Annotated in this window: 48 protein-coding genes and 1 tRNA gene (1 of these 49 running past the window's edge); 35 read left to right on the plus strand and 14 right to left on the minus strand. The window is 43.7% G+C overall.

What is annotated here, in order from left to right; all coding sequences use genetic code 25:
• The 6 genes from WC882_05340 to WC882_05365 form a co-directional block, all read left to right on the plus strand.
• A protein-coding gene (locus tag WC882_05340) for a phosphotransferase (protein ID MFA5843057.1) crosses the window boundary here: on the plus strand, positions 1 to 125 show its end. 1069 nt of this gene lie to the left of the window's left edge; only the last 125 of its 1194 coding nucleotides appear in the window; its start codon lies beyond the left edge, outside the window; the stop codon is at positions 123 to 125.
• Entirely contained in the window at positions 113 to 730 is a 618-nt protein-coding gene (hisH, locus tag WC882_05345) for an imidazole glycerol phosphate synthase subunit HisH (GenBank protein MFA5843058.1), read from the plus strand. Before WC882_05340 ends, hisH begins: the two co-directional genes overlap by 13 nt.
• 16 nt (positions 731 to 746) lie before the next feature.
• Positions 747 to 2243 carry an imidazole glycerol phosphate synthase subunit HisF gene (gene hisF, locus WC882_05350; protein MFA5843059.1) on the plus strand — a complete coding sequence of 499 codons (1497 nt, stop codon included), beginning with the start codon at positions 747 to 749 and terminating at the stop codon, positions 2241 to 2243.
• A 32-nt stretch (positions 2244 to 2275) separates the two neighbouring features.
• Positions 2276 to 2896 (plus strand): bifunctional phosphoribosyl-AMP cyclohydrolase/phosphoribosyl-ATP diphosphatase HisIE, encoded by a 621-nt coding sequence (gene hisIE / locus WC882_05355; protein MFA5843060.1) that lies wholly within the window; start codon positions 2276 to 2278, stop codon positions 2894 to 2896.
• 55 nt (positions 2897 to 2951) lie between these two features.
• Positions 2952 to 4139 (plus strand): S-layer homology domain-containing protein, encoded by a 1188-nt coding sequence (locus WC882_05360; protein ID MFA5843061.1) that lies wholly within the window; start codon positions 2952 to 2954, stop codon positions 4137 to 4139.
• Positions 4140 to 4326: 187 nt separating this feature from the next.
• Positions 4327 to 5697, plus strand: coding sequence for a DUF5677 domain-containing protein (locus tag WC882_05365; protein MFA5843062.1), 1371 nt, complete (start codon positions 4327 to 4329; stop codon positions 5695 to 5697).
• Positions 5698 to 6031: 334 nt separating this feature from the next.
• On the opposite strand, the gene WC882_05370 is transcribed toward WC882_05365, so the two are convergent.
• The 3 genes from WC882_05370 to WC882_05380 all read right to left on the minus strand — a co-directional run bounded on the left by WC882_05370 (position 6032) and on the right by WC882_05380 (position 8724).
• Positions 6032 to 6352 (minus strand): hypothetical protein, encoded by a 321-nt coding sequence (locus tag WC882_05370; protein ID MFA5843063.1) that lies wholly within the window; start codon positions 6350 to 6352, stop codon positions 6032 to 6034.
• A 150-nt stretch (positions 6353 to 6502) separates the two neighbouring features.
• On the minus strand, positions 6503 to 7681 hold the full coding sequence (locus tag WC882_05375; protein ID MFA5843064.1) for an MFS transporter: 1179 nt from the start codon (positions 7679 to 7681) through the stop codon (positions 6503 to 6505).
• 2 nt (positions 7682 to 7683) lie between these two features.
• Positions 7684 to 8724 (minus strand): tRNA-dihydrouridine synthase, encoded by a 1041-nt coding sequence (locus WC882_05380; GenBank protein MFA5843065.1) that lies wholly within the window; start codon positions 8722 to 8724, stop codon positions 7684 to 7686.
• A 187-nt stretch (positions 8725 to 8911) separates the two neighbouring features.
• On the opposite strand from WC882_05380, the gene WC882_05385 reads away from it, so the two are divergent.
• The 4 genes from WC882_05385 to WC882_05400 all read left to right on the plus strand — a co-directional run bounded on the left by WC882_05385 (position 8912) and on the right by WC882_05400 (position 20624).
• Entirely contained in the window at positions 8912 to 9643 is a 732-nt protein-coding gene (locus WC882_05385) for a hypothetical protein (GenBank protein ID MFA5843066.1), read from the plus strand.
• Between the two features lie 319 nt (positions 9644 to 9962).
• Positions 9963 to 13616 carry an adenosylcobalamin-dependent ribonucleoside-diphosphate reductase gene (locus WC882_05390; protein MFA5843067.1) on the plus strand — a complete coding sequence of 1218 codons (3654 nt, stop codon included), beginning with the start codon at positions 9963 to 9965 and terminating at the stop codon, positions 13614 to 13616.
• A gap of 740 nt (positions 13617 to 14356) precedes the next feature.
• On the plus strand, positions 14357 to 16663 hold the full coding sequence (locus WC882_05395; GenBank protein ID MFA5843068.1) for a hypothetical protein: 2307 nt from the start codon (positions 14357 to 14359) through the stop codon (positions 16661 to 16663).
• A 37-nt stretch (positions 16664 to 16700) separates the two neighbouring features.
• Positions 16701 to 20624, plus strand: a complete 3924-nt coding sequence (locus WC882_05400; GenBank protein MFA5843069.1) for a hypothetical protein — start codon at positions 16701 to 16703, stop codon at positions 20622 to 20624.
• Between the two features lie 5 nt (positions 20625 to 20629).
• Here the strand turns inward: WC882_05400 and WC882_05405 are convergent, their stop codons facing one another.
• On the minus strand, positions 20630 to 21703 hold the full coding sequence (locus WC882_05405; GenBank protein MFA5843070.1) for a hypothetical protein: 1074 nt from the start codon (positions 21701 to 21703) through the stop codon (positions 20630 to 20632).
• Positions 21704 to 21788: 85 nt separating this feature from the next.
• Positions 21789 to 22913, minus strand: coding sequence for a hypothetical protein (locus WC882_05410; GenBank protein MFA5843071.1), 1125 nt, complete (start codon positions 22911 to 22913; stop codon positions 21789 to 21791).
• A 145-nt stretch (positions 22914 to 23058) separates the two neighbouring features.
• On the opposite strand from WC882_05410, the gene WC882_05415 reads away from it, so the two are divergent.
• Both WC882_05415 and WC882_05420 read left to right on the plus strand, forming a co-directional pair.
• Positions 23059 to 23979, plus strand: a complete 921-nt coding sequence (locus tag WC882_05415; GenBank protein ID MFA5843072.1) for a putative manganese transporter — start codon at positions 23059 to 23061, stop codon at positions 23977 to 23979.
• Positions 23980 to 24006: 27 nt separating this feature from the next.
• Positions 24007 to 25815 (plus strand): ABC transporter ATP-binding protein, encoded by a 1809-nt coding sequence (locus tag WC882_05420; protein MFA5843073.1) that lies wholly within the window; start codon positions 24007 to 24009, stop codon positions 25813 to 25815.
• On the opposite strand, the gene WC882_05425 is transcribed toward WC882_05420, so the two are convergent.
• Complete coding sequence (locus WC882_05425) at positions 25758 to 26417, minus strand: ElyC/SanA/YdcF family protein (protein ID MFA5843074.1); 660 nt, start codon at positions 26415 to 26417, stop codon at positions 25758 to 25760. The two genes, WC882_05420 and WC882_05425, sit on opposite strands and share 58 nt — an antisense overlap.
• A gap of 238 nt (positions 26418 to 26655) precedes the next feature.
• Here WC882_05425 and WC882_05430 point away from each other — a divergent pair, with 238 nt between their 5' ends.
• Both WC882_05430 and WC882_05435 read left to right on the plus strand, forming a co-directional pair.
• Positions 26656 to 26937, plus strand: a complete 282-nt coding sequence (locus WC882_05430; GenBank protein MFA5843075.1) for an RNA-binding protein — start codon at positions 26656 to 26658, stop codon at positions 26935 to 26937.
• Between the two features lie 136 nt (positions 26938 to 27073).
• Positions 27074 to 28132, plus strand: coding sequence for a hypothetical protein (locus WC882_05435; GenBank protein ID MFA5843076.1), 1059 nt, complete (start codon positions 27074 to 27076; stop codon positions 28130 to 28132).
• Here the strand turns inward: WC882_05435 and rlmN are convergent.
• Genes rlmN through WC882_05455 form a run of 4 tightly spaced genes read right to left on the minus strand, consistent with a single transcriptional unit; the run spans position 28074 to position 31841 of the window.
• Positions 28074 to 29207, minus strand: coding sequence for a 23S rRNA (adenine(2503)-C(2))-methyltransferase RlmN (gene rlmN, locus WC882_05440; protein ID MFA5843077.1), 1134 nt, complete (start codon positions 29205 to 29207; stop codon positions 28074 to 28076). The genes WC882_05435 and rlmN overlap by 59 nt on opposite strands.
• A 9-nt stretch (positions 29208 to 29216) precedes the next feature.
• Positions 29217 to 29651 (minus strand): nucleoside deaminase, encoded by a 435-nt coding sequence (locus WC882_05445; protein MFA5843078.1) that lies wholly within the window; start codon positions 29649 to 29651, stop codon positions 29217 to 29219.
• Between the two features lie 11 nt (positions 29652 to 29662).
• Positions 29663 to 31315, minus strand: coding sequence for an adenine deaminase (gene ade / locus WC882_05450; GenBank protein ID MFA5843079.1), 1653 nt, complete (start codon positions 31313 to 31315; stop codon positions 29663 to 29665).
• 10 nt (positions 31316 to 31325) lie between these two features.
• The gene (locus WC882_05455) at positions 31326 to 31841 is read right to left on the minus strand and encodes a sialidase family protein (GenBank protein ID MFA5843080.1); all 516 of its coding nucleotides are present in this window, start codon (positions 31839 to 31841) and stop codon (positions 31326 to 31328) included.
• Between the two features lie 95 nt (positions 31842 to 31936).
• Here WC882_05455 and WC882_05460 point away from each other — a divergent pair, with 95 nt between their 5' ends.
• The 4 genes from WC882_05460 to WC882_05475 all read left to right on the plus strand — a co-directional run bounded on the left by WC882_05460 (position 31937) and on the right by WC882_05475 (position 37010).
• Positions 31937 to 33073 (plus strand): hypothetical protein, encoded by a 1137-nt coding sequence (locus WC882_05460; protein ID MFA5843081.1) that lies wholly within the window; start codon positions 31937 to 31939, stop codon positions 33071 to 33073.
• Positions 33074 to 33491: 418 nt separating this feature from the next.
• A complete protein-coding gene (locus WC882_05465) occupies positions 33492 to 34907 on the plus strand; it encodes a hypothetical protein (GenBank protein ID MFA5843082.1) in 1416 nt (471 codons plus the stop codon).
• A gap of 8 nt (positions 34908 to 34915) precedes the next feature.
• Positions 34916 to 36103 (plus strand): MFS transporter, encoded by a 1188-nt coding sequence (locus WC882_05470; GenBank protein MFA5843083.1) that lies wholly within the window; start codon positions 34916 to 34918, stop codon positions 36101 to 36103.
• Between the two features lie 25 nt (positions 36104 to 36128).
• Positions 36129 to 37010: a DMT family transporter gene (locus tag WC882_05475; GenBank protein ID MFA5843084.1), complete on the plus strand. Its 882-nt coding sequence runs from the start codon at positions 36129 to 36131 to the stop codon at positions 37008 to 37010.
• Here the strand turns inward: WC882_05475 and WC882_05480 are convergent.
• Together WC882_05480 and WC882_05485 are read right to left on the minus strand one after the other, a co-directional pair.
• Positions 37007 to 37810, minus strand: a complete 804-nt coding sequence (locus WC882_05480; GenBank protein ID MFA5843085.1) for a GNAT family N-acetyltransferase — start codon at positions 37808 to 37810, stop codon at positions 37007 to 37009. The genes WC882_05475 and WC882_05480 overlap by 4 nt on opposite strands.
• 18 nt (positions 37811 to 37828) lie before the next feature.
• Positions 37829 to 39277, minus strand: a complete 1449-nt coding sequence (locus WC882_05485; GenBank protein MFA5843086.1) for an ATP-binding cassette domain-containing protein — start codon at positions 39275 to 39277, stop codon at positions 37829 to 37831.
• A 129-nt stretch (positions 39278 to 39406) separates the two neighbouring features.
• Here WC882_05485 and WC882_05490 point away from each other — a divergent pair, with 129 nt between their 5' ends.
• The 9 genes from WC882_05490 (at position 39407) to WC882_05530 (ending at position 46804) form a co-directional block, all read left to right on the plus strand.
• Positions 39407 to 39718: a metalloregulator ArsR/SmtB family transcription factor gene (locus tag WC882_05490; protein ID MFA5843087.1), complete on the plus strand. Its 312-nt coding sequence runs from the start codon at positions 39407 to 39409 to the stop codon at positions 39716 to 39718.
• A 26-nt stretch (positions 39719 to 39744) separates the two neighbouring features.
• Positions 39745 to 39999 carry an FmdB family zinc ribbon protein gene (locus WC882_05495; protein MFA5843088.1) on the plus strand — a complete coding sequence of 85 codons (255 nt, stop codon included), beginning with the start codon at positions 39745 to 39747 and terminating at the stop codon, positions 39997 to 39999.
• Positions 40000 to 40020: 21 nt separating this feature from the next.
• On the plus strand, positions 40021 to 40977 hold the full coding sequence (locus tag WC882_05500) for a permease (GenBank protein MFA5843089.1): 957 nt from the start codon (positions 40021 to 40023) through the stop codon (positions 40975 to 40977).
• Positions 40978 to 41114: 137 nt separating this feature from the next.
• The gene (locus tag WC882_05505; protein MFA5843090.1) at positions 41115 to 41291 is read left to right on the plus strand and encodes a lmo0937 family membrane protein; all 177 of its coding nucleotides are present in this window, start codon (positions 41115 to 41117) and stop codon (positions 41289 to 41291) included.
• A gap of 65 nt (positions 41292 to 41356) precedes the next feature.
• Entirely contained in the window at positions 41357 to 42199 is an 843-nt protein-coding gene (locus WC882_05510; protein MFA5843091.1) for a CxxC-x17-CxxC domain-containing protein, read from the plus strand.
• A 450-nt stretch (positions 42200 to 42649) separates the two neighbouring features.
• The gene (locus tag WC882_05515) at positions 42650 to 43495 is read left to right on the plus strand and encodes a C39 family peptidase (GenBank protein MFA5843092.1); all 846 of its coding nucleotides are present in this window, start codon (positions 42650 to 42652) and stop codon (positions 43493 to 43495) included.
• Positions 43429 to 44376, plus strand: a complete 948-nt coding sequence (locus WC882_05520; GenBank protein MFA5843093.1) for a M43 family zinc metalloprotease — start codon at positions 43429 to 43431, stop codon at positions 44374 to 44376. The genes WC882_05515 and WC882_05520 overlap by 67 nt, the downstream gene beginning before the upstream one ends.
• A 118-nt stretch (positions 44377 to 44494) precedes the next feature.
• Positions 44495 to 46588, plus strand: coding sequence for a copper-translocating P-type ATPase (locus WC882_05525; protein MFA5843094.1), 2094 nt, complete (start codon positions 44495 to 44497; stop codon positions 46586 to 46588).
• 81 nt (positions 46589 to 46669) lie between these two features.
• Complete coding sequence (locus WC882_05530) at positions 46670 to 46804, plus strand: hypothetical protein (GenBank protein ID MFA5843095.1); 135 nt, start codon at positions 46670 to 46672, stop codon at positions 46802 to 46804.
• A 4-nt stretch (positions 46805 to 46808) separates the two neighbouring features.
• Here WC882_05530 and WC882_05535 read toward each other — a convergent pair whose 3' ends face one another.
• Together WC882_05535 and WC882_05540 are read right to left on the minus strand one after the other, a co-directional pair.
• Positions 46809 to 47081 carry a PH domain-containing protein gene (locus tag WC882_05535; protein MFA5843096.1) on the minus strand — a complete coding sequence of 91 codons (273 nt, stop codon included), beginning with the start codon at positions 47079 to 47081 and terminating at the stop codon, positions 46809 to 46811.
• Between the two features lie 380 nt (positions 47082 to 47461).
• A tRNA-Asn gene (locus tag WC882_05540) sits at positions 47462 to 47536 on the minus strand.
• Positions 47537 to 47851: 315 nt separating this feature from the next.
• Here WC882_05540 and atpE (WC882_05545) point away from each other — a divergent pair.
• Genes atpE (WC882_05545) through atpB form a run of 8 tightly spaced genes read left to right on the plus strand, consistent with a single transcriptional unit; the run spans position 47852 to position 54724 of the window.
• Positions 47852 to 48067 carry an ATP synthase F0 subunit C gene (atpE, locus tag WC882_05545; GenBank protein ID MFA5843097.1) on the plus strand — a complete coding sequence of 72 codons (216 nt, stop codon included), beginning with the start codon at positions 47852 to 47854 and terminating at the stop codon, positions 48065 to 48067.
• Positions 48068 to 48112: 45 nt separating this feature from the next.
• A complete protein-coding gene (gene atpE, locus WC882_05550; protein MFA5843098.1) occupies positions 48113 to 48328 on the plus strand; it encodes an ATP synthase F0 subunit C in 216 nt (71 codons plus the stop codon).
• A 27-nt stretch (positions 48329 to 48355) separates the two neighbouring features.
• Positions 48356 to 48862: a F0F1 ATP synthase subunit B gene (gene atpF, locus WC882_05555; protein MFA5843099.1), complete on the plus strand. Its 507-nt coding sequence runs from the start codon at positions 48356 to 48358 to the stop codon at positions 48860 to 48862.
• A gap of 28 nt (positions 48863 to 48890) precedes the next feature.
• Positions 48891 to 49295, plus strand: a complete 405-nt coding sequence (atpH, locus tag WC882_05560) for an ATP synthase F1 subunit delta (GenBank protein MFA5843100.1) — start codon at positions 48891 to 48893, stop codon at positions 49293 to 49295.
• Between the two features lie 10 nt (positions 49296 to 49305).
• Positions 49306 to 50814: a F0F1 ATP synthase subunit alpha gene (gene atpA, locus WC882_05565; GenBank protein ID MFA5843101.1), complete on the plus strand. Its 1509-nt coding sequence runs from the start codon at positions 49306 to 49308 to the stop codon at positions 50812 to 50814.
• A gap of 11 nt (positions 50815 to 50825) precedes the next feature.
• Positions 50826 to 51740 carry an ATP synthase F1 subunit gamma gene (atpG, locus tag WC882_05570; GenBank protein ID MFA5843102.1) on the plus strand — a complete coding sequence of 305 codons (915 nt, stop codon included), beginning with the start codon at positions 50826 to 50828 and terminating at the stop codon, positions 51738 to 51740.
• A 42-nt stretch (positions 51741 to 51782) separates the two neighbouring features.
• Positions 51783 to 53147, plus strand: a complete 1365-nt coding sequence (gene atpD / locus WC882_05575) for a F0F1 ATP synthase subunit beta (GenBank protein ID MFA5843103.1) — start codon at positions 51783 to 51785, stop codon at positions 53145 to 53147.
• Between the two features lie 23 nt (positions 53148 to 53170).
• Positions 53171 to 54724, plus strand: a complete 1554-nt coding sequence (gene atpB / locus WC882_05580) for a F0F1 ATP synthase subunit A (GenBank protein ID MFA5843104.1) — start codon at positions 53171 to 53173, stop codon at positions 54722 to 54724.
• Positions 54725 to 54978: the final 254 nt, after the last annotated feature.

Raw genomic sequence — 54978 nt, forward strand, 5'->3', positions numbered from 1 at the left:
GTTGCCCGTTGCTTACTGTGAATTTATTTGATGTGAAAAAATATTCTCCAGCCATGGCCATGCTTGGATTTGCGCGGGTCATGGAAATGGCAACTTTTAATTTTAATAATTTATGAAAAAAATAGTGGTCATTGATTATGGCGCCGGGAATGTGAAAAGCGTGTGCAATGCACTCGATCGCTTGGATGCGTTGTACGAAATCAGCGGCGATCCGAAAATTGTGACGCAGGCGAAAAAAGTGATTTTCCCGGGAGTAGGAGCCGCGGGTGCGACCATGGCCGTGCTTCGCGAACGCGGGTTGGATGAAGCGATTCGTGGGCTTCGCGTTCCGGTGTTTGGAATTTGTTTGGGCATGCAACTTTTGTTTGAAAAATCCGAGGAAGGGGATACGAAAGGGTTGGGGATTTTGCCGGGAGTGGTGAAGAAATTTAATGCAATTCAGCGATGGGAGGCAGTGTCCACCACTTTGAAAATTCCGCAGATCGGATGGAATTTAGTTAAATTTGCGGATTCAAAATCGCCGCTGATTAAAGATATCCCCGATGAGTCGTATTTTTATTTTGTACACTCGTATGCGGCGCCGTTGTGCGAATTCACGACGGGCGTGGCTTTTTATGGGCAACCGTTTACGGCCATGATTCAAAAAGATAATTTTTTTGGCACGCAATTTCATCCGGAAAAATCCGGAGACGTGGGACAACAACTTTTAGGTAACTTTTTAAACTTATAATAATGATTTCAATGTTATGAAAAAAACTATTTTTATTCCCGCAATTGATCTCATTGGTGGGCGCTGTGTGCGGCTTACTCAAGGCGCGTATGACGCGTGTACGTCGTACGATTCTTCGCCGATTCAAATGGCGCGTTTGTTTGAACGTATGGGTTATGAATGGTTGCACATCATTGATTTGGAAGGCGCGCGCGCCGGAGAGTTGAAAAATTTAAAAATCATTCGCGAAATCGTGGCGCAGACTTCTTTGAAAGTGCAGGTTGGAGGAGGGATTCGGTCGTTGTCTGCGATAAAGGAATTATTGAACAGTGGCGTGGCTCGTGTTTTGATTGGAAGTCTTGCGGTCAAGGAACCGGACGTGGTTGCGCAGGCGATTCAGCAATTTGGGACCGAGCGAATCGCGGTGGCCATGGATGTGCGCGGAGGGGAGGTGTGCATTTCGGGGTGGGAAGAAAAAACGGGTTTGGCGCCGGAGATTTTTGTGGAGAAAATGAAGACACTTGGGGTGACGGTGATTTTGTGCACGGATATTGAAAGTGATGGCATGATGAAAGGTCCGAATGTGGAGTTGTATGCGCGATTGGTCCGTGAATTTCCGGGAATAAAATGGATTGCGGCCGGAGGGGTTTCGTTCCGAGATCGGGAACGATTGCAACAAGTTGGCGTGGATTTTGCGGTGATGGGAAAAGCGTTTTATGAGGGAAATTTTTTGGCAAAACGCGTGATCCCGTGTTTGGATATTAAAGAGGGACGTGTGGTGAAGGGCGCGAGTTTTACGAATTTGAAAGATGCCGGAGATCCGGTGAAATTGGCGGCTTTTTATGATCGCGAAGGCGCGGATGAATTGGTATTTTTGGATATTACCGCTACGTCCGACAAACGAAAAATGGTGGCGGATTTAGCTCAGCGTGTGTCTAAGGCGATTTCAATTCCGTTCACGATTGGAGGAGGGATTTCAACGGTTGAGGATGTAAAAAATGCATTGCAGGCGGGCGCGGATAAGGTTTCGATTGAGTCTGCGGCGGTGCTGAATCCGGGATTGGTGAGTGAAGCGGCGGCGTTGTGCGGATCGCAGGCCGTGGTGATTTCAGTGTCGCCTCGTCGTGCGAAAAGTGGTTGGGAAATTTTTATCAAAGGCGGTCGTGAAAATACGGGACGAGATTTGGTGGAATTTTTGCGAGAGATGCAGGAACGAGGCGCCGGAGAAATTTTACTCAATTCCGTGGATGAAGATGGACAAGGAAATGGGTATGATTTGGAAATGTTGAAGGCTGCGCGAGACGTTTTGACGATTCCGTTGATTGCATCGAGTGGAGCCGGGGAGTTAGAGCATTTTTATGACGGGATTGCGCAAGGTGGGGCAGATGCGGTTTTGGCAGCGTCGGTGTTTCACTATGGGAAATTTTCGGTGCAGGAAGTGAAAAATTATTTGAGCACGAAAGGAGTATGTATGAGAAATTTTTCTCCTGCTCTATATAAAAAGGGGGTCCCCCTGCCCCCGCGATCATCGTAGCAATTCTTTTATTACCCTTTTATTAAAAAAATATGAACAATAACACTTTTAATTCTTCGATTCTCGATTTTGATAAATTGAACGGCCTGATTCCGGCTGTGATTCAGGATGTGACCACGCGCGAGGTGTTGATGGTGGGTTTTATGAATAAAGTCGCTGTGGAAAAAACTCTCGCGGATCAACGCGTGACGTTTTGGAGTCGGACCAAGCAACGGTTGTGGCAAAAAGGAGAAGAGTCAGGGCATTTTCTCAAGGTTCGCGATATTAAAGTGGATTGCGATCAAGATACGATCCTCGTTTTGGCAGAGCCCATGGGCCCAACGTGTCACACCGGGGAACGCACTTGTTTTGGAGAAAACAGTCGCGGGATTGGATTTTTGGGCGCGTTGTTTGATTTGATCCAATGGCGTAAACAAGAATGTCCTAAAGGCTCTTACACCACGTCACTGTTTGAAAAAGGGCTTCCTGAAATTCTTGCAAAAGTTGAAGAAGAATCTGAGGAAGTTTGTCGTGCGGCTCGTGAAGAAACGCGTGAACGTTTGGCTGAAGAAACTGCGGATTTGCTCTATCACACGTGGGTTTTGCTCGCAGAAAAGAAGGTGTCTCTGGAGGAGGTTGTTGCGGTTTTGGAGAAGCGCGCAGAGAAAAAATAGTGATTTGAGTAGAGCTACGGTAAAATGAAATTCATCAACTTTTTATGAATTTTTTATGAAAAAATTTTCTGTTTTTGTTTCGTTGTTTTTGTTTGGCCTTTTTTTAAGTCCTGCGCTCACGCAGGCCGGAGCGTTGTATGATGATGTTTATGATACGGATTCGGCGGTTGAGGCGCTTACGTATTTAACGGATTATGGCGTGGTGGAGGGATATGGCGATGGGACTTTTCATCCGCTCGGGTTGATCAATCGTGCGGAATTTACAAAAATGGTGGTGGAAGGCGTGTTGGGGGTGACACCGGATGAGACGTTTTACCGGAATTGTTTCCCGGACGTGAACGACGAGTGGTATGCCAAATATGTGTGTTATGCCAAGGGGTTGGGATGGGTGGAAGGGTATCCGGACGGGTTCCATCCCGCGGATAATATTATGCGTTCCGAAGCGGTTAAAATCGTGGGCGAAGCGTATGAATGGGAAAATTTGGGTACATTGGAGTATAGCCGTTTTTCTGATAATCAGGCTGAAAGCGCTTGGTTTCATCCCTATTTGATGAAGGCCGAAGAACGCGGACTTTTTGATACGCTCGATTATTATATCTCTCCGAATGAATTGATTACGCGCAAGCAAATGAGTGTGTTGTTGTATCGTGCCATGAATAATGAGGCCGGAACGCCGGTGGAGGTGGCGTCGTTGTCCGGAGAGGATCTTTCGTATGAGGATGTGTTGGCCACCGGGCTCACGGCGAATTATCCGGGAGATATGGATTTTCCGGCGTATTCGCAGAGCGGTTGGTCTTACGGGTGTTACACGTTTGCGGTGAAAAATGTATTGGCTTTCAAGTATGATTTTATTTTGAATGTATCGGAAATGCAGGATCGAATCGGATGGGATGGCGCGTTTATTTGGACACCCGAGGAAGCGCAAAATTTTGCAACCGAATACGATGTGGATGATGTTTTTACCTACAACGGGACTGCGGAATTTTTCTTGAAAAAACTCGCGATGGGGGATCCCATGGTTTTGTATATTCCTTATTATGTGGGGAGTGAAAATATTGGACATCAAGTTGCGGCGTATTCGTTTGATGAAAATGGCGTGTGGATTGCGGACAGTTTGAGCGGCGGGGTGCAACGTCAAATTCCCTGGAGCGATGTGTTTGTGGATGGAGCGCATTTTACCACCAATCTCACCGAGCTTCGTCAAATGAAGGGCGGGGCAGAGTACAAAACGCAGGGATTTTAGAAAAGGGTATTAAATTAAACTTATCAAGTTTATGATAACCAAATTTTATAATGATTTAGATAGGGTAAATAAAGCACTAGTGACTTTTCTTAATAACTATTCGAGATCAAGGATACTTCAGGACTTTTCTATATCTATTTTTAGATCATTTTTTTATGGTAATCTAATTAATATTTTTTTTGTTAATTTGAATAAAACTAATATTGAAGAATTCGATTTTTCAAAAGATAAAATTAAAAATAAATATAAAAAAATAAGAAGTAAAATTAAACTTGCAATTTCCTCGAAATATAAGCTCGATGAGAGATATTATTCTCTATTTAAGAATCGGGTAAAAGTTGATTTTCCGGATTTTTTTAGATTAATTTCTGAAATAGAAAGCACTCTAAATATAAATAAAACGAGAAAATATTTAATAGATAAAGAAAAAGAGATTAGAAAGTCTGGAAAATCTAATAAAGATATTAATTTATTTTTTTTAACCAAGATTCTTGAAGTGTGTGTGAAAAAAAAGACATTTTTTCTAAGCCCTGATAGTATTCAAAAAACGGTTAAAATTGTCGAAAAAAATGTTCTATCTAAATTTTCTAAAAAAATTATTAAAAAATTAATGAGAGTTAGTATGAGAATGTTGCCTTTACAGAAAATTTGCCGAGGGAAGTTTGAGAATGCACTTTATATTCGATGGAAAGACCCCCTTGATTTGTTGGAATGTTTGATTGAGTTTTCTATTGTAGCAGGGGAAGAACATAAAAATAAATTAACTAAAACACTTGATAGGAATAATGATTATTATAAAAAAAATGTTTTAATAAAAATTCATGCTCGAGCCTTGCAAATATCCAATGAAATTTTTGTTTTATTGAAATCTGGTTATGCCGATGGTGCAAATGCGAGGTGGCGGAGCCTTCATGAACTAGCAGTTATTGCTTTCTTTTTAAAGCAGAATAATGATGAAGTATCAAAAAGATATTTAGAACATGAGGCTATTAAAAGATTTAAAGAGGCAAAAGATTATAAAAAGATTTATGAAAAATTTGGGTATCTTCCCTTTGACAGGAAGGAATTTAATAAAATAGAAAAAGAACATGATGATTTGATCGGAAAATACGGCAAAGAATTTGAATATATGAATGGCTTTGAGTGGATCCCTAAAATAATCTTATCGAATCGTAATTTTCGAGAATTAGAAGAATATGTTAATTTTTCAGATTTTCGTGTTTTTTATAATTTGTCGTGTAATGCTGTTCATGGCGGGGCAAGAGGTTTTTATCGTTTAGGGTTAATGAATAAACATCAAAACAGTTTGCATTTAGTTGGATCAAGTAATTATGGGCTTGCAGACCCGATTGGAAATACTGCCCTTTCTTTATTTTATATAAATTATTGTTTATTTGTAATGGAACCAGATTTTATGAGTATTATACAAATGCAAACAATGAGTAGTTATGTTAATGAGTTGCGTCCTAAAGTGATTAAAATTCAAAAACAAATAGAAAAGGAGGATTTTTTGTTAAATTCAGTTCATAAGGCGAAATTAATTCGGAAACCTCGTTAAGTTTATAATAGTTGTTGTTTGCAATAATTAATAATTTTTTCTGTGTCGATGGATTTAAATTTTTTACCTTGAAATGCCTCGCAAAATCCTGCATTTCTAGGTTTAGTCCCAATAAATAAGGTAAGAATTCTTTTTTTAAGTGCTAATGCGAAACCGCATTCTTGTTCAGTATATGGCTTGAAATTATATGTATTAGTTCTTAGTGCGATAAAAATACCACAGGTAGATAGTTCGGTGATAATTCTATCTCGCCATTCGATGGTCCCAGGGATGTCTTCATGAGCAAGAAAAATTTTAATTCCATATTTTTCTAGCTCTTTTTTGATTTTGCCTGCTAATTTTTTGTCTTCACTCGCGTGTGATAAGAAAATTTTTTTTGATTGTTATAATTTCCTGGGAAGATCCATTCTTCAAGCCCCTTTGAAGTTAGTTTGATAGTAGTTAAGGTGAAATTATCTTCTTTTGAGTAAGGATCAATAAAATTTTTGCCCATTAAATGTTTTATTGCGCCATTTATTTCTTCATCTTTGAATTCAGTTATTTCTTCTTTTATTTTATTTACAAAGATGGCGGCTCCAAGCTCTGCGTTTGAGTTTAGGAGCCATTCGCGAATTTTATGAATTGTAAGGTCGTATCTTCTATCTTTAAGTTTCATGTGTTTGTTTATATAAGGGATGTAAATACAGCGTTAGTGAATAATTAAAGATTGCTAATAGCAAGATATTCCGAAGGCGAATTTTTAGCAATTTTGATCAGATAAAAAAAAGATTATTGTTATGTTTAACATAACAATAGTTAGTATTTTTTATATCACTCTCACTTTCCTCAACCCTATTAAAATTACTCCTCCGCACACCAGGCTTGTCCCAGCCAAGAGGAGGAGGGTTTGAGGTAGGGTGTAGAGGTTTGCGATCCAGCCGATGAGCGGGAGGAGCATTGCGTACAGTAATCTTCCGACAAAACTTTCCGCCGAGAGGATGGTGGCTCTTTGGTTAGAGGTGGTGAGGGCGTTGATGTAGTCGGTTACGACGGCCTCTTTAAATCCTCGTATGAATTGTTGTAAAAAACAGAATGAAAAACTGAAGAGAAATACGAAATGGCTCATTAAAAAATAGCTTCCTGCCAGGAGAAATATCAGCATGATCAGTGAATGTTTTTGCCCGATTTTTGCTTCGATTTTATGCGCGTATTTTGATGAAAAGGCGGCCATGATCTGGAAGCTGGCAAATACAAGGCCGAAATAAATAACATCGAGTCCCGACAATTTAAAATAGGGTTGATAGAGCCACAACGCGGATTGATTGAAGGCAAAAATTACGCCTGAAAAAACAATCAGCCATTGGAGTTTTTTATTTTGAAGCACTTCTTTTAGGATGGTTTGTAGTTTTTTTGGAGCGCCTTTTTCAGTAGGGGATTTATGCTTTTTCGGCTCGTGCATGGAGAGCGTCAGAGGGATCAATAAGGCGAAAAAGGGGATGGAAGCGTACAACGTGTATCTCAAATCAATCGCGGCGATGAAGCCTCCCAAAATATTGGAAATGGCCAGGGCCATCATCCCGGAAAATAGAACATTGCCCCAGATTTTTTTATAACATTTTTCTTGATGAAGGTCTTGAAGCGTATCGTAAACAAAGGCAGATAGAGTTCCGGAGTAGAGGGCGACCCCGAGTGCAAAAAACGCTTCGGCTATTAAAAATTGCTGAAAATTATGGCTCACGCTGTAGGTGGAAATTCCTAGGAAAAAGCATATTCCGGCCATAACCAATGTTTTTTTTCGTCCATAAATATCCGAGAAATAGCCGGTGGGGATTTCGAGAATCATGGCCATGATCGCAAAGAGCGATTGTAAAATCATGACTTCGGTTAGGCTCAGGCCATTATTTTGCCAAAACAAAACAATGACTGGCACAGAGAAAAACATGCCGGCAAACGCTTCGTGCAGGTAGAGTTTCCAGAGGTTGTTTTTGAGGTTTTTGGTTTTCAAAATTATAGAATTCCTTTTAAAAAATTCTTGATTTTCTCTTCGACTTCAGTTGCGGTTTCGACTTGCATGAGCTCGTTTCTCAGTTTGCGCGAACCCGGAAGGTGGTGACAATACCAGCCCAGGTGTTTTCGAATGCGTTGAAAATGAATTTCCGGGCATTGAGTCTCTAAGTAGTGTGTGTGCTCGATGGCGGCAAGCATGCTTTCTTCCGGGGTGGGTTGATGATCGCTGAAAAACCAAGGATTTCCTTGGACGCTTCGACCTACCAAGACACCGTCCACACCAAAGGTTTTTATTTTTTCGATCGCATCGTTGTAACTTTTGATGTCCCCGTTTCCAAACAGCCAGGTCTTGGTTTCGTGCGCGAGTTCGGCCGCGGCCATAATGGCTTCCCAATTGGCTTCGCCTCGATAGAGTTGCGCAAACGTGCGGCCGTGCAGAGCGATGACTGCAGGTTTTTGTTCCAATAAAAAGGGGATCCAGGATTTGATGGCGATTCGGTGAAAGCCCAGACGCGTTTTAATGGAGAGCGGGAGGAGGCGAGGGGCAGTGGGTTGGATTTGGCGCGCTTTGATGGCGGCTAAGATGTCGGGATGGATGCCGGCTTCTTCGACGGTGATGCCATTCGCGAAGTCTTGGAGCCCTTTTTGGGCGCTTTGAATGAGTTCTTTGGCGAGCACGCGGTTTTGAATCAACGCGGCGCCGGAGCCTTTTTTAATGATGCGAGGGTCTGAACATCCCATATTAAGGTCGAGGCCGTCGAAGCCGAGATGTCCGATTAAGATGGCGGCTTTGTAAAATCCTTCAGGGGTGATGCCGTGAATTTGAGCCACCAAGGGCTGTTCAGCAGGAGTAAAATAAAAAGCGTTGAAGCTTTGCAAATTGCCGTGCGCCAAGCCTTCCGCATCCGTAAATTCCGTGACCATGAACGAGGGGTGGCTGTATTTGCACATCATATGTCGGAACGGTTGGTCGGTGACGCCGTCCATGGGGGCCAGGGCAATGATGGGTTTTTTGAGGGTTGAGAAAAATCCACGATTCATAAGAGAAAGATACACGTACGAGGCGGGTTTGTCAGGAGATGTGCTTCAGGTTGGAGAATATAATATCCCGAAATCATTTTGTGTTGTGTGTAAAGTCCACTTTTGGCTTAAGGGTGGGTTTAGGATGGTTTTTCTTCGAGAAATTTGATATAATTTATAGAAATTCCAAAAATAAATATAAAACCGTATGAAACGCAAAAAGACTTCGATGAATGGCCAAGAGTGCGTTTCTGATCTTGGAGAAAATCTTTTCGACTCTCTCAAATTTCAGGCTTTGGAGGTTTTTTTAAAAAAATTAAAAGCCAAAACTCATCCCCGGCGCATGTCTAAATCCGTGATTGAGGATTCTCAATATGATTTCTTGGAACGTTGCGACAAAGTCCTTTCCAGAACCTTAAAAACGTTTGTTTCCGCCAAGCATTTGCTTCCTTTTTCCGAGGATAATTATCGGATTATGTTGGTGTCTGCGATTGATCGCATTCCCGAGGATCCGGAAGAAGAGAGTGATGGAACGATTTCGGATGAAGTAGCGCATATTATTGAAACTCTTGAGGGGATTGAAGACGTGACCACGCATTGGCTTTTGGCTGCGTTTTGGTCCCCGTCGCTCCTTTCTACGTTATATAAGGAAGTGGAGTCGGCGTCGGAATCGGAGAAAGCGTGCGCGGTGTCGGAACGGTTGCGTACGCTTTTTTGTCGTTTGATTGAGGCGTCTCCGTTTTTAAAAGATGAGGAAAAGGCGCGTTTGTACGTGAAAGTGACGCATGCCGGGGCTTTGTATGTGTTGGATTTATTGAATCGATTCTTAGAAGGTCATGGCGAATACGCGGTTTATGCCCAAGAACGTGTGCTGGCAGCGTATCCAAGTATTGTTCGAAACGCGGAGCAGGCGCTTTTTAAAGAGGCGCAGAGTGCGTAGAAATGCGGGGGAGGGGGAGCTCACTTCGCTGGGAAGGAATGCGGGGAGCGCACTTCGCTGGCGCTTCGTGCGTGGCTACGTGAGTGGTCACTCGGAGCAATTTTATATTTCCACAAAAAGTTGGTTTTTTGCCAAGCTCATTTATTAAAATTTCATTAAAATTTCATTAAAATTTCTTGACGATGGGTGTTACGGGGCCTATTGTTCCGACACAATATTTAGTGTGTTTTTCAAAAAGACATACAACATATTGGGCTTCGGACCCTATTTGAGGCCGGTTTTCTATTTTTGATGGCTGTTTTCCTAACCCTTCCTTTTTATGGCTGCTTTCACTCCTTCTTATACTCGCACCAAGAAATCTCGCGATGATCTTTTTTCCAATGAAGTGGGTGAAAAAGGCTTGAAAGTGGCGCGCATTTTTACCAAGCCCGGTCATGACCCTTATGAAGGTATTTTGTTTGAATCGCGCACGTCTCGAATTACGAATCCGGATGGGTCTACGGTGTTTGAAATGAAAGACCTTGAAGTGCCCTCCACGTGGAGTCAGGTGGCGACCGATATTTTGGCGCAAAAATATTTCCGAAAAAAAGGAGTGCCCCAATTGGATCGTAAAACCGGGGAACCTCTTAAAAATGAAGATGGCACGCCAATGTTGGGTAGTGAGTGGTCCTCGAAACAAGTGATGTATCGTTTGGCCGGCACGTGGCGACATTGGGGAGAAAAATATGGTTATTTTGAGACCAAAGACGATGCGGACGCGTTTCAAGCCGAGTTGGAATACATGTTGATGAATCAATACGCGGCTCCGAATAGCCCTCAATGGTTCAATACCGGGTTGCATTTTGCGTATGGAATTGAAGGAAATTCTCAGGGACATTTTTATGTTGAAGAAAAAACCGGGAAATTGGAACGCTCTAAAGATGCTTATACGAGACCTCAGCCTCATGCTTGCTTCATTCAATCCATTTCTGATGATTTGGTGAATAAGGGTGGGATTTTTGATGGCGTGATGCGTGAGGCGCGTTTGTTTAAATATGGCTCCGGAACAGGTTCGAATTTTTCAAAATTGCGTGGCAGGACCGAATGCTTGGATGGAGGAGGAAAGTCATCCGGGTTGATGAGCTTTTTGGGGATTTTTGATAAAGCTGCGGGGGCGATCAAGTCCGGCGGCACCACGCGTCGTGCGGCAAAAATGGTGTGTGTGGATTTAGATCATCCGGAAATTGAAGATTTCATCCAATGGAAGGTGACGGAAGAGCAAAAAGTGGCGGCTCTCGTGGCGGGTTCGCATATTTGTTATGAAAAATTAAAGGCCATTGTGGAATCTGTGGCTGCTAAAACCTCGAATCCCGAGAAAAACATGGAGTTGAAAAAGCTTATTCTTGAGGCTCATAAAGCGCACATTCCACTCAATACCGTGAAACGCGTGATCATGATGGTGGAAAATGGCATGAAGCCCGAGGATTTCGATTTTCGAAAATACGATGTTGATTTTCGTTCCGAAGCGTACGCCACGGTTGGAGGTCAAAATTCCAATAATTCCATCCGTATAACCAATGCTTTTCTTGAGGCTGTTGAAAAAGATGGCACCTGGGATTTGGTGAATCGCATCGATGGTAAAGTGTGCAAAACGTTAAAAGCGCGTGATCTTTGGGAAGACATCGGGCGTGCGGCATGGACGTGTGCGGATCCCGGAGTTCAATACGACACGACTATCAACGAATGGCATACGTGCCCGAAAGACGGACGAATCAATGCCAGCAATCCGTGCTCGGAATACATGTTCCTTGATGACACGGCCTGCAATCTCGCGTCCCTCAATTTAGTGAAATTTTATGACACTAAAACCGAGGAATTTTTGATTGAAAATTTTCAACACGCGTGTCGGTTGTGGACCATGGTGCTTGAGATTTCGGTTTTGATGGCGCAATTTCCGTCCGAATCCATTGCTCAACTCAGTTATGATTATCGAACTTTGGGGCTTGGGTATGCCAATATCGGGACTTTGCTCATGCGCCAAGGAATTCCATACGACAGCGAAGAAGCCATGGCGATTTGCGGGGCGATTACGTCTCTTATGTGTGGCGAATCGTATGCCACGTCCGCTGAATTGGCCAAGGTTCGCGGGGCGTTTCCTCGATATAAAGACAACAGCGAGGACATGTTGCGTGTGATTCGAAATCATCGTCGCGCCGCATATCGCGTTTCCGATGCCGAGTATGAAAATCTTTCCATTCGGCCTATGGGAATCAATGCCAAACATTGTCCCAAAGATTTATTGGAAAGCGCTCGCGATTCTTGGGATCGTGCGTTGAGTTGGGGGGAGAAAAACGGGTTCCGCAATGCGCAAGTCACGGTCATTGCTCCGACCGGAACCATCGGGCTTTTGATGGATTGCGATACCACGGGCATTGAGCCGGATTTTGCCTTGGTGAAGTTTAAAAAACTCGTGGGCGGAGGTTATTTCAAGATTGCGAATCAATCCTTGGCCCCGGCGTTGAAACGTTTGGGTTACGATGCACAACAAATTGAAGATATTCTTCATTATGTGAAAGGTCATGGCACGCTTGCGGGATCGCCTGCGGTCACGCATGAGGAATTGCGAGCCAAAGGATTCTCCGACAAACAAATTTTGGCGGTGGAAGGGCAATTGGCGACTGCGTTTGAACTCAAATTCGCGTTCAATAAATGGACGTTGGGAGAGGATTTCTGTCAGGAAATTCTCAGACTCACTCCCGAGCAAATCAAAAACACGCAGTTCGACTTTTTGAAACATTTGGGTTTTTCAATCGAGGAAATTGAGAAGGCGAATCAATTTGTGTGCGGCACCATGACCATTGAAGGCGCTCCGCATTTGAAAGAGGAGGATTATCCGGTGTTTGATTGCGCGAATCGTTGCGGGAAAATTGGGAAGCGATTCATTCGTCCCGAAGGGCACATTCGTATGATGGCTGCGGCTCAACCGTTTATTTCCGGTGCCATTTCCAAGACTATTAATTTGCCGGAAGAAGCCACGTTCGATGACATTCGCAATGTGTATATGAAGAGTTGGAAATCCATGCTCAAGGCTAATGCGTTGTATCGCGATGCGTCCAAGTTGAGCCAACCGCTCAACACGTCTTCGATGTCCGGAAATTTGGCGACGTTGTTCGACTTTAGAGATGAAGAGCTCGAAGCCGGGCCTCAAGAAGTTCATCAAATTGTGGTGGAAAAACTCATCCAAAAGCCGTTCCGTCGCAAGTTGCAAAATGAACGTCGAAGCATCACTCATAAATTCAGCATTCAAGGACATGAAGGGTATCTCACGGTGGGGCTTTACGACGATGGCCAGCCCGGAGAAATTTTTATCAAAATGAGCAAAGAGGGGAGCACGTTGTCCGGAATTATGGATGCGTTTGCGTTGTCCGTGTCTCTCAATTTGCAGTACGGAGTGCCGCTCGAGGTTTTAGTTGGAAAGTTCACGCATTCTCGATTTGAACCTGCAGGAATGACACAAAATCAAGAAATCCCGATGGTGAAATCCTTGATGGATTATTTGGGTCGTTGGATGGCGCTTAAGTTTTTACCGCGTGAAACGGCCAAGAAATATCACAATGCGGATTTGGTGGATCGTGCGTATGAAGAAGGCACGCTCGCCAAACGAGATTATTCTCATTTGCAGGAAAATTTTGAGAAAATGGTGGAATCCATTCATGAACAACGTCCAATAAAACCCGGAGGGTTGAAGACGGTTTCGGAAGCGCCTTGCGGGGAAAAAATAGCCGTTGGAGTGAGCGTTTCTCCATCGATTAAAACGGTAAAATCCGAGGATGGAGCCGTGACTCTGGAGCAACTTGAACGTTTGCAAAGCAATTTGTCGCTTCGTCTCAACAATGAAGATGCGCCGGTGTGTACCACGTGCGGCGATGTGATGACGCGGAATGGGAGTTGCTATAAATGTTTGGGGTGCGGGGAGACGAGCGGGTGCTCATAAATACGAAAGGGGCATAAAAAAGAGAGACAACACGGAAGTAAAAATAAAAAGCTCTCAAACTCCGTTGCTCGTGATATCTATTTTGCTAACCGCTGACTTTGAAATAGGTATCAAAGGGAAGGGTATACCCTTTTTTACGAGCAACGAAGTAGGAGAAGATCCGCCTGACCTTCATGAATTCTCTTAGGTTGGAGGACCCGTACCATGCAGAGTACGTAAGGGAAAGACATGAAGGCAGGCGGAAGAGAAAGAGGATGGTCGGCACCTGCTCGAGAGAGCGAAGGTGGAGATGTAGGAGACGCTCCCGATCTCGGGCAGGGCCGACCATTAGGGTTCATTGCCGAACAACAAGGATTAAGCTTTTTAATCCCTCTTCTTCGGCAACGAATCAAATTACTTCCGTGTTGTCAAAACTCCGGCCCAACGAGAGACAACACCGCTCGCGGCTCATCTCGATTTCGAGAGATACCAACGCGAAGGCGTGATCCACTCCAAAGGCGAAGCCCGGTCGATCCCGGGGAAAAAGGGCTCATGCGCCAATTAATTTTTTGGCTTACTTGAGCCGTTTTTCCCCGAAATTGAAAAAGGGGATTATTGTAGTCCGGAAATAATTGGCGTCAAGTTTTTCGTAATAAAAGGGTCGGAAATGGGTTATTTAAGACGAAAACGAAGGACTCGTATTGACAATTTATAATTTAATGTTATCTTGTCTCCCTTTATCTTTTCATCAAAAATATTAAATGAGTGTTGATATTGTAGTAGTGGACACTTCTTCTGATTGGGGCAGGAAGGGGAGTGAACTAGTATCTGCAAGAATAGAATTGCCAAAGACTATTTCCTCTATTGCTGACGCCTTTGGAAAATTGATGGTTAGTGGAGAAGGAGAAGGCCTTCCTGTTCCTTCTTTGACCCCTGATGATCAGTCTTTAAAGGAACAAGTGTTACGCGGAATAGATATTTTATTTATACGTTCTATGATTGATAGATTCCGAGTTTTGGCAGAAGAGAGATTAAAAAAAATACCAGATGAGGCAACAATTCTATCAATCCCAAAAACTATAGAGGCCGTTGAATGGGATTTGGTTAGAGTAAGGATGGATAAACATTCTGTCCGGGAAGAAATAAGAACAATATTAGGAGGAAAAATGGGGGAGATCGATCGAAAAAAGGACTCGGATTTCCGTCTTTTAAGATCTTTGGTGCATGAAGTGATGGAAATACCAGCGGTAATGGATTCTTTGAGTCAATTTCAATCTGTTCTTGATCAGATGGAATCTAAATGGGTGAATTTTCGAAAAACGAGAGATGGGATGGAGACGTTGGAGCGGGAGGTTGATGCCCCGATGGAGTTAAGGACAAATATTGTTCGATTAAGCCTCGCGTTGCTTGGACATAATGGAGAGATGACTCCCGCTTTTGCAGGGAAATTTTCACGAATAAAAGGGATGAGTTCTCTTACATGTGAAAAATTTCAAGAGTGGTCGGCAAAAACTTTTTCAAAAGTATCTACATTAGTAATAGAAAAGGGCAGTGCTATTGCTGCAGCTCAGGGAGCAAGGCTCGCGGCGGCATTTATAAACAAAATCCTTAAAAAAGGATCTGCCGAAGAAATGAAATTGGAATTTTTTGCTACAGCCAAGGAAGCAGGGCTCCCGGATGCATTTATAGAAAGAATTTCCGAAAAAGAAGCTGCCGAAGAAATGGTAAATGAACTTAGAATCGCAGTTGCGGAATTTGCTCTTGCTGAACCCATCGCAGTAGAGAAGGCGGCATCTATTAAAATCCCTCCCATAAAGTCTTATCTTGATATTTGTGTCCCTGACGAAACAAATCCATTAATGCGTGTTGCTTTTAATCCGTTTTTTTTAAGTGAAGCTCAAGAGGATAGTACTCCCGATTTTATTTTTGGGGCTATGGAATTCCCAGGGATGGAGCTCACTCCTATTTATTTTGAAATTCGGTTTGATGATCCCGAGAGTCCCGAGGTTCGAATTTTGTCCCAAACGTTTCCTTTAAGTCATGAGGTTAATTCTGTTGACGAGGATTATGGTCGTTTTACAGATTTGATTCGAATAATTTTTGGCCAAATTCAAATACGAAGCGGTGAAAACGCGAGATTAACTTTTGCTCATGAAACTATGAGACGAGCTTATGAAAAGGAGCCTGAACCGAAAGCCCCCGACGCTATCAAAACAGTGGGAGTTAAAGTTAAGCCCACAATTTATTCTTTGGGTGAAATTAGGGTGATGAGTGAAGAGATTGATAAGAAAATGACAGATTCTCGGTTTTGGGAAGATATTGTTGTTCGGGTGAATCAAGCCAGGAGTTTTTCTGTGCCTTTTGATATTCAAACTGCTTTTAAACCCAGACCTGAGAGTCCTGGTATAACGGTGCGTACGGCTGGAAATTTGGACGGGACTTTTAGAGAGGGACAACAATTTGAAGGGTGTATTTTTATTCAAGGGTTGACAAAAGATCAAGAATTTTTGCAAATTCGAGGAGATTTGAGTACGAAGACATTAAGGGTTGAGTGTGATTCTTCTCCTCGATTTGATGGAGAAGGGAATGTCACGCGTTTGCGATCGGTTTGGCTTCGGGCGATTGCGGCGATGAAAAGTGCGTTTGAGGAAAATGGGTGGACAGTGGGGTTTAAGAGACTAAAATTCCCGGAATTACCAGATAGTGATCCTTGTTCTGAAGCTTTATATTTGGCAGTTCCTGTTTTCGATGAGTCGTGGCGCGTGGATCATAGGGAAGAGTTTGTTCTTGAAGATCCATTAACGTTTTTAATAGAAGTGATTCAAAGAAAATTACGAGGGATTAAAGAAGAACGTATAAAGTCCACGAAAAGCACTGTGAGCTCCGGTGCAAAAGCAGTAGCAACAGAGGGCCTAAAAGATGAAAAAAAGATTGTCTATCCTCCTGCCCGTGTTTTTGTTCGAACGCCTTATTCTGACCCGGAGGCTAGAAAAATAGCGAAATTACAAGAGAGTCAAGGAGCGGGTTCGTTGGATGGACAGGGGGGCGCTTGACTTTTATGGCTTTAATGTTACTATTTTTTACTAATTATAATTTAAATGATTTATGGCTCCTAACGAACAACCAGGACAAGGTGAATCGGGTGAGGGTTGTGTGGGAAACGGCTCAAATGGCGTCTCTTCTCAGGGGATGGCCTCTGATTTAACTATGAATTTTTTAAGGAGATCTTTGTCGTTGGAAGAATCGGAAAACATAGATGATGGTGGTCATAATGAATTTTCTGACGACTCTAATACCGATGTTTCTCCTAGGCCCTCTTTAGCGCTTTCAACTGCATTGGTTTGTGCAAAAGAATGTATTCCCGAAGGATTGGGCGCTTCTAAAAATCGATTGCATCTTGAAGCTCGATTGACTCAAATAAATACTCTTATGTTTGGGAGTGGCGGGCCGTTTGAAAACATTAGTCCCAATGGGAATCTGCAGCCTTTAGTTGAAAATGTAGATTTTTGTACAAAATTTGATGATAGCATGAAGAAGTTGGGAGCCATTTTGGGGGCCCAAGATGTAAGTAATCCTTCTACTAATAAAAGGAAAGCAAGACGGTCCAATTTTTTCAGAGGATTTGCTTATTATAAAGATGAAAAAATAGACAGTCTGACAAAAGGACAATATGTGGCTCCGGATTATGTGAATAAAGCTTATGATGATTATCTTTTCCCCGCTTATCGTACCTTGGTTGAGTTTAAAGAACGATTTGATAAAGCGTGTAATATTGATAAGGGAAAAACCAGAGTTGTTACGCAGGCAGTCCCTAATGGGGCTCTTGCTGGATTGGAAAGTAAGGTTGTTCTTCCGAAAAAAGCTAGGGTTGCGATGGAAGAGGATACGCCGTTAGATTCTGATACAGATGGTCTACTTGTTGTTGCGCCGAATGTTATGGTCGATGAGAGGACGGGAGAGGAGGTTGCCGTTTTCGGAGAAGAAACTTTTCGCCCGACAGGGTCGTCTCTTGTTAGTCAACGACAAGAATCGGCTGCCATGATTGTGGCTCATTTTAGAGAGCCTTTAGAGGGTGAGGTTGTCGAAAAAGGGGAAGCCCAAAAAAAAATTATTGCACTTAAAACAGAAGTTTTGGCTTTGCTGGGAAAGGTTTTATTAAAGGCTCAGTCATTGAATAATAAAGTAGAGATGATTGAAAGTATTCGCGCATCCGCATTATTTTTGATGGAGTTGAATCCCAAACAAATATCAGGATGGAAAAATGATGAAAAGATTCGGGGAATTTTGTCGGACGAATGGAGAACAATAGATAAAAATACGTTAAAGGTTCAGGTTGCGGCATTGATTCTAACGATCACAAGCTATTTGGGACGAATTTTTAAAAGAGATGATTCTTTTACCGCATTGGATTTTTCTCCTGAAAATCTTTCGATTCAATTGCAGGATTTGAGGACATTGGTCGAAAGCATTGCTCCATTGTATGAAGCATTTGAGAGAAATTTATCGTTGGAAAATAGGCTTGCGACTGAACAACAAAAAGAGGCAATGTTGACTTTTTGTTCTACGGAATTGCCTCGTTTAATTGAGCGTATTAATAATGTTATTTTTTTGAAGGCTCAGACAAAAAGATTTACTACCGCACTATATGATGTAAAGCTGGGTTCCTTTGGGAATTCTGGTGCGCCAGTAAATGCCGGTGGTCCGGGAGAGGTGCCGTCAACAGGGGGGGGGGCTTCTGCTGAAGTGAGTAGTAGTCATGGTGGGAGTACTGCCGTTGGTTATGAGGCTAATTTGGGGACTGGTGTGTTAGCTTTTGCTCGAAACCAAGTCGCTGCTGCGCTGCAGGAGAGTCTTTCATCTGCAGAGGCAACACCGGATGTTTTGGCTTCATTGAAATCTTTGATTGCACAAGGTGTGGCAGCTTTGGAATCAACGGATGCGTCGGAGGGAGCAGCGCAAAAAAGAAAGGTTGCTTTGGTCGGCTTTTATACCTTGTTTGCTCAAATGCGTGAGGAGGGGAATCCTTTGAATGCCTTATGGGTTTCGGCGAACGGGGATACGGCGATTGAAGAAAAGGGTGGATTTTTAGCTTCAATGCCTACTGCAGGGACTGCTTGTGAAATAGCCGAATATTTGGGACAGCATATTCAGGAAATGATTGATTTAGTGGGATTTTTTGACGGCGCGCTTCCGGAAGATTTAGCATTACTTGGAACACAACAGGTGTTTGCAATGAGCCCTGCATTGGGCTCGATTCAGGAGGAATTTGATCGTGAAGCGATTGAAATTGTTCCCGTCGCTGTTCAAGCTATAAATGTTAATGAATCACCACAGGGTGGTGTTGCGGATTTGATTCAGCCGGCTCCACCTACGGGTGAAACGGCTGCAAATAGCGGTAGTAGTACCGTAGCTATTAGTTTTTCTGGAAATGATCCTATTACAAGTATTGCCTTAGAGGTTGATAGTGCCTCTTCCGCGGTGGTCCCTTCAAAACGTAATGGCTCGAAATTTGGTCGATGGGGGAGAAGGATTGCTCTTGGCGTTGTTGGCCTTCTTGGTGCTGTTGTTGCCGGGAAAGCTTTAATTGATCTTTTTAATAAAGGTGAAGGGGAAAAAACCGAAGATATTGCATCGAATTCCTTTGTCGGGCCTGTACCTCCCACGGAAACGGAAGCTTCTACTGTTTTTTCCGAAAGAGCCGATGCAGGTATTGTTGCTGAGCCAACTCCAGGACCAAAACAACCGAGCCTCGTTATTATTTCTGAAGTCCCTCAACAATATTCTTCTGGTGCTAGTGATGTTTCCGCTTCCATGCCTTTGCCCAGGCCGGGCGTGTATGCCCTTTCCGGGACAGACATGCCTGCAACAGGGACTACTTTTACAGTTGATCGCGTCAGTAGTATAGGCATGGGACAGAGAGCTTCTTTTGATCTAAGTCAGTATTTGAGAGTCTCGGCTGCGGAGGCTACATGGATGGTTCCTAATGCGGATAAGCCGAATTTTTCTTTAAGCACAACGTTTAATTCTTTTGGACGATCATTGAGTGAAATGCTGATTTCCAATGCGCAAGCGGATGAACATGTTTGGCAATATTATTTAACATTGGGTACTCCTTTTTATCCTAAAATTTCTTATTCGACCCCTGTCTCCGTGGCTTTAAATGAGGTTTCTCCTTCTCTTGATATCCACCAAGGTTCCACGGTGTGGGGTTTGGCCCATGCGGCTTTGGGAAAAGAGGCGAGCGATGCAGAGGTGAATTTATCGGTCAAAAATAAATTGAATGCTTCACAAGCATTGCTCAATGAAACATTAAAGCCGGTGTTGGACAGTCGTAAGTTTTTTGATGAAGCGAGGACCACATTGGTGACAGATCATCCCGAATGGGAATGGAATGTTCCGAATACGGTTCACACGGTTCGAGGGCTTCAGAATTTGGGGACTTCGGAATCCAAAGAAATATTTAATCAAATGGCAGCCTTGCGTTTGACGGTTGGTGATTTGCAAACCATGTTTGAAGCAGGAGGTAAAAAGGCAGTAAGTACTCCAAGTACTCCGACAGCGCCTTCCGGAGGAGTAGTCACTCCGGTTCAGCATGAAAATAAAGGCGGTGATCAAGGTATGAACATGCCTTCTTCGGACGGAGCTTCTTCTTCGGCTACGGCTTCGCTTGATTTCGGAGATGGAGAGGATGAAGACGAGGAACTTCTTCTCGATGATGATGATGATTTTGAGCTTACGGAGGATATGATGGAATCGGATGATATTGAAGAATTTGCCATGCCCATTCAAGGAACCGGAGGATTCGATGCTCCGATAAATCATACGCTCGCCATGAAAGCCGTCCGAGAAAAAGCTAACGCTCGTCAGTTGCGAATGGAAGGAGCTCGAACTCCGACTGATGTTGAGAAAGCCGTACAAGAAGCGGTCAATAACTCTATGAAACCGACCGGTTTGGCGGACACGCTGGGAGGATTTGTTCCTTCGCGACGCCCGCAAGCTCGACGCCAGAAGACGACTCGAGTTTCTTAAAAGCTTTAGCTGCACCCCGGCACAAACATCCACAACAAGATCAATTCCCCGTTTTTATAAACGCGTAAATTGGGGCCGTTTAAGATGGCGATGGTGGAGCCGTCCGAGGAGATTTTTGCACGTACACTCCATATGGTTTTGAAAGGAGTGGAGAAGCTTAAAAGACTGAGGGTTTGCGTATCGCCGCTGGCATAAGTGATTGTCACGGTCTTGGTTTTTGTCGTATCTGTAGACCATGAAACCACTTGGCTGTAGTCGGTCCTATTGTCTTGGCTTGGAAATGAGGTGTATTCCCAGATTTCCCCGCTTCCGGTATTGGGGTCGTCTCCGATGTAAAGCGTTGTCCCATCCAAGGCCACGGCTTCTTGGTCTCCTTCTCCCAGATCGTATTCTGCTGGGCTTCCGGAGGCATCGTTGAGCAAGGTCCATGTGGTTGGATTTTCATAATCATCCACTTCAAACAAGGCTAACGAATCATAATAATCGTAAACCGTGTAAAAAACTCCTTCCTCATAATACAAGCCCGCAATGTCCGTATACCCCAAAGGAGAATCGATGACACTGACTAAGCGTACGCTCCCTTGTTCTCCGGTTTCAAAAACATACACGTCGCCGTTGTATTGCAATCCTGCGTAAAAATAGCCTTCCGCATAGGTCAAAGCCTCTAGCCCTTGGTTGCTGCTTTCGCTGACCATGTAATCTCCCAAATACCATTCGTTTCCTGTGGCGGTTCCGGTAGTGGGGTTGATTTCGATGATGGTGTTCGGTTCTTCTTTTCCTGCGTACAAAAGTCCGGTTTCTCGATTTACAGTCAATCCCTCGAGGTCGCCACCGATGTAATAACTGAATTTATCGCTTCCATCGAGACCCATTTTCCATAGATAGCCGTCATCGCTGACGATCCATAATTGACCGTCGTACACGATGGCGTCGCTGGGTTCGGTGACGGAGCCGCTGTTGATGTCGGTTCCGGCGGAGCAAGGGAAGGCCAGTGCCGCATTTGTTGTCGGAATAGAGAGGACAAGCGTTAATAAAAGGCTTGTAACTGAGATTTTAGCGAGAAATTTGCAAGGAGACATAAGGTTAAGTTAAAGGATACCTCTCTTGGAGAAAGGGAAGTTAACATAAGAGAAGCTCAGGCTCAAGCCAAAATTAAGGTATCGGCTAGATGGACCACGTTAAAACGCAAACGCCGTTCATGTAAATATATAAAGTTCTCCAATCCAAAACGAGAAGGGCGTGAGAATCCGAAGTGATACCGGTGCGAACTCTCGAATAGGCTGCGGTATAGGTAATGGATTGTGTGTCACCGCTCGCGTATACCACGGAAATGGTTTTTGGAGAACGGATTATGGTTGCAGAGGAAATGGTGGTGTAATCCGGGGCTGCGGGTTCTGCGACTACGGGTTCAGCGGCTGCGGGTTCTGCTGTTTCTTCAGCTGCCGGGGCTGCTGCGGTTGTTGTGATGGTTGGGAATCCGGTGAATTTGTAAATGTATCCACCGTCATCCGCGACATAGAGATCTGTGCCGTTGAAGGCGAGCCCTTCCCAATTGGCATCCGGGGTTTGGTAGCGTACGTCTTCTGCTGCCCCATTTTTTAATTCAGTGAAGGAGGTAGGGGCTGTGGTGCTATTTACCGTAAAAAGAACAATGCGCAGATTGCTGTCGAATAAGGCGTAAAATGTCCCATCTTGGTAATAAAGCCCGGCGAGATCGGTGTAGCCTGCGTGAGGAGTCGTGAGTTTATTGAGATAGGTAAAGGAGCTGTTGTAAATGTAAACATCCCCGTCGTCTTGCATGCCCAAGTAAAAATTGGTGCCATCTGTGGTCATGGCTTCCACTCCTGCGCTGGTTGAAGTGGTGGTGATGGGGTAAGTGAGGCTGGTGTCCGAAAGATTCCAATAACTCCCGGTTAAAGATCCTGCCGAGGTGGCTGAGGTGCTGGTATTGGGGGTTACTTTATATACGATGGCCGGATATTCATTCACCACATAGAGGTAACCGTCTTTTTGAGTGAGCCCCTCGAAATCTCCTCCCAGATAAGAGGATATTTTTCCTGTTCCATCGAGACCCATGCGCCAGAGATAACCATCATCACTGACGATCCAAAGATAGCCGCCATAGACCAAGGCGTCGCTGGGTTCGGTGACGGTTCCGCTTCCGCCATTGATGTTAGTGAGGGTGGAAGAGCAAGGCCACGCCGAAGAGGCGAGGGCTATGCCGCTCACCGCAAAGATCCCGATAAGGACCGCGAGTAGTTTGAGTGCATTTTTTGAAATGTTTTTCATAAAGAAAAAGTTAAAAGATTAAATTTTTATGAAATCTTATTCAGAGTAACATGCGAATTTGAATTTTATTAAAAAGAAAGCTTGCGCGATTTGAGTTTTTCTTATTTGATAAAAATTGAGATTTATATTTTTTATTTATTTTCTTATGTGGGATGTTTTATTGGACGCGCTTATCGATACGGCAAAAACCATTCCGTTTTTGTTGGTGATTTATGTTTTGATTGAAGTCGTTGAGTATCGATATGGTAAAAAAATAAGAGAAAAAGTTCAACAAGCGGGTCGGGCCGGGCCGGTGATTGGGGCTGTGGCCGGGAGTTTTCCTCAGTGCGGATTTTCTGTGTTGACTACCGCGTTGTACACGCAACGTTTGGTGACCATCGGGACGTTGTTGGCGGTTTATTTATCCACGTCCGATGAAGCCATCCCTGTGATTTTGTCTCAGCCCGGTGCGGCGAAATTGATCCTTCCTTTGATTTTAACAAAGATTTTGATCGCTGTTGTGGCCGGGGTTGCCATTGATTTTATTTTTCGAAAACACAATCAAAAAATATTGGCGCACATTGAAGCGTATGCGCATGGGGAGGACGAAGCGGATCATAATCATGCTTGTGTTGTGGAAGAGTCTGCGTGTTGCGGGCATTGTTTGGATGCGAGCGCGAGAAAATTTAAATTGAAAGAATTATTTTTTCATCCGCTCATCCACACGATGAAGATTTTTGTTTTTATTTTGGGGATGACCGTGTTGCTCAACGGTGCGATTTTTTGGATGGGAGAAGAGGCGTTTGCTCGATTGTTTTCCGGGCATGTTTTATTTCAACCGATTTTGGCTGCGTTGATCGGTTTGATTCCCAATTGTGCGGCGTCGGTTGCGATCACTCAGTTGTATTTGACCGGGGCCATCACCTATGGAGCGATGATTTCCGGGCTTTGCGCAGGAGGAGGGTTGGGGCTTTTGGTTTTATTTCGAGAAGAAAAAAACAAGAAAGATGTGTTTAAAATTTTGGCGTTGTTGTTGGGCGTGAGCGTGGTGGCGGGATGGGGGATCCAGTATTTTCCCTTGTCTTAATCGAGGAAAAACGAGGAGAATGGGAGTATGAAAGTCCCTTCGCAAAATCATTATTGGCAATTGCTCAAAGCCTTGTGGCGATTTTCGCCCGGGCGGCATGGGATTGTGGTTGTGACGTATGTTTTGTTTATTTTGGCGAATATGGTGACCATGATGGAGCCGTTTGTGTTTGGGTTGTTTATCAATTCGGTCCAAGAGGGGGGGCCTGACCTTTTGAGAAAAACCGTTTTTTATTTGGGGTTGTATGCGTTGTTGGCCATGGTTTTTTGGGTTTTTCATGGCCCGGCTCGAATTTTGGAACGACAAACCGCGTTTCATGTGTCCAAGCAATTTCATGACTATTTGTTTAAAATTTTATTAAAACTTCCTTTGGGTTGGCATAAAGATCATCATTCCGGTTCTGTGATGAGCCGAGTGAAAAAGGCCACGCATGCGATTGCCAGTTTCGCGGATGAAGGATTTATTTTTATTGAAACCATTGTGCGGTTTTTGTTTTCGTTGATTGCCATTTTTTTATTGTTGCCCAAGTTTGGAGTGTTGTCGATTTTGATTGGTGTTGGCGTAGTGGTGGTGATTTTTAGATTTGATCGCGTGTTGGTGCGCAACACGGAAAAAATCAATGAATTGGGGCATGATGCGGATGCGACTTTTTATGATTATATTGCTAATATTAAGACGGTGATCACGTTGAGGTTGGGGCGATTGGCACGGGGAGTTTTTTCGACAAAGTTTTTTAAGATTTTCCCGGTTTGGAAGCGCAATAATGTTGTGAATGAGGCCAAATGGTTTTGTGTGAGTGTGGGGCTTACGATTATGAATTTTGCCATTTTATTTTTTTATATTTACGACAAAATTTCGGCCGGTGAGGTGATTTTGTTGGGAAGTTTGATGGCGCTGTATCAATACACGGATCGATTCGTGAATGTATTTTTTAATTTGGCGTCGCAATATGAACGGTTGGTTTGGTATCACACAGACTTGCGCGCGATTGATGGGATTGAACATGCCTATCGTCAGCTCCCACCACGAGTTCGCGAGGAAGAAGAAACAGTTCAGCATTTTCAGCTCATTCAAATTCGCAATTTATTTTTTCGCTATCAAGATGAAAAACAACGTTCTCATAATATTGAAAAGGTTCATTTGGATTTGAAGCCTGGCTTGAAAATTGCCTTGGTGGGGGAGAGCGGGAGCGGAAAAAGTACGCTCATGACTTTGCTTCGCGGGTTGCATGACGTGGATCGAGTGAACGTGACTATCGATGGCAAGCGATTTGATTCGTTGCGTGCGATTTCGTCCATGGTGACGTTGATTCCGCAGGATCCCGAAATTTTTGAAAATACAATTGAATACAATGTGACGGCCGGGATTTCTCACACCAAACAAGGGGCGCTGGAGATGTGTCGGCTCGCGCGTTTTGACAAAGTGGTGGCGCGTTTGCCTAAGGGGCTTAAGACGCATATTAAGGAAAAAGGCGTGAATCTTTCGGGTGGAGAAAAACAGCGCTTGGCCCTGGCGCGCGGATTTTTTGCAGCACGAGAAAGTTCGATTTTGCTTTTGGATGAACCCACGAGCAGCGTGGATTCGCGTAATGAAATGATGATTTACCAAAATTTATTTGAAACGTTTGGGGATCGGTGCATCGTATCTTCCATCCATCGGTTGCATTTGCTACGACTTTTTGACGTGATTTATGTATTTGAACAGGGGAAACAAGTGGCGCAAGGCAGTCTTGATCAGTTGTTGAAGACGAGTGAGTTGTTTCAGAAAATGTGGAGAATTTATGGATCCAAATCTTCTTCAAAATTACCGCCAATGGTGTCGCGGGCCCAGATATAAACTTCGAACACAGCCGAGTAGAGCCCCAGGACTTCTCGAGATTTGAACCCGGTGGAATTGAGGTAGGGTTGGAGGGTGGCGGAGTAGCCGGTGCTTTCAATGCCGAGCGCATGACAAGTGAAAATGGCACGGGGGAGGTGATAGCCTTGAGAGATGAGAATCGCGTGGTCTACACCCCACAGGGTTTTGGCGCGCAAACAGGTGGAATACGTGTTGAGACCGGCGTAATCGCGATAAATGAGGTTTTCCGGGATGCCTTGATCCACCAAGAATCGGTACATGGCATCGGGTTCGTTGTAGTTTTCGAATCGGTTGTCTCCGGATACGAGAATTTTATCAATAATTCCCAAATTGTAGAGTTCGGTTACGGTGAGGAGGCGGTCTTTGAGCATGTCGCTGGGGGTCCCATCACTTTTAACGCCGGCCCCGAACACAATGGCGATTTGGTTCGAGGGGATTTGAGCGGAATCAAGATAGATGTGGTTTTTTCCGTAATCGAGGATTAAAAGAGGGGAAATCAAGAAAAGCAGAAAAAATAGGCTCAATACAATCAGGGTTGTTTTGATGATTTTTTGAAAGGGATTTTTGAAATGGAAACGCATGGGAAGAAAAGAAAAGTGACTTTAAAAATAGTCCAATAAGCGTGGATTTTACAAGCTTAAATTTCAATGAACAGGAGATAGATTTTTGTTTTGGGCTTGCTAATAATTTGAATTGCTCTATACTGTATTCAGTTTGATTTCTTCAGCGGGCTTAGTTTCTCTTAGAGCATCTTAAATAAGGCATAAGGGATGAGGCATCCAAGAGGGGTCAACATTTTATCCTTTTTTCTTTATTTGTATGGCTAAAAAGCTTTACGTTGGAGGACTTCCGTACCGAACCACGGACGAAGAACTCAAAACCACATTCGCAGCCGCTGGGACAGTCGAGTCCGCTGTTGTGATCACCGATCGTATGACCGGTCGATCTAAGGGTTTTGGTTTCGTTGAGATGGCGACTGAGGAAGAAGCCCAAGCTGCTATTGAAATGTTCAATGGCAAAGACCTTGGCGGTCGAAATATCACCGTCAACGAGGCACGACCTCTCGAAGAGAGACCTCCTCGCCGCGAACGACGCTTCTAATTCGTTAGAACGTTTTACGTCGACAAAGAGCCGCTTCCCGAAAGGGAGGCGGTTTTTTTATAAAAAATGCGAGGGAGGTAGGTTGTATAAGATTCCAAAAAATGGTATAATTTTATGAAAAATTAAAGAATTAAATATGGTTGAAGAGGTTTATCCAACAGAAGAAATAGTCGAGGTGGGGGGGAGGCGTTTTTTTGTGGAATATAAACAAGCGCGTCAACATCTCCCAAATGGAGCTTTTGATTTTTTATGTCAATATGGGACAGGAGTTGTTAATGAGAATGATGGTAAATTTTATAAGGCGTGTGAATTGAGAGAGATGGAGATTTTAAGAAATGAACAAAGAGAAATTGTTGCGATCAGTTCGTATTCAACATATTCAAATACTCAAGGTCTTGTGTTGGAACTGGTGGTGGTTCATGACGATTATAAACGAACTGGTTTTGGCTCTTTTTTAGGAGAACGTGTGATTCGTCATTCTTTGGAAGGACAATCTTCAGATCAATTGACTACGGTTGAAGCGACGGCTCGTTCCAAAGATGGATCTCGTCTACTGCATGCATTGAAGAGAAAATTTGGTGATCGAATTAGAGTGGAAGTATTTGAGGATTTTCATTCTAAAGTAACTTGTTTGGATTTACCCGATGAGGTTTCTATTTGTTATCCTACTGATGAAGATGAGGATTTTAATAAGGAAAGTTTGGCCCCTTTTGTGCAGCGTTGGATTGAGGGTTGTTATGGATCTCTCCCTGAAAATCAGAGGGTGCCCTTGGAGCAAGAAATGATCACAAGATTGGAGGAGCTTTTAGCTCAGGATCATACTTATTTGCTTGTTAAAAAAGATCCATCTCGTGATGTTATGGCGGTTTCATCTTATCGGATTTGTGGAATGGATGACGATCAACCTCTTGTTGAGTTGTTTGTATATGTAGATCCTTTGGCGGCTGATAAATCGCTTATGACAGATTTTTTATTGCAAGATTTGGAAAAAGAAATTCTTGAAAGAGAAAAGATTTATCCTGTTTTGGGTATTGCGAGTGTGGATGCGCAATTGATTGATCTTGCACAAGAACTTAGCTTTCAAACGGTTTCTCCAGAAATTTATGCTTCAAAAATGCATTTCCCAGTATCTGACGTTAAAACAGGGCAAACATTTTTAGTGAGAGAAGTAGGGGAGCCTGTCATTTACCAATAACAATAAGTTGCCCGCACGCGGCCTCGATGTCATCGCCTTTGCTGCGGCGGATGGTGGTGGTGACTCCGTGTTTTTCGAGGTCGGATTGGAAGCGCAGGATCGAGGCGTTGTCTCCGGATTGGAAAATAGAGCCGGTGAAATTATAGGGGATCAAGTTGACGCGTACGTTTTCCGGGCCCAGGGCGTGAACGAGGGTGATGAGGGCTTTTGCGTCTTTTGTTGCGTCATTGATTCCCTTGAGAAAAACATATTCAAACGTGAGGTGATGTCGTCGATTGCCGAGTTTTTTTAGATAGGCGTGGCCCCATTTTGTTAAATCGTCGAGAAAAGTGTCGTAGGAAGTGGGAATCAGGCTTTTTCGGGTTTCGGAGATGGCGCTGTGGAGAGAAATGGCCAATCGGATGTGTGGCCAATCTGCGTCATTGAGCATTTGGTTTAACATCGGAATCAGGCCAACCGTGGACACGGTGATGCGTGTTGGGCCGAGATCGGTTTGGGCGAGAAGGGTGTTGAGGGCTTTTTTCATGTTTTCATAATTGGCAAAAGGTTCGCCCATGCCCATGACTACGATGTTGCTTATGCGGGGGGAAGATGAGGGGAGGGGGAGCTCACTTCGCTGACGCTTCGTGAGTGGGGGAGCGCACTCCGCTGACGCTTCGTGCGTGGTCTTCCAAAATCGATATTGGTCGATGATTTCATCGGAGTCGAGGTTGCGTTTGAGTCCCATTTTTCCGGTGGCGCAAAATTTACATCCCATGGCGCATCCCACTTGTGATGAGATGCAGATGGTCCATTCGCTCCGTGCATTGCTCATCAATACGCTTTCGATTTTTTCTCCATCATGGAGTTGAAGTACGGCTTTGGTGGTGTCGCCTTTGGCATTGGTTTTTAACGTTACGGCTTGGCACGTCATCCATGGAAATTCTTTTTTTAAAATTTCACGCATGGGTTTTGAAAGCGTTGTGACTTGATCGATGGAAGTGATGGTAGGATCAAAGAGTGCTTTTTCAATCTGTTTCCAGCGAAAAGCGGGTTCAAGAGGGAAAAGGGATTTAAAGGTTTGTTCGCGGGTCATATTTTATTGTTATAAATTGCCGATATCTTCGGCCCATAATTCAGGTTTCTTTTTAATGAAATTTTTCATTAGATTTTTGCATTCTTCCAGATCGAGATCAAAGACTTGAACGTCGTGCGATTCCATGAATTCTTTGGCTCCTTCAAAAGTTTTGGATTCTCCGGCATAAACTTTTTTAATTCCAAATTGAACAATGGCTCCGGCGCAAAGATAGCAGGGCATCAATGTGGAGTACAGGATCGTGCCTTTGTAGGATCCCACGCGTCCGGCGTTTTGCAAACAGTCGATTTCGGCGTGAAGAATTGGGTTCTTTTTTTGAACACGTTGGTTGTGCCCGCGCGCAATGACTTTTCCGTTTTTGACCAACACCGAGCCGATGGGAATGCCGCCTTGGCTGAGTCCGTTTTTGGCTTCCTCAATTGCGATGGCCATGAATTTATCCATATTTATTAGATTTATTGAGTTTTAAAAAGTGAAGTGAATTGGAATTTTTTACCATCAAACAGGCCTTGATCGCTGATTTTTAAATCCGGGATCACCAGCAGTCCCATGAAAGCCAAGGTCATAAAAGGCGCGTGCAAATGAGAGCCGAGCGTTTTGGCCATGCGGTCGATTTCAATGTAACGTCGGGCGACTTTTGCGTACGGATCGAGACTCATGAGTCCTGCGATTTTAAGGGGAAGTATAAGCGTTTTTCGTGGCGAGACCGCGCAAATTCCTCCGTGGTTTTTCAGGATGATATTTATGGCTTTGAGCAAGGATTTATCATCGGCTCCCACGGCAATCACGTTGTGTGAATCATGAGCAACACTGGAGGCAATGGCGCCTTTTTTAAAGCCGAAATTGTGAATAAAGCCCAAGGCTACGGGCTTGTTTTGATAGCGATTGATCACTGCGATTTTGAGAAGATCTCGGCCAGGATCGGAGACGACTTTTCCGTTTTTAATTAAGGGTTTTTCAAGTTTTTTTCGGGTGATGAGTTGGTGGTCGATGACATCGATCACGCGAATTTTTAGTTCATGATTTTTAATGAAATTTTTTGGGATGGGGATTTGTAAATCTTTTTCGGCTTTTGGTTTTGCTTTAAAATTATTGAGAGGTTTTAGGGGCGATCGTTTGATCAATGATTTTCCATTTTGAGCCACTAAATTCCCGCGAATGTAGGTTTTTAAAACATTAAAATGTTTTAGATTGTCCACGATAATAAAATCCGCAGAGTCGTTTTTTTGAAGCAATCCCACGTCGAGTTTGTAATGTTTGACCGGATTTACGCAAGCGGCGGTGAGGACGTTAAAGAGCGGAATGTTTTTTTTGAGTGCGCGTTTGATCAGGAGGTTGATGTGCCCTTCGACCAAATCATTGGGGTGTTTGTCGTCGCTGCACAGCATGCAATGGTCGGCATGTGTTTTTAAAAGAGTGACGAGTTCGTCAAAATTTTTGGCTGCGGAGCCTTCGCGAATTTGTACATAAACGTTTAATCCGAATTCCTCGAGGGCTTCTTCTCGTGTGAAACATTCGTGGTCTGTGGTGATGCCTGCGTTGATGTATTTTTTTAGATTTTCTCCGGTGAGGCCCGGGGCGTGGCCGTCGATTTGTTTTTTGTAGCGATGCGCGAGTTGAATTTTTCTCATGATTTCCGGATCGCGATGAATCACACCCGGCATGTTCATGACTTCCGCGAGATACCGGATGGATTTGAGCTTGAAAAGGTGTTCGATTTCTTTGGGGCCGAGTGTGGCGCCATTGGTCTCAAACGGAGAGGCCGGGACGCAAGAGGGTGCGCCAAAATAAAAATGAAAAGGAACTTTTTTGGCGTTGTTCAACATAAATCGCATGCCTCGAAGTCCGAGCACATTGGCGATTTCATGAGGGTCGGAAACCGTGGCCACGGTCCCGTGAGTGGCGGCGATGCGCGCGAATTCCGCAGGAGGGAGCATGGAGCTTTCAAGGTGGATATGGCTGTCGATCAGGCCGGGAAGGATATAATTTTTATAGCGTTTTTTGGGTTCGTAAAGGATTTCGACAATGCGTGAACCTTTGATTTTGAGTGTGCCGGGAAATATTTTTTTCTTGAGCACATCGACGATGTTTCCGGAGAGAGAGGGCATGGGAGGAAAATTATAAGGTCATTTCGGCTATTTGGGTCCATTTTTTCCCGCCATCCGTGCTTTCATAACGGGTTATGGGGCCTCTGTAATCGTTTAGATCGGGCATGATATCCACATAGAGAATTCCGTCTGCCGCAAAGAAACTTTCAACATCTTGTCCCTCTGAGGTGAAGAATTTTTTCCACGTATCTCCATTGTCTGTGCTGATCAGAATGCCGGTCCATTTTACTTCTGTATCGATTTGATCGATGAACGCGAATAACAGTGATCCGATTTGAATTGCGGTTTTGGCTTGGAATTGGTCGGAAGAGACGTCGCGCGGGAGGTTGTTGATTTCAAAATCCGTGAGAGTGACAAAGGGTTCGTCGGACGCGATGAGAGATTGTAGGGTTGAAAAATAATCGTTGCTCGAGTTTGTTTCGGTGGAGGGGGGCGGAGGTGTTTTTTTGGGTTCGGAAGATTGACAGCCGAAGACGAATAACAGAGTAAATAGGCAGAATATGATTGAGGGGATGGATCTTTTCATGAAAGAGGAGGGCGTTAAAAATGATTCCATCCAAAGTTTTACTTGAAAATGGTGTAAAAATCGATAGAATTGGTCCTTATTTTTAAATTTAAGGGATGAAACTGTCGTTGGAAGAAAATTTGCCTTTTTCAGAGGTTTGTCCGGGGTGTCCTGCTCCGTGCAGTCAAAATTATGGAGGAGAGCTTTGTGAACCGGCTAAAGCTTGGCCTTTGGTGGAAAGGGCTATTCGATTGGGATTTGATCCGTGGACAATCGGGGAACGTGATTTACGTTGGAGTGAGGATGGGTCGCATCAGTTGGAGCCTGCTTTTTTTGGACGATTTTCTCCGGACATGTCGTTTTCAAAGGCATGGGGAGTGCAAGATCGATTAAAAAAATATTGGGAGAGTGATCCCTTAAAACAATATTTGGAACGAAAATTAGCGATTGAAAGAGTTCTCTCTGGGATCGGGATTGAAGAGATGAAGATGCCGGAGGCTGTTTTTATTCGAGAAAAAGTCGGGAGTCATGCGTTGGGATGTAGAAGGCGTATGGATGTAGATTTGCAATGTTTTGGAGGTTTTTATCCCACATTTATTACTCCTGATTTTTTGATGAAAGTGTGGGAAAAATATCGAATGCAAATTCTTCAATGGCATTCGGTTTTGACCGTAAAGGGTGTGGCTGAAAATATGAGAAAATCATTTGAGCAATCAAGGGCCGGTTTGGCAATGCACTTAAAAGCAATCACTCCACCTTTTTCCCGGGGTTTATTTACGGCTTCATTTTATAGAGAGCATCAGTGTTTTCTTGGGTTGAGCCTTCTTGGGGAGGAGGATCATTCCAATTGGTTTGCGAGAGGAATTCCTTGGAATGAGCAGGGGATGCCTGCGGTTCCTTTTATGATGGCAAAAACGGAAGATTGGGAGAAAAGTGTGGGGCCGCAAAACCCGAAAGATCCGGATGATCCCAGTGGTTTTCGTGGAGCGGTTATGTTGGTGGATGGGAGGCTGATTTTTCGAGAAAAAGAGGCTCCTTTGACCGAAGAAGATGTTTTGGCTTTTGCCCTTCGATTTCAACAATTAAAAATAACGGGGGAAATGCCGAGAAATTTTTATGACAGGAGGATTATTGAGGTGCCAAGGCCCCGTATATCAATGCGCCCATGGACACACAAATGATGAGTAGAAAGGCGAACCCCACTCCTCGCATGAAATAATAAAGGCGGTTTGCTTTATTGATGAAATTTTTAAATTTCCCCCATTGAGATTTGAGGCCTGGGATGCTTTTGATCGCAAGTCGAAAGGCGATTGCAAGACCGATGATAACGGATGAAATATGTTTCAATGGCACATCCATTTTTTGGATGGGAGCGTAAAAGGCGAGTGACAGGAATGAAGCTAACCCGCCAAAACAAGACAAAAATCCTAAAATAGTCCATCCCCATGCCGTGCGCGGGTCGGATTGTTTTGCGCTGGAGATCGGGTCGAGGGGGGAGGAGGAAGAAGTTGGGGATTGCGGCGTTGGAGGGAAGTTGAAAGGGGACATGGGGCTGAATTTAATGGATGACGTAGAATAAGATAGCGGAAAGAATTGGGATGAGAGGTGGTTTTGCTTGACGTTTTGATTTTAATGTTTTATTTTTTTATTCTTATTTTTTGTTTAAATTTCTTGCTTAAATCTTTTTGTGATTTTTTTTCCCCTTCCATTGAAAAACCGATTTATGATCGTTATGTCGATGCGACTTTGTTGGCTTGTAATGGGAGTAGATCGAGAGATGTTTTGTCCCCGCAGATGCAGATGCAACTTAACGATGGATTGCCTGTGGCGCGATGGCTTGCGGATCAAATCCCAAAAGGAAGTGCGCTTTTAGATGTTTTTTCGGGGCTTGCTTCCAAGCCAGGGCCACTTGTTTTAGCGGATCATGTTTCGAAATTAACTACGGTTAATAATGATCCAGCTATTCAAGCAATATTGGATCAAATGGTAATTACTTTGAATCTTCGTGAGCGTGTTGATATGATTTTTAAGACTTTGGGTTCATCTGATATTGGTTTTTTGCCTCGTTCCAACCATGTCACTTTAGTTTCGACGGGGTTGGCAACTCCTCCTCAATATAGAGGAAACCACGCTTTTTTCCCCGGAATGACGAGGTTAGGTCTTCCTCAAGATTTAAATTTGTTGCAGGTACTTCCTTTATTAGGTGGCGATTCCGGTCAAAGGTTGTATTTAGTGGAGCCCCATGATCAACGCGTAATTGAGCAGGTCTCTCGATATGTTCGTTCTGAATTGAGCCGATCCGGTACGGGATGGACGGTTGCAAAAGATTGGGAATTATTGGGATCAAAGCATCATATTGGGGCGGTTTTTGAGCGGGAATGATTTTTGGAAGTTTTGGGTTGATTGCGCTATAATCAACTCATCGTTAAGTGAAAAGGATTTTTAATTTTTATTTTATCTCGTATGTCTCTTGATATTTGTTCCAGTGCGTATTATTTAAAGGTGGGGAATCGGGTCATTGATAAAATCACCAGCGAGTACAATCCGCCGCGGTATTGGTTTCGGTTGAAAATTTCCGCAAAAGGACGTGCACATCATCAAGTCACGGGCTCCATTCACAGTTTTTTTTGGCACAACTTTCGGTTGGTGAAGGATTTTGATCCCATTGTTTTTTTGTGGCTCAATGAGCCGTTGCAATCGGGCTCCGGGGAGCATCAGACCGTTCAATATTTTAAGCCGGATATTTCCTCGGGTAGAAATGAGTTGGCCGGATTGATGCACGTCAAACTCCCGATGAAACCCGTGGATCCTGCGATTCCTCTTCCTCCTGAAAACATCCCGGATTCCGCATTGCCGGAAGTGGAATTGGATCAAAGTTTGAATGAGCCGCAACATATTCGCAAGCGCCGCGCGTTTCCGTACGGGATTTATTATGTGAAGATTTTGGTGACGGACAATGAAGGCAATCAAGCCAAGAAATTTTTTAAAGTTTGGGCGTTTCGAGATGCGAGTAAGTGCAAGATTCGCAGTTCGCGTTTTTATGAACGCATGATGTTGAAGTTGAAATTGTTGTTGCCGCCTTTGTAATTTTTGATATGACGCGAAAAAATAAACCCCTCCTGTCCGATGTTTTGCTGTTTTATATGCATGCCGGGCTTTTTGCGTTTTCGGAAATCATTTTTTTGTTTTCATTACCGATTTTGTTTTGGAATAAAGAATTTTCGTTGAGTTTTATCTTTGCGTTTTATGCCTTGGCCGCGTTGCCCGGGTATTTTTTGACGGCACGTATTGTTCATTACATCACCAAGATTGGAATAAAAAGCATCTTTTTATTGGGGATTTTTCTTTATATTTTATTGGGGGTTGTGGTGCCGTTTATTGAAGTGGACAATATGTGGTGGGTGGTTGCATTTTTTTTATTGGCTTTGCAGGCGCTGTGTTATTTCCCGGCGCGGTATCTTTGTTTTTCGGAAATCATTTCTCGAAAAACCATTGGTATGCAGGCCGGAACGTTAAATGCGGTGATGCTTTTGTCGCGCACGGTTGCGCCGATTGTGGCCGGAGTGCTCGCGGTTTGGACTCAATTCAATAATGTTTTTATTTTTGGAGTCGTGATGATGGGGCTTTCCATGATTCCTGTTTTACTCATTCGGACTCAAGTGCAAACACATTTTGATCCCGTTGCGTTTAAGACTATGAGCAAACATTCGATTTTTAAAAGTACGCGCTGGGCGTATGTGGCGGATGGGATGAACAGTTTGATTGCTTTTTTATTGTGGCCGCTTTTGTTTTTTTTATTCATCAGTCAGGAAGATTATTTTCAGCTTAGTTTTTTGATGACCATCACGTGTGGGGTTTCGGCCATTATTATGGTGGGGGTTGGGAAATTGTTTGATCAACAACATCGCAAGACGTTGCTTAGAACTTCTGTTTTTGCAAATGTTTTGGCGATTTTGGGTCGATTTTCGTTGTTGTTTTTTCATCCGATTTTGTTTGTGTATGCGATGCAATCTTTTTATTCGTTTTCCGAGTCCATGTTGCAGTCCACGTTTGAGTCCTATTGGTATTCGTACAGTAAAACCACGAACACGATGTTTTTCACCATTCATCGTGAAGTGAATTATGCGTTGGGTCGATTTTTGATTGGCACGATTTTAGCGGTGGCGAGTGCGTTTTTTATGGATGAGAAAGGCTTGTGGCCGCTGTTCCTCCTTAGCATTCCGATGGTTTTGATTTATTTGAAAAAAGGGCAGGAGGATGCGTTGTTGAATCGTTGAAAATAGAAAATAATTATTTTAATTTTTTGTCATGATTAAAGCCTACGTTGCTCTTCTTTTATCCGTTTTTTTGTGGGGGATTAATTTTTCAATTACAAAAATTGGGCTTTTTGAGGTTGAACCGATTACGTTGGCTTTTTTAAGGTTTTTTGTGGCGTCAGTGCTTTTGGTGAGTGCGGTTTTTATTGTTCGGCGCGGCAAGGAGCTTAAAAAAGCATTTGTTCAAGATGCGTTGTTTTTTATGTGGCTTGGATTTTTGGGCGTTGCTTTGCTTTTTATTTTGGAAAATTTTGCATTGAAATATACCACTACGTCCGAAGCCTCTATTCTCATGAGTTGCGAGGTGCTTTTGATCGCTGTTCTTGCGTATTTTTTCTTGGGTGAAAAAATGAGCGGGTATAAAATGGGGGGAGTTGCCCTCGGGTTTTTAGGGATTTTTTTGGTGATGTTCAATCAAAAGGATTTTTTGAGTTTAATTCACTCTCAATCTTTTTTTGGAAATATTCTTGCCTTTTTTTCCTCCTTGATGTGGGGAATTTATACGATTATGAGCAAGAAGCGGGTTCAAAAATATGATCCCTTGGTAGTGGTGACCATGGCGTCTATTTTTGGGATGCTCTTTTTGTTTTTGGCTATGATTTTATTTGAAGGGTTGCCGGTGATTACGGAGTTTTCAATAAAGGCGTGGTTTGTGATTGCTTGGTTGGGCGTAATTGTTTCCGGCGTTTGTTATTATTTGTGGAATTATGCGCTTAAATATTTGGATGCGTCTAAGGCCGGAATTTATATGTTTTTGATGCCGGTGATTGCCACGGTTTTTGGGCTTTTGATTTTTGATGAAAAATTGACCCTGCAAATGGTGCTTGGTGCGGGGTTGGTTTTTGGAGGGATTTATTTGACGGAAAAAGCTTAGTACTCCGCAATAATGAACTCGTCTACAGGTTTAAAGCCGAGGGTTTCGTATACTTTTTGGGCCGGGGAGTTGTCGTTGCGTGTGAAGAGAAGGCCAGTTTTCCCTTGAGCCAAAAATGTTTTGCACAAGGCACTGACCACTTGTTTGGCGAGGCCTTGGTTGCGATATTTTTCTAGGGTGCCCACGCCCCCGATTTGAAAGTAGTTTTTTGAAAGGCCGCTGATATGCGCGGCGGAGATGATTTTTTTGTTTTTTCGGATGAGAAATTGTTCGTGCAGGATAATCCGATTCAGTTCATTTTTTGTGATGGGTGTTTTGATTCCTTCTTTAAACATGAGTCGCTCGAAGAGCACCAATTCTTTTCGGTCGGAATTTTTTGCCGTTTCTTCTGTCCCGGTTGAAAAGTCTTTGAAGTCTTTTTTTGAAAGTTTAAATACGGTTTCATGATTGATTTTTTTGGGTGTCATGTCGTGCTTTTTTTCGAGTTGGTCGATGATGATTTCCGCGTAACGACGAAAGCAAGCCAGGTCATCGAGTTTGTGTTTTTGTGCCATGAGATGGTCGGTCAAAGCGCGGACGATTTTTTCGTCTTGAGCGCTGATGTTTAGGTTTTTCCATTGGCCGAAGTAAACCGCGAGCCCGAGGAGTTTTTTCCCTTCAAACCAGCCATAAAAAGAGTTGGTTGCGAATGGATCTTCGGGCCGCTCAAAAACGCCGGTGATGAAGAGGTTTTCTTTTTCGCGCGGGTAGATGAAGTTTAGAATGAGTTGGCGGTCGGTTTGGGTGAGCGTGCGGATCATGGCTGTATTATAACTTTTCTACTGATCCAAATCCAACGAGCAGTCGATGCGAATTTGTTCTACAAAATCCCAGACATGGGAGACAAGAACCATGGCGCCTTTGTATTGGTCGAGGGCGTCGGCAATCACGGGGATATGGCGGAAGTTGATGTGGTTGGTGGGTTCGTCGAGGATCAGCAAGCCCGGTTCTTCCAAAACCAGTCGGGCAAAGGCCACCAAGCCTTTTTGCCCTTCGGAAAGACTGCCGATTTTGCGATGGATCACGTCGCCGGTGATTAAAAAACCCGCGGCAAGTGCTCGAATTTCTTGTTCCGTGTATTTGTCGGAAGCACTGTTCAGGGTGTTGAGAACCGTATCTTTGAAATCTAGGTTTGAAAAATCTTGGCGGTAGTATCCGACTTTGATCCCACGTTGAATTTTTGCTCCTTTGGCCGTGCCATTGGCCAGGGTTTCCAATAGCGTGCTTTTTCCGATTCCATTGGGCCCGGAAAGCAATAAATGTTGATTTTTTCGCAGGGAAACATCGGCTTTTTTTGAGAGGGCCTTATGATCTTTGTAAATGGTGCAATAATCGATTTTTAATATTTCTCCAATCATGTCCTCCTGTTCCGGGATCAAGAAAGGGCGGATGGTTTTATCTTCTCGTCGAACATCCACCATGGCTTCTTCCAATTCTTCTGCTTTTTCTTTCATTCGTTTGGCCACAAAACGTAATTTTCCTCCTTTGTGCGCAAAGACATTGGATTGATCTTTTTTGGCTTGAATTTCTTTTTCGAGGTTCGCGTTTTTCATGTTTTCTTTTTTAATTCGTGTTTTGATTTGTTCCACCACGTCGTAATAATTTCCCACATATTGTTCCACTTTTTTGGTGTGGACATCCAAGTATAAAACGCCATCGGTGAAGGCATTTAAAAAGTCGGCATCATGAGAAATCACAATGCAGGTTTTGGGCGAGCATTGGAGAAAATACGTGAGATGCGCGATGCCTTCGGGATCCAGATTGTTGGTGGGTTCATCCAAGAGTAAAAGGTCCGGGTTTTGAATCAGGGCGGTGGCGAGGAGCAGGCGAGCTTGTTGCCCCCCGGAAAAAGATTTGATGAGTCGATCGTGCGGGGCTTTTAAATTTACGATTTCCAAGACATTGTTGATGTAACGGCTGAGGTCGTGTTTTTTTTCGCTGAAACAACTTTGGAAAAATTGCTCCACCGTGAGGTCTCGATCTTTTTCTTGTATCACTTGGTGGGCGGTTCCAATGGTGCAACCCGGGAATACGTTAACCTGTCCGTGTTTGGGTTTATAGTCTCCTTTAATCAGTTTTAAAATCGTACTTTTCCCTGCGCCGTTTTGTCCCATCAATGTGATTTTTGCTCCTTCGCGTACGTTGAAATTCACTTCTTTTAGCAGTGGATTTTTTTCGTCAAAGCCAAAGGTGACTTCGTCGAAACTGATCGTGGTGTTGTTGGACATAAAATATTTAAAAGTGGCCGGTATTCTAGCGTCGTTAATCTGGCGTGTCAAAATAGATTTGCTGCACAGTAGGTTTAAATTAATTTGACAATGAGTTTTTGGGTCGCTAACATATCAATAATATTTGATATGTTTAAAATTACGGTGCTTCAAAATAAAGTTATTTTATCCTCGTTGAAAGCCTTAGGAAATCCGATTCGTCTGGATATTCTCAAGTGCCTTGTTTCGGGCGAACGATGTGTTTGTGTTTTGTTTGAAAAATTAAAATTGCCTCAGAATTTGGTTTCTCATCATTTGGCGATTTTAAGAAAAAGTGGGTTTATTAAGGCGCGAAAAGAGGGAAAGTGGGTTCATTATTCATTGAATCCGGTTCAGTTTGGTCGGTTGGGAAATTTTATGGGGAAATTTTCAATCGTGAAAAAGAAAAAATCCAAATGTTAAATTTTTATTTTTTAAACTAAAAAATTATGGCCACATATACGTATCAATGCTTGGAATGTGAAAATACGTTCGATGTTCAAGCCACGATTCAGGAAAAAGAAGAAGGCAAGGGCGCTCAATTCATTTGCCCGAAATGCCACTCCAAAAAGATTAAACAGAAATTTTCCGTGGTGCGTTTTATTGGGAATATTTTTAAGGGCGACGGGAATGGGGCAGGGTGTTGCTCGGAGAAAAAGAGTTGTTGTTGCAAATCTAAAAAGGGGCCCGGCGGTTGTTGTTAATTTTTATAACTATTTTTGCTTATGTTTCAAACGTTTGCCGATTGGTGTGTTTATTCTGTTTTTGGGCTCGATTCCGCTACGAAAGTGGGGACCAGTGTTCATTTTTTTGTTTACGATACGATCAAGATTTATGTTTTGGTGCTCGTGATTGTAGGGGTGATTGCATTTCTCCGAACTTTTTTGCCGCCCCATAAAATTAAAGAGGCGCTGGGGAAACAAAAATTTGGGATCGGTAATCTCGCGGCTTCCATGCTGGGTGCGGTTACGCCGTTTTGTTCCTGTTCTTCGATTCCTTTGTTTGTTGGATTTTTGAAGGCGGAAGTGCCGTTGGGCATTGCTTTTTCTTTTATCATCACGTCGCCGTTGGTGAATGAAGTGGTTTTTGTGTTGATGGGCGGAACGTTTGGTTGGAAAATTGCGTTTTTGTATGCCTTGTTCGGGATTGTGTTGGGCGTGGTTGCCGGGCTGATTTTGGGAAAAATGAAACTCGAAAAAGAAGTGATTTTAAGTAAAGGTGGAGCAAAAGGGGAAAGTTTGCACTTGGATTATTTACCTAAAAGTTTTGAGGGGAAAATTCAGTTTGCTTTGCATGAGAGTTTTAAGACCTTTAAAAAACTGTGGTTGGTTATTGCGATTGGAGTGGGGGTCGGGGCTGCGATTCACGGGTATGTTCCGGCGGAATTTTTCCAGCAATATCTTGGAGTGAATTCGTTGTTAGCGGTTCCGATTGCCACGTTGATCGGAATCCCGATTTATGCCGGGTGTTCCAGTTTGGTGCCGGTTGTTTTTGCCTTGGTGGGACAGGGGATTCCGTTGGGCACAGCCTTGGCTTTTATGATGGCGATCGCGGGGTTGTCTTTACCGGAAGCGATCATGTTGAAAAAAATCATTTCATTTAAATTGTTGGCATTGTTTTTTGGAATCGTTGCCGTGGGGATTGTTTTGATCGGGTATTTGTTTAATATGATTGCTCTATAAAACGGGCTTGATCTGCCGCAAGAGTTTTTAATGAGATTTTTTTGAAAGGATAGCCACTTTATAGGTTTGCTATCTAAAATTTAAAGGACTATATTATATATTTACGGTCTCTTAGTTTAACCTTAACCAAATTTTTTATGCTTTGGACCATTTTCGTCATTCTTTTGGTGTTGTGGGTGCTTGGATTGGTAAGCTCCTATACGTTGGGGGGATATATTCATATTTTATTGATCATTGCGGTGGTTGTCCTTTTGATAAGGATCATTCAAGGACGCAAGATCTTAAGCTGATTTTTTAGAGACTGAAAAGAATAATGCTACAGACAAGCTCCTTTTTGTCCTGTATATTAGGCGTCTAGTATTTTTATTAACCCAATATAATGTTTAAAAAATCAAATCAACGCACTCCGTTTTGGCAAAAGAGGGAGGAAGGCTCGGATAGAGGAGGAGACAGAGGTTTTGGCCGAGGTTCAGATCGAGGGCCCAGAATGGAAATGCATCAGGCCACGTGTGCGGAATGCGGAGAATCTTGTGAAGTTCCTTTTAAGCCTACCGGAAGCCGTCCGGTTCTTTGCAGAGAATGTTTTAAGGGAAGCCAAGGGGAATCTCGTCCTTCTCGTTCGTTCGGAGGGGACCGATCCTTTGGTGGAGATCGATCTTCCGGCGGAGACCGATCGTTTGAGGATCGAAAAATGTACAAGACGCAATGCGCGACGTGCCGAGAGGAATGCAGTGTTCCTTTTCAACCCAAGCCGGGCCGAGCGATTTATTGCCGAGATTGTATGGGAAAAAATGAGGGAGGTCGTGATTTCCGTGCGCCGAGAGAAGAGAGAAGAGGGGGTGAAACCAAAGGTTGGTCTCTCACCAAGGATCAGTTTGAAATGTTGAACAATAAAATGGACAAAGTTTTGAAGCTTTTACAGGTTGCGCAGCCCAATATTGTCGCTTTTGTGAAGAAAGAAGAGTCTTCTTTGAAAGAAGTGGCGAAAAAAGAGATCGCGAAGAAAGAGGTTTTGGTCAAAAAAGAGGAACCGATGAAAAAAGAAATGGTGAAAAAGGAGATCGTAAAGAAAGAGCCCGTGAAAGTCGAAAAAAAGCCGATCAAAATGCTTAAAGAAAAACCGGTTTTGGCTAAGGCCGTGAAAATTCCGGTTGTGAAAGCCAAAGTCACGAAGGCTCCGGCCAAAAAGGCTAAAGCCAAGGCGGTTCGCAAAAAGGCGTAGAAAGAGCGGAGTTTAAGTTTGTACTAAAAAAGGGTTGAATCCTTGCGGTTCAGCCCTTTTAAATTTCCATTGTTTGGATTTTTTCCTTATTTCTGGTCTTTTTTTTGCTTTTTTTTCTTATTTTTTTCTTTGTCTTTTTTGCCTCTGTTGTCTCCTTTGCCCATGGTTTGTTGTGTTAAAAAATATTGGAGGGGAACGAAATCTGACCTGGCGGATGATATATGAGATTGGATTAAAAGGGAAGGTTTTACTATGAGTGTTTTTTACTCTATTAGTTTTAAAATCGAGTAACGTAAAGATTTTTAAGATTGCTATGGTCCAGATTTTATGGTAATGTTCAGTTTCGGATTCGGGCCCGCATGTAATTAAAACAGGAATGACGGATGCAGGGGCCATTCAAAAAACTGCAGAGGATGCTTTTGCATCGCTCAGTAATTAACAACTTCAAAAATGATAGAAAAATTTCTACCAGTTTTAGTGTTGGCGAGTACGTTAGCCTCAAGCGCTTGTGTGGATCCGAAGAGTGCGGATACGACGGATACGGCATATCTTGATACCGGCGAGTCGCCTGATCCGCCCGATCCGCTTGGTTCGCTTGAGGGGGTAATTTCCTACGTTAGAGAGAGCTGTGGTTGGGTTTCACAGCAATGGCATGGAGAAGATCCTACACTCAATTGTGGACCTGCCTCTCTTTTAATATCGGCAGCTTGCGTGAAGGGCACAGATCCTTCCGAGGAAGATCTAAAGAACAGCCTTGATTATATGGATGCAAATGCATGGGCAACTGGTTACGGTGGATCCGGGGGGGAAGAGGAAGGCTATCCTGGCTCATATACATCCGGGAGTGATCTAGTTGCTACTATGGAGGGCTACTACCGCGCCGATGCCATGTTAGTTGGTGATAATTATGGGGAGTGGGGTTTCGGTGAAAATTATGGGAATGCCGTAGCTCTTTCAGACCTTTTAGATGATGTCCGAAATGGCTATCCTCCGATTATTGCAACGGTTTCTCAGGGCTTGCGACCGACCGGTGATGAGATGGTGGCTGATGGGACGCCTCATTATATGGTTTTAATGGGCGCGTTTTTAGACGAGGACGGGATTTGGTATGTTGTTTTACATGATCCGAATCCCTATCCTAAGGATCGGGAATACGGTGAACTCCACGCATATACTTTAGATTCGTTTATTTGGCCTGAGCATGCAGCTATTCGATCTTCTCCTACGTTATGAAAAACTACTTTGCTCCAATTTTTTCTCTTATTTTGACCGCTTGTGTTGAAAATAGCCCTGTAAAGGATGAAAATGTTTTTGTAAATAAGTGTGATACTTCCGCTTTTCGAGCTCGGTATAGTGCGGCTGTTCAAAAGGCTATTGAAATTCCCATTTGCATTCATACGGTTTACCCTGACGAAGTTACAAGAGCCTCTTTAGAAGTGGAGGGTACCCAAGAAGTGGAGAGTACCGATGAAGCTTACACGCGTATTTATGTAGAGTACTTCAATACTTTCATGGCTGCTGTATATCATCCTCTCACAGGTGAACAAATTAGATTGGATACGAAGATTTGGGTCTATGAATTTGCCCCGAGGGACATAATTGTAGACGCTGAATGGGGGAACGTGAATGCTTATTCAGACTCAGATCCTGCGGGGCTGACAGTGCGTCATGATCTTGCAGTCTCAAATAATACTGAAGGATGTGAGAACTTGTACATTATTAAGAATGACGTTCTATCTCCGGATAAGTTGTTCGGTTATGCAACGTTTCCAGACAATGCTCCTCAGGATAATTATATCCTGCTCTGGGATACTGACGAGGGGGATACTGACAGCAGTAAGATTGCTCACGAGTTTGGCCATGTTTTGGACCTTTCGCATACGGATGCGACTGGTGGAGATCATGTAGATGATACACCCTATGATCCCGGCGAGGACTACTGCGACATCGAGGCGGATCCTAATACTGGCGAGGTTTTTGGAACTTGCGACGCGCCTTATGAGGAATACGGCCCGGATTTGCCGTTGGACAACATTATGGCTTCCTACGCGCGGAGATATGTTTTTACGGTACAACAAATCGAAAGAATGCACTGTACGTGGAATCTGTATGAGGACAATATTTTCCCACATTACTACTATTGAAACAGTTTTGTTAATTATAAATTCCAAAAATAACCTGTCTTAAAACAAGTTATTTATTTCTGTAAAGTATTGGCTCGGCCTGGTGTACGATATCCGAACGTGGTTCAAAGAGCCAGTGGTTTTTAATGAGCGCTTGTTATATGATTGAAATATGAACGTACACGAACATCATGAATCGCATGAACATGAGCATCACGATCATTCCGAGCACGAACATCACAATGCTCACGTCTCTGCGCACGAAGAACATGGCGGTCATGGAGGACATTCTCCAACCATGGGAATGGAGGGACATGATCATCATCAAATGATGATTGATGATTTTAAAAAACGATTTTGGGTGTCTGCTCTTCTCACACTTCCTGTTTTGGTGTTCTCTCCCATGATTCAGGGATTTTTCGGATATGAATTATTGCTTCCCGGGAATGCCTATTTTTTGTTGAGTCTTTCCTCTTTGGTTTATTTTTGGGGAGGATGGCCTTTTTTAAAAGGATGTTGGGTTGAAATAAAAAGTAAAGGGCTTGGAATGATGACTCTTATTTCGATGGCCATCAGTGTGGCCTATTTTTATAGCTCAGCCACGGTGTTTGGTTTGCCTGGGGAAGATTTTTTTTGGGAGTTGGCAACGTTGATCGATATCATGTTGTTGGGTCATTGGCTTGAGATGAAATCGGTTTTGGGGGCTTCCAAAGCGTTGCAATTGTTGGTCAGCATGATGCCTGCTGAAGCTCATCGTGTTGGAAAGGAAGGGCATGTGGAAGATATTCAACTCGAAGATTTACAACAAAACGATACGATTTTGGTGAAACCCGGAGAAAAAGTTCCGGCAGACGGGATTGTGACGGAAGGGGAGAGCTATTTGAATGAATCCATGCTCACCGGCGAATCAAAGCCTGTTAAAAAAGAAGTGGGGATGAAAGTCATCGGGGGTTCTATCAATGGGAATGGTTCTTTGAAAATTAAGGTTGAACACACGGGGAAAGACAGCTATCTCAATAAAGTAATCACGTTGGTTCAGGAGGCGCAAAAGTCAAAATCCAAAATGCAGAATCTTTCGGATAGGGCGGCCAAATGGCTTACTTATATTGCTTTGATTATCGGGTTTGGAACGTTGGCGGTTTGGTTGGCGCTTGGGTTTCCTTTTGTGTATGCCTTGGAGCGGATGGTTACGGTCATGGTGATTGCGTGTCCTCATGCGTTGGGGTTAGCTATTCCACTTGTTGTGGCCATATCTACGGCGATTTCAGCTCAAAACGGTTTATTGATAAGAAATCGAACAGCATTTGAAGAATCGAGGAAAATCACCACTCTTTTATTTGATAAAACCGGGACGCTCACTCGGGGCGATTTTGGGGTTACACGAATTGAATCTGTTTCAACTCATTATTTTTCTCCTGAAATTCTTCGACTCGCCAGTGCATTAGAACAAAGTTCGGAGCATCCCATTGCCGTTGGAATTATGAATAAAATAAAACAAGAAAAAATTCCCGTTCCTTCCTTGGAACATTTTGTCGCCATCCCCGGAAAAGGAGTGGAAGGGAAGGTGGAGGGCAAAGAAATTAAAGTGGTGAGTCCCGGATATTTGAAAGATAAAAATATTGAGATTCCGAAAGGGGCTTTTGGTCATGGGGCGGAAACCGTAGTTTTTGTTTTTATTGATAATGTTTTGGCGGGATATGTTGCTTTGGCGGATTCAATACGACCTGAAAGTGCCGAGGCGATTCGTGTTTTTAAAAAGAATAAAATTAAAGTCATGATGGCCACCGGCGATAATGAAGGCGTGGCAAAGGCGGTGAGTGATGAGTTGGGGTTGGATGGTTATTATGCCGGAGTGTTGCCTCATCAAAAAGTGGAGATTGTTAAGGAGCTTCAGGCAAAAGGTGAATTTGTGGCCATGACAGGGGATGGCGTGAATGATGCTCCTGCCTTGGCGCAGGCCGATGTGGGGATTGCGGTTGGTTCCGGTACGGATGTGGCTGCCGAAACCGCGGATATCATTCTTGTGAACAGTAATCCTCAAGACATTGCCAAGCTTATTTTATTCGGGAAAGCCACGTACAATAAGATGATCCAGAATTTGATTTGGGCTACCGGATATAATGTTATCGCGATTCCTCTTGCGGCGGGTGTGTTTTACTCTTTTGGGTTTACTCTAGGGCCTGCGTTGGGGGCTGTTTTCATGAGCTTAAGCACTATCATTGTGGCCATCAATGCTCAACTTTTGAGAAAGAGCATAAGCAAATAGGGATGGCAACGGAATTATTACTTTTTTCCCATGGAACTCTGTATCCTTTGGATATATTTATATGTTTAAACCCTTTTAACCATGATGGATTACAATATGATGAGTGGAGTGAACGGGAGCGGGATGATGGCTTTTTCTTGGGTCACGTATGTTTTAGTAGTGACTTTTTTGGTTTTAGGAGTGATTGCTTTTGCGAAATATATTGGGAAAAAATAAAGTTCTAAATACAGCTTTTTAAAATTTCCATACTCTCTCGTGGGTTTTGAATTTTTTTAAGGCAAATGGTTTCTTGATATCCTCCAGAGGCCGAGGCGCTTAAAAGGATATCTCCATAGTGAAACAGTTTTCCAAAAAGTCCCTGATTGATTTGAATCTCACGGATGTTTTTAAGATCGAATAATTTTTCTTTTGTGCTAAAAAATCCTTTTCGCTCAATTAGTTTTTTATCGGCATAATCGATGAAGTATTTATGAGACAGCCAGTGCAGGAGCACGAGCAATAGTAAAAATAGTTGGAGAATAGATTTGATTATGTGAAGGGAAAGCAGGAAAAGATTTAAATGATAGAAATGGTCTGATCCCATGTTTTCTTTCAGTAAAAAAATATCGACAAAAGTATAGGCAAGGCTTGATAAAAATAAGATTAGGAATAGCTTGAAAATTAAAATAAACAAGCTGTCACTTATGGGTTCCATTTTTCTGAAGAAAGATTGATCCATGGGAAATTTTTTCATTAATGTAACCTCTGTATAACTCAACTATGAGGAAAATCAAATGGATGTGCCAAGAATAAAAGGGTTGGTTTGGTTTGAAACTAAAACTAAAAAGATCGAATTCAATTGATGATTCGGGTGTTTTTTAACCTGTAAAGTGTTGGCTCCCGGGGTCGGATTCGAACCGACGACCAATTGGTTAACAGCCAACTGCGCTACCACTGCGCTACCCGGGATTAGTAATGTGAAAGATGGGGAAATGAAGGGGAGCGCACTTCGCTGGCGCTTCGTGTGTGGGGGAGCCCCTTCGTTTCGTTGTGCGAAACTGCGGGGCTACTATAAAGAACTTGTTTTAGTTTTTCAACGTTTTTCACGGCAATGGGTGTGGGGGAGAGGCTTTAATCTGTATTTGACGTTGGTTAAGTCTATTTCATTTGACAATGTCCCATCTTTTATTTTCCAGTCAAATCAATAAGTATTGATTTTTTCTGTGGATTGTTGCTACCCTAATGCGGTTGTCTTCATTTTTTAATTTTTTATTCCTTTTTTATATGGACAAGAATTTCTTTGTAGCGTTCACCATTGCGATCGGCGGAAGCGCCCCAGCCATCGGAATCGGACTTTTAGCGTCTAAAGCCATGGAAGCGATCGGCCGCAACCCGGAAGCCGCAGGTGTGATCCAAACCGCTATGATTTTGGCCATCGCGTTCTGCGAAGCCATCGCCATTTACTCTTTGGTTATTGCTTTGATCATCAAATTCGTTTAATTCGTCATCCGTTCATCTTTTTTTAATTTTTTATTCATCATTATTATGGACAAGAATTTCTTTGTAGCGTTCACCATTGCGATCGGCGGAAGCGCCCCAGCCATCGGAATCGGACTTTTAGCGTCTAAAGCCATGGAAGCGATCGGCCGCAACCCGGAAGCCGCAGGTGTGATCCAAACCGCTATGATTTTGGCCATCGCGTTCTGCGAAGCCATCGCTATTTACTCTTTGGTCATTGCTTTGATCATCAAATTCGTTTAATTCGTCACTCGTTAAATTTTTGCTCCTATGGAACTCATTGAAAAACTAGGAATTGATGTAAAACTTTTACTCACTCAAATCGTGACGTTTGTTGTATTGCTCACGATTTTGACGTATTTGATTTATAAGCCGATTTTGAATTTGCTCGACAAACGCAAGTCCATGATTGAGAAAAATGTGGAAGACACGCGCCGCATCGAGGAACGATTGGCGCAATTGGAAAAAGAACGCGCTGAGGTTTTGGCTGAGGCCTCCAAAAAAGCCATGGCTGTGATTGAACAAGCTAAGGCGCATGGAGAAGAGGAACGTGAAAAGATTCTCGCCAATACCAAGAAGGAAGTTTCTATGATTGCCACGCGTTATCGTGCGGAACTTAATGCGGAAAAGACGCAAATGGTGCGTGAAGTGAAAAAAGAAGTGGCTGAACTCATTGTAAAGAGTTGCGAGAAAATTTTACGAAAAGAATTCGCGACCGCGGATCAAAAACGTTTGGAAGGAGCGATCAAGGAAGAATTGGCCGGGGTTCGTAGATAATTTTTTGTATCTGTCTTATATATAAAGTATGAAAATTTCGATCCAAAAATATGCGAAAGCCCTTGCCGAGGCAGTGCACGAAGGCGATGACGCCCAAAAAACCGCGAATCGCATGCAAAATGTGTTGCGTGTTTTTGTCCGCCGTAAACAGGGAAAACTCATCAAACGATTTCCCGGCATATTTAAGGAGGTTTGGTTGGCCAAGCGCGGGATTGTGGAAGTGCGCGTGACCCTTCCGTATGAGCCCTCTCAAGAAGAAGAGAAAGATCTTACTCGTTTGATCGGAGAAGCGTTGGGGAAAAAGGTGGTGCTCGCGGTTAAGGCCGATAAGCATGTGCTCGGGGGAATGAAGCTTGAATTCGGAGACAGTGTGGTGGATGGAACGGTTCGAACTCGTTTGGATACGCTTAAAAATAATCTTATTAATTCCTAATTTCAAAACTATGCAGGTCAAAGATCAAATTTTAGACTCCCTTAAGGAGCAAATTGAAAAATTTCAATCCGCCGCCAAAGTGGAAAAAGTGGGACACGTCCTCGAAGTCGGGGATGGAATCGCCCGCATCGTTGGCATTGCGGACGTGGCGTCGCAAGAAATGGTCCATTTTGCCAATGGGCAAGTGGGCGTGGCGTTGAATCTTGAAGAAGACAGCGTGGGCGCCATTATTCTCGGAAGCGACAAAGGTATTAAAGAAGGCGATGAAGTTCGCACTACAGGCAAAATTTTGTCCGTGCCGGTGGGGGAGGCGTTGATCGGGCGCGTGGTGGATCCTCTCGGGAACCCACAAGACGGAAAAGGCGAAATTAAAACCGATACATTTTATCCGATTGAAAAGATTGCGCCTCGTGTCATCAAACGCAAAGGCGTGAACACTCCGGTTCAAACCGGGGTAAAAGCCGTGGATTCCATGATTCCGATTGGTCGAGGACAACGCGAGCTCATCATTGGTGATCGTCAAACCGGAAAAACCGCGATTGCGATTGATACCATCATCAACCAGAAAAGTGAAAACATGATTTGTGTGTACGTGGCCATTGGACAAAAAGAATCCAAGGTCGCGAAAATTGTGGCGGAGTTGGAAAAGAACGGAGCCATGGATTATACGATTGTGGTTCGTACCTCGGCTTGTGATCCTGCGTCTCTCACGTATCTTGCCCCGTTTGCCGGGTGCGCCATGGGTGAATATTTCTTGGATAAAGGAAAAGATGTGCTTGTGGTGTACGACGATTTATCCAAGCACGCTTGGTCTTATCGTGAAATTTCTTTGTTGCTCCGACGCCCTCCGGGTCGTGAAGCGTATCCCGGGGACGTGTTTTATCTCCACTCTCGTTTGTTGGAACGTGCTTGTAAATTGGATGAAAAATACGGCGGAGGTTCTCTCACTGCGTTGCCAATCATTGAAACGCAAGCCGGAGACGTGTCCGCGTACATTCCGACCAATGTCATTTCCATCACAGACGGGCAAATTTTCTTGGAATCCGATTTGTTTTATAAAGGAGTTCGCCCGGCCTTGAACGTGGGTATCTCGGTTTCTCGTGTGGGATCTGCGGCTCAGACCAAAGCCATGAAAAAAGTGGCCGGCCGTTTGAAACTTCAACTCGCTCAATATCGTGAACTTGCGGTGTTTGCTCAATTCGGTTCCGATCTTGACGAAGCCACGCAAAGACAACTCAATCAAGGCGATCGTCTTTCGGAAATTTTGAAGCAAAAACAATACGCTGCGGTTCCGGTGGAAAAGCAAGTCGTGATTTTGTACGCCGGGATCAATGATTATTTGGCAAAAGTGCCGGTGGCCAAGGTCAAAGAATATGAAGAAAAATTATACACCTGGTTCGATGCCAAGTATTCTCCGCTTTTGAAGGATATTAAAACAAAGAAAGAGCTCACGGCCGACATTGAAGAACAACTTAAGAAAGCATTGGCTGAGTTCAATTCTGAAATTACTTTTGAATAACTTAAAATTTCATGGGAAATTCCATTAAAGACATTCGAAGGAAAATCAAATCCATTCGCTCCACGCGCCAGATCACCAAGGCTATGGAGTTGGTGGCCACGTCCAAGATGAAAAAAGCGGTCGACAATGCCGTGAATCTGCGTTCGTACGGATATTCGGCCATGAATATTTTGGCAAAATTATCCAAAAAGCAAAAAGATTCTCATCCGTATTTAAAGGATCGTGACGTGAAAAACGTTTTGGTTTTATTGTTCACCACGGATAAAGGGTTGTGCGGAGGGTTGAATACCAATTTGTTCCGCAAAACCACGCATCTCATCGCTTCGCTTGAGAAGGATTATCCGCAAGCCGCGATTCATTTTGTGACCTCGGGTCGAAAAGGCGCGGACTTTTTGCGACGTATGGGCAAGACCGTGGACATGGCTTTTCCCGCCTATTCCGTGCATCCCAAGTTTTCCGATATTTTTCCATTGAGCCGCACTGCGCTTAAAGGGTTTGATAAAGGCAATTACGATCAAGTGTATGTGATTTATCCGGATTTTGAATCCATGTTGTTGCAAAAACCCGTGGCGCGCCGATTGTTGCCGTTTTCCCCCGTCGTTTTCGAACAAATGTTGAGTGAATTGGGTTCCAAATTCACAAAAATTGCAGCGCCGGTGGAAAAAGACATCGATTATAAACTCGAGCCTTCTCCGTATTACATTGCGCAAAACATCATTCCTCAGTTGATTGAAGTCCAATTGTATCAAGCCGTTTTGGAAACCGCGGCATCCGAGCACAGCGCTCGCATGGTGGCCATGCAAAATGCCACCAAGGCGGCGGATGATTTGTTGTCGGATTTTGTTTTAACTTACAATCAAGTGCGTCAGGGCGCGATCACGGCGGAAATCGCTGAAATCGCTTCCAGCTCTGCCGCCATCGGATAATTTTATTTTCAAAAATTTTCACTTTTTAACTTTCTTATTTTTATGCCAGGCAAAGTTACAAAAATCATTGGAGCTGTCGTCGACTGTTCATTCGAAGGGGAAGAACTTCCGCGATTGTATGATGCGTTGGAGGTAAAAATTGGGGAAACCACCCTGGTTCTTGAAACCCAACAGCATTTGGGAGGGAATGAGGTGCGCACCGTGGCCATGGGAACCACCGATGGTCTCAGGCGCCATCAAGATGTGACGAACACCGGAGCCCCGATTTCAGTGCCTGTGGGCCCGGAAACGTTGGGTCGCATGTGCGATGCTTTGGGCACGCCGCTCGACGATCTTCCGGTAGTGAATTCCAAGAAAAAATATCCGATTCATCGCCCCGCGCCTTCGTTTGCCGAGCAATCCACCAAAACCGAAATTCTTGAAACCGGAATTAAAGTCATCGACCTCATCTGTCCGATCATTAAAGGAGGAAAAGTGGGGTTGTTTGGGGGAGCCGGAGTGGGAAAAACGGTCGTGATTATGGAACTCATTCGTAACATTGCTCAGGAACACGGAGGACTTTCCGTATTTGCCGGGGTCGGAGAACGCAGTCGTGAAGGAAATGATCTTTACTACGATATGAAAGGATCCGGCGTTTTGGAAAAAACATCGTTGGTTTTCGGACAAATGAACGAACCCCCTGGCGTTCGTCAACGTGTGGCTTTGACCGGAGTGACCATGGCTGAATATTTCCGTGATGAAGCCGGACAAGATGTGCTTTTATTCATCGATAACATCTTCCGTTTCACTCAGGCCGGGTCTGAGGTGTCCGCTCTCTTGGGTCGTATTCCTTCTGCTGTGGGTTACCAACCGACATTGGCCACGGAAATGGGAGCGCTTCAAGAACGCATCACTTCCACCAAAAAAGGATCCATCACTTCCATCCAGGCTGTGTACGTGCCTGCCGATGACTTGACCGATCCCGCACCTGCCACCACGTTCGGTCACTTGGATTCTACGGTCGTGTTGTCTCGTGCTTTGTCTGAATTGGGAATTTATCCTGCCGTTGATCCTCTCGATTCCACGTCTACGATTTTGGATCCCGCGATTGTGGGAGAAGAGCACTACACCGTGACTCGTGGCGTGCAACGCATTCTTCAACGCTACAAAGATTTGCAAGATATCATCGCCATCTTGGGTATGGAAGAATTGTCCGAAGACGATAAACTCACGGTGCGCCGCGCTCGTAAGATTCAAAAATTCTTATCTCAGCCGTTCTTCGTGGCTGAAACCTTTACCGGACATCCCGGGAAATACGTGTCGCTCAGCGAGACGATTCGAGGATTTAAAGAAATTCTTGAAGGCAAATGGGACCACATGGATGAAGGCGCCTTCTACATGAAAGGCGGGATTGATGATGTGAAATAATTTAAATATTTTTATTTTTTCTGATGAGCAAAACCTTTGAACTCAAAATCGTTACGCCGGAAAAGGTCCTGTACAAGGACATCGTGGAGAGTGTCTCTGTGATGACGGCCGAAGGGGAAATCACGGTGATGGCGAATCATTTGCCCATTATTTCCGCGATTGTGCCCGGTGAATTACGTATTAAAAAAGACGGAGCAATCACTTTCTTTTCTGTGACGCGCGGAGTGTTGGAAATGGATGGCAAGACCGTGACCTTGCTTACCGATGCGGCGGAACGGGCGGAAGCGATTGATGAAAAACGTGCGGAAGAAGCTCGTGTGCGTGCTCAAACCTTGATGGCTGAAAAACGTGGCGATGTGGAAGGGTATGCGGATGCCGTGGCGGAAATGGAACGTGCGCTTTCTCGTGTTCGTATTGCTCGAAAACGTCGACATGGTTCTTCGTCCTTTGATTCTCGTTCTTCATGAAAAATGTCCCCAACAATAATGATAATGATGGAAAAGTGTGGTCCGCGTATCAACTCGCGCTGACCCTTGGGTACATGATTGTGATTCCTATGCTTTTGTTCGGAGTTGGAGGCGTGTTGCTTGATAAGCATTTCGATAGTTATCCTTTGTTCGTTTTCATCGGGTTTTTGTTCGCTCTTACGTCGTCTATGTTCGTGGTTTATACCAAGACCAAGGACATCGTGGTCCAAGGTATGCCTCAAAAGCCAAAATCTAAAATCGAAAAACCAAATCTGAAACCTTAACTTAATAACGCTCGACTCTAACATGTCCAATACGTTTGTTCCCCCAACACTCGCTTCAGAAACTATTTTTCACATCGGTACGTTTGAGGTTCGAAATACCTTGATCACCGCGGTGATGACGTTGGTTTTTTTGACGATTATCGCCTTGCTCGTGCGTCGTAAAAAATACGCCATGGTTCCGTCCGGGATTCAAAATGTTGTGGAAGCGTTGATTGGCGGTTTTTTTGATTTTTTTGCCGGGGTGATAGGGGATCGTGAAAAGGCGAAAAAGTTTTTTCCGTTGGTGGCCACGATTTTTTTCTTTGTATTGATTTCCAACTGGATGGGGCTTTTTCCCGGATTCAGCAGTATTGGGATTTGGGAAGAACACGAAGGGCATGAAATGTTTGTGCCGGTGTTTCGTTCTACGTTTGCCGATGTGAATATGACCTTTGCGCTCGCGCTCATTTCCGTGACCGCGTGTCAGGTTTTTGGGTTTTCGTTGTTGGGATTTAAAGGATATGCGGGCAAGTTTTTTGTGAATCCGTTTCGTGATCCGATCGGGTGTTTTGTGGGTTTGCTTGAGATCCTTTCCGAATTCGCCAAGATGATTTCCTTCACCTTTCGTCTTTTCGGTAATGTGTTTGCCGGAGAAGTGTTGTTGGCCGTTATCGCGTTCCTGTTGCCGTGGTGGTTGCCGGCATCCTTGCCGTTTTACGGTTTGGAGGTTTTCGTCGGATTTATCCAGGCGTTGGTGTTTTCCTTTTTGACGCTTATTTTCTTGAAAGTTGCGACCACGGGGCATGGAGGTCATGAGGCGCATGAAGGGGCCACGCACGGAGCGTAGTGGAGTGACTTTGGGTAAAATGTTGAATATCAGTAATGGCTGAAGATTTTTTCGTGGGTGGGAATAATACGTTTTTTAAAATTAAAACGGCTTATTTAAGCTAAAAATTGAGGCAAAAACTCTGCCAGGGCGGGATAGTTAACGAAACTTGGTTGAAGAATATTTTCTTTTAAATCTGTAAAAGTTTCTTTTTTGTGTCATTTTCTCGTGTATGAATAAAAAACATGAGAAATCTTCCTGCTGTAGTGCTCCTA

Source organism: Candidatus Gracilibacteria bacterium (assembly GCA_041658685.1).
Classification (GTDB): domain Bacteria; phylum Patescibacteriota; class Gracilibacteria; order UBA1369; family UBA12473; genus JBAZZS01.